The 41,656-nt window shown below is 63.3% G+C and carries 42 protein-coding genes and 1 riboswitch (1 of these 43 only partly in view); of the genes, 20 read left to right on the plus strand and 22 right to left on the minus strand.

What is annotated here, in order from left to right; genetic code table 11:
• From mraY to IGS55_RS26215, 10 genes are all read left to right on the plus strand, one after another.
• Positions 1–148: the 3' portion of a phospho-N-acetylmuramoyl-pentapeptide-transferase gene (gene mraY, locus IGS55_RS26170; protein WP_034748886.1), read on the plus strand. It extends 1,028 nt beyond the left edge of the window; only the last 148 of its 1,176 coding nucleotides appear in the window; its start codon lies off the left edge, out of view; the stop codon is at positions 146–148.
• Positions 148–1,704 (plus strand): UDP-N-acetylmuramoyl-L-alanine--D-glutamate ligase, encoded by a 1,557-nt coding sequence (murD, locus tag IGS55_RS26175; protein ID WP_230519061.1) that lies wholly within the window; start codon positions 148–150, stop codon positions 1,702–1,704. Before mraY ends, murD begins: the two co-directional genes overlap by 1 nt.
• Entirely contained in the window at positions 1,704–2,915 is a 1,212-nt protein-coding gene (gene ftsW, locus IGS55_RS26180) for a putative lipid II flippase FtsW (RefSeq protein ID WP_046683352.1), read from the plus strand. The genes murD and ftsW overlap by 1 nt, the downstream gene beginning before the upstream one ends.
• Positions 2,912–4,006, plus strand: a complete 1,095-nt coding sequence (gene murG / locus IGS55_RS26185; RefSeq protein ID WP_230519060.1) for an undecaprenyldiphospho-muramoylpentapeptide beta-N-acetylglucosaminyltransferase — start codon at positions 2,912–2,914, stop codon at positions 4,004–4,006. Before ftsW ends, murG begins: the two co-directional genes overlap by 4 nt.
• Before the next feature lie 10 nt (positions 4,007–4,016).
• Positions 4,017–5,420 (plus strand): UDP-N-acetylmuramate--L-alanine ligase, encoded by a 1,404-nt coding sequence (gene murC / locus IGS55_RS26190; protein WP_058050719.1) that lies wholly within the window; start codon positions 4,017–4,019, stop codon positions 5,418–5,420.
• Position 5,421: 1 nt separating this feature from the next.
• Positions 5,422–6,390 carry a D-alanine--D-alanine ligase gene (locus IGS55_RS26195; RefSeq protein WP_230519059.1) on the plus strand — a complete coding sequence of 323 codons (969 nt, stop codon included), beginning with the start codon at positions 5,422–5,424 and terminating at the stop codon, positions 6,388–6,390.
• Between the two features lies 1 nt (position 6,391).
• Entirely contained in the window at positions 6,392–7,204 is an 813-nt protein-coding gene (locus IGS55_RS26200) for a cell division protein FtsQ/DivIB (RefSeq protein WP_128141357.1), read from the plus strand.
• Between the two features lie 45 nt (positions 7,205–7,249).
• Positions 7,250–8,482 (plus strand): cell division protein FtsA, encoded by a 1,233-nt coding sequence (gene ftsA / locus IGS55_RS26205; RefSeq protein WP_010394955.1) that lies wholly within the window; start codon positions 7,250–7,252, stop codon positions 8,480–8,482.
• Positions 8,483–8,636: 154 nt separating this feature from the next.
• Positions 8,637–9,845, plus strand: a complete 1,209-nt coding sequence (ftsZ, locus tag IGS55_RS26210) for a cell division protein FtsZ (protein WP_034784974.1) — start codon at positions 8,637–8,639, stop codon at positions 9,843–9,845.
• 258 nt (positions 9,846–10,103) lie between these two features.
• Positions 10,104–10,610 carry a peroxiredoxin gene (locus IGS55_RS26215; protein WP_058050716.1) on the plus strand — a complete coding sequence of 169 codons (507 nt, stop codon included), beginning with the start codon at positions 10,104–10,106 and terminating at the stop codon, positions 10,608–10,610.
• Between the two features lie 140 nt (positions 10,611–10,750).
• On the opposite strand, the gene IGS55_RS26220 is transcribed toward IGS55_RS26215, so the two are convergent.
• A complete protein-coding gene (locus IGS55_RS26220; RefSeq protein ID WP_230519058.1) occupies positions 10,751–11,518 on the minus strand; it encodes a class I SAM-dependent methyltransferase in 768 nt (255 codons plus the stop codon).
• 104 nt (positions 11,519–11,622) lie between these two features.
• On the opposite strand from IGS55_RS26220, the gene IGS55_RS26225 reads away from it, so the two are divergent.
• The 3 genes from IGS55_RS26225 to lpxC all read left to right on the plus strand — a co-directional run bounded on the left by IGS55_RS26225 (position 11,623) and on the right by lpxC (position 14,412).
• Positions 11,623–12,393 carry a helix-turn-helix transcriptional regulator gene (locus IGS55_RS26225; RefSeq protein ID WP_230519057.1) on the plus strand — a complete coding sequence of 257 codons (771 nt, stop codon included), beginning with the start codon at positions 11,623–11,625 and terminating at the stop codon, positions 12,391–12,393.
• A 165-nt stretch (positions 12,394–12,558) separates the two neighbouring features.
• Complete coding sequence (locus tag IGS55_RS26230; protein WP_230519094.1) at positions 12,559–13,401, plus strand: DMT family transporter; 843 nt, start codon at positions 12,559–12,561, stop codon at positions 13,399–13,401.
• 75 nt (positions 13,402–13,476) lie between these two features.
• The gene (gene lpxC / locus IGS55_RS26235; protein WP_034748834.1) at positions 13,477–14,412 is read left to right on the plus strand and encodes a UDP-3-O-acyl-N-acetylglucosamine deacetylase; all 936 of its coding nucleotides are present in this window, start codon (positions 13,477–13,479) and stop codon (positions 14,410–14,412) included.
• A gap of 129 nt (positions 14,413–14,541) precedes the next feature.
• Here the strand turns inward: lpxC and IGS55_RS26240 are convergent, their stop codons facing one another.
• Positions 14,542–15,051 (minus strand): DciA family protein, encoded by a 510-nt coding sequence (locus tag IGS55_RS26240; RefSeq protein ID WP_230519056.1) that lies wholly within the window; start codon positions 15,049–15,051, stop codon positions 14,542–14,544.
• A 279-nt stretch (positions 15,052–15,330) separates the two neighbouring features.
• Here IGS55_RS26240 and secA point away from each other — a divergent pair, with 279 nt between their 5' ends.
• The 6 genes from secA to IGS55_RS26270 all read left to right on the plus strand — a co-directional run bounded on the left by secA (position 15,331) and on the right by IGS55_RS26270 (position 21,542).
• Complete coding sequence (gene secA, locus IGS55_RS26245) at positions 15,331–18,099, plus strand: preprotein translocase subunit SecA (protein WP_072456940.1); 2,769 nt, start codon at positions 15,331–15,333, stop codon at positions 18,097–18,099.
• A gap of 155 nt (positions 18,100–18,254) precedes the next feature.
• The gene (argJ, locus tag IGS55_RS26250; RefSeq protein WP_034784989.1) at positions 18,255–19,493 is read left to right on the plus strand and encodes a bifunctional glutamate N-acetyltransferase/amino-acid acetyltransferase ArgJ; all 1,239 of its coding nucleotides are present in this window, start codon (positions 18,255–18,257) and stop codon (positions 19,491–19,493) included.
• Positions 19,490–20,371, plus strand: coding sequence for an ATP-binding protein (locus tag IGS55_RS26255; RefSeq protein ID WP_230519055.1), 882 nt, complete (start codon positions 19,490–19,492; stop codon positions 20,369–20,371). The genes argJ and IGS55_RS26255 overlap by 4 nt, the downstream gene beginning before the upstream one ends.
• Positions 20,368–20,790 (plus strand): NUDIX domain-containing protein, encoded by a 423-nt coding sequence (locus IGS55_RS26260; RefSeq protein WP_230519054.1) that lies wholly within the window; start codon positions 20,368–20,370, stop codon positions 20,788–20,790. Before IGS55_RS26255 ends, IGS55_RS26260 begins: the two co-directional genes overlap by 4 nt.
• 119 nt (positions 20,791–20,909) lie before the next feature.
• Positions 20,910–21,119 carry a FitA-like ribbon-helix-helix domain-containing protein gene (locus tag IGS55_RS26265; RefSeq protein WP_128141369.1) on the plus strand — a complete coding sequence of 70 codons (210 nt, stop codon included), beginning with the start codon at positions 20,910–20,912 and terminating at the stop codon, positions 21,117–21,119.
• Positions 21,120–21,125: 6 nt separating this feature from the next.
• Positions 21,126–21,542, plus strand: coding sequence for a VapC toxin family PIN domain ribonuclease (locus tag IGS55_RS26270; protein WP_230519053.1), 417 nt, complete (start codon positions 21,126–21,128; stop codon positions 21,540–21,542).
• A gap of 13 nt (positions 21,543–21,555) precedes the next feature.
• Here the strand turns inward: IGS55_RS26270 and yacG are convergent, their stop codons facing one another.
• The 6 genes from yacG to IGS55_RS26300 all read right to left on the minus strand — a co-directional run bounded on the left by yacG (position 21,556) and on the right by IGS55_RS26300 (position 26,983).
• On the minus strand, positions 21,556–21,747 hold the full coding sequence (gene yacG / locus IGS55_RS26275; protein WP_034748814.1) for a DNA gyrase inhibitor YacG: 192 nt from the start codon (positions 21,745–21,747) through the stop codon (positions 21,556–21,558).
• Positions 21,748–21,765: 18 nt separating this feature from the next.
• Entirely contained in the window at positions 21,766–22,521 is a 756-nt protein-coding gene (gene zapD / locus IGS55_RS26280; RefSeq protein WP_035824877.1) for a cell division protein ZapD, read from the minus strand.
• Between the two features lie 62 nt (positions 22,522–22,583).
• Positions 22,584–23,231, minus strand: coding sequence for a dephospho-CoA kinase (gene coaE, locus IGS55_RS26285; RefSeq protein ID WP_230519052.1), 648 nt, complete (start codon positions 23,229–23,231; stop codon positions 22,584–22,586).
• A 33-nt stretch (positions 23,232–23,264) separates the two neighbouring features.
• Entirely contained in the window at positions 23,265–24,134 is an 870-nt protein-coding gene (locus IGS55_RS26290) for a prepilin peptidase (RefSeq protein WP_230519051.1), read from the minus strand.
• A gap of 106 nt (positions 24,135–24,240) precedes the next feature.
• Positions 24,241–25,437 (minus strand): type II secretion system F family protein, encoded by a 1,197-nt coding sequence (locus IGS55_RS26295; protein WP_230519050.1) that lies wholly within the window; start codon positions 25,435–25,437, stop codon positions 24,241–24,243.
• 73 nt (positions 25,438–25,510) lie between these two features.
• Positions 25,511–26,983, minus strand: coding sequence for a DHA2 family efflux MFS transporter permease subunit (locus tag IGS55_RS26300; RefSeq protein ID WP_230519049.1), 1,473 nt, complete (start codon positions 26,981–26,983; stop codon positions 25,511–25,513).
• A gap of 205 nt (positions 26,984–27,188) precedes the next feature.
• On the opposite strand from IGS55_RS26300, the gene IGS55_RS26305 reads away from it, so the two are divergent.
• Complete coding sequence (locus IGS55_RS26305) at positions 27,189–28,334, plus strand: hypothetical protein (protein WP_230519048.1); 1,146 nt, start codon at positions 27,189–27,191, stop codon at positions 28,332–28,334.
• A gap of 66 nt (positions 28,335–28,400) precedes the next feature.
• On the opposite strand, the gene IGS55_RS26310 is transcribed toward IGS55_RS26305, so the two are convergent.
• The 14 genes from IGS55_RS26310 to IGS55_RS26375 form a co-directional block, all read right to left on the minus strand.
• Positions 28,401–29,855, minus strand: a complete 1,455-nt coding sequence (locus tag IGS55_RS26310) for a cobyric acid synthase (protein WP_230519047.1) — start codon at positions 29,853–29,855, stop codon at positions 28,401–28,403.
• Positions 29,852–30,658 (minus strand): ABC transporter substrate-binding protein, encoded by an 807-nt coding sequence (locus IGS55_RS26315; RefSeq protein WP_230519046.1) that lies wholly within the window; start codon positions 30,656–30,658, stop codon positions 29,852–29,854. The genes IGS55_RS26310 and IGS55_RS26315 overlap by 4 nt, the downstream gene beginning before the upstream one ends.
• Entirely contained in the window at positions 30,655–31,557 is a 903-nt protein-coding gene (locus IGS55_RS26320) for a cobalamin-binding protein (protein ID WP_230519045.1), read from the minus strand. The genes IGS55_RS26315 and IGS55_RS26320 overlap by 4 nt, the downstream gene beginning before the upstream one ends.
• Positions 31,554–32,540 carry a threonine-phosphate decarboxylase CobD gene (gene cobD / locus IGS55_RS26325; protein ID WP_230519044.1) on the minus strand — a complete coding sequence of 329 codons (987 nt, stop codon included), beginning with the start codon at positions 32,538–32,540 and terminating at the stop codon, positions 31,554–31,556. Before cobD ends, IGS55_RS26320 begins: the two co-directional genes overlap by 4 nt.
• The gene (gene cbiB, locus IGS55_RS26330) at positions 32,533–33,486 is read right to left on the minus strand and encodes an adenosylcobinamide-phosphate synthase CbiB (RefSeq protein ID WP_230519043.1); all 954 of its coding nucleotides are present in this window, start codon (positions 33,484–33,486) and stop codon (positions 32,533–32,535) included. Before cbiB ends, cobD begins: the two co-directional genes overlap by 8 nt.
• The gene (gene cobU, locus IGS55_RS26335) at positions 33,480–34,055 is read right to left on the minus strand and encodes a bifunctional adenosylcobinamide kinase/adenosylcobinamide-phosphate guanylyltransferase (protein ID WP_230519042.1); all 576 of its coding nucleotides are present in this window, start codon (positions 34,053–34,055) and stop codon (positions 33,480–33,482) included. The genes cbiB and cobU overlap by 7 nt, the downstream gene beginning before the upstream one ends.
• A 7-nt stretch (positions 34,056–34,062) precedes the next feature.
• Positions 34,063–34,695: a cob(I)yrinic acid a,c-diamide adenosyltransferase gene (gene cobO, locus IGS55_RS26340; protein WP_230519041.1), complete on the minus strand. Its 633-nt coding sequence runs from the start codon at positions 34,693–34,695 to the stop codon at positions 34,063–34,065.
• Position 34,696: 1 nt separating this feature from the next.
• Positions 34,697–35,464, minus strand: coding sequence for an ABC transporter ATP-binding protein (locus tag IGS55_RS26345; RefSeq protein WP_230519040.1), 768 nt, complete (start codon positions 35,462–35,464; stop codon positions 34,697–34,699).
• Positions 35,465–35,471: 7 nt separating this feature from the next.
• Positions 35,472–36,497, minus strand: coding sequence for a FecCD family ABC transporter permease (locus tag IGS55_RS26350; protein ID WP_230519039.1), 1,026 nt, complete (start codon positions 36,495–36,497; stop codon positions 35,472–35,474).
• Between the two features lie 132 nt (positions 36,498–36,629).
• Positions 36,630–38,609: a TonB-dependent receptor gene (locus tag IGS55_RS26355; protein WP_230519092.1), complete on the minus strand. Its 1,980-nt coding sequence runs from the start codon at positions 38,607–38,609 to the stop codon at positions 36,630–36,632.
• A gap of 83 nt (positions 38,610–38,692) precedes the next feature.
• Positions 38,693–38,934: riboswitch (cobalamin riboswitch) on the minus strand.
• 44 nt (positions 38,935–38,978) lie between these two features.
• A complete protein-coding gene (locus tag IGS55_RS26360) occupies positions 38,979–39,533 on the minus strand; it encodes a histidine phosphatase family protein (RefSeq protein WP_230519038.1) in 555 nt (184 codons plus the stop codon).
• 6 nt (positions 39,534–39,539) lie between these two features.
• A complete protein-coding gene (locus IGS55_RS26365; protein ID WP_230519037.1) occupies positions 39,540–40,346 on the minus strand; it encodes an adenosylcobinamide-GDP ribazoletransferase in 807 nt (268 codons plus the stop codon).
• 4 nt (positions 40,347–40,350) lie between these two features.
• Positions 40,351–41,391, minus strand: a complete 1,041-nt coding sequence (gene cobT / locus IGS55_RS26370) for a nicotinate-nucleotide--dimethylbenzimidazole phosphoribosyltransferase (protein ID WP_230519036.1) — start codon at positions 41,389–41,391, stop codon at positions 40,351–40,353.
• Between the two features lie 72 nt (positions 41,392–41,463).
• A partial coding sequence (locus IGS55_RS26375; protein WP_230519035.1) for a hypothetical protein occupies positions 41,464–41,656 on the minus strand: 193 nt, incomplete at its 5' end.

Consider the following 41,656-nt stretch of genomic DNA (forward strand, 5'->3'; position numbering starts at 1 on the left):
TGGCGCGGGCCGCCGCGTCTTCCTGATGGCGCCATTGCATCACCATTTTGAACAAAAAGGCTGGAAAGAGACGCAGGTTGTCGTGCGTTTCTGGATCATCACCATGATGCTGGTGCTGCTCGGCCTGACCACCTTGAAGCTGCGCTGATGATGTACGACGCTAAAACCGCACTGGTACTGGGCCTCGGCGAATCGGGGCTGGCCATGGCCCTGTGGCTGGCCCGCAGCGGTGCGCTAGTCCGCGTGGCCGACACGCGCGAGGCGCCCGAGCGCCTGGCCGCGCTGCAGGCCGCCGTGCCGCAGGCGCAATTCATCGCCGGCGCTTTTACGGCCGACCTGCTCGATGGCGTCGATTTCGTTGCCGTCAGCCCCGGCCTGGCGCCGGGCCGCGAACTGGCGCACATTGCGCCGGCCGCTGCTGAAAAAAATATCCCCGTGTGGGGCGAGATCGAACTGTTCGCGCAGGCGCTGGCCGCGCTCAAGGCGGAACGCGGCTATGCGCCGAAAGTCATCGCCATCACGGGCACGAATGGCAAGACGACCGTCACCAGCCTGGTAGGGCTGCTGTGCGAGCGCGCGGGCCTGGCAACGCGCGTGGCAGGCAATATCAGCCCGGCCGCGCTCGACGTGCTGCGTGAAGTGCTCGATGCCGAGCCCGCGCCGCAGCCCGTGGATGCGGAAGCTGAAGCGGCCGAACCCGTCGCCAGCCCATTGCCGCAAGCGTGGATCCTGGAATTGTCCAGCTTCCAGCTGCACACGACGTTCAGCCTGCAGGCCGATGCGGCCACGGTCCTGAATCTGTCGCAGGACCACCTGGACTGGCATGGCGACATGGCCGCCTACGCAGCCGACAAGGCGCGTATCTTCGGCGAGCAGACCGTGCGCATATTGAACCGCGACGATGCGGCCGTCATGCACATGGCCGATCCGCTGACCGAGACGATCACCTTCGGCACGGGCGAACCGGCGGAAGTGGACAGCTTTGGCCTCGTCAATGAACGCGGCATCTTCTGGCTGGCGCAAGCCGTGCCCAGCGAAGAAGTGATCGAGAAAAAGCGCAAGAAGAACGATCCGGCGCCGGAACCGGTGCCGACGATGGCGAAGAAACTGATGCCGGCCGACGCGCTGAAAATCCGCGGCCAGCACAACGCCTCGAATGCGCTGGCGGCGCTGGCCCTGTGCCGCGCCATCGGCCTGCCATTCGCGCCGCTGCTGCACGGTTTGCGCGAATACCAGGGCGAGCCGCACCGCGTGGAGCTGATCACGGCAGTCAATGAAGTCGAATACTACGACGACAGCAAGGGCACGAACGTGGGCGCGACGGTGGCGGCCCTGTTCGGCCTGGGCAAGGCGTTTGGCGGCGCGGAACAGCGGTTGGTGCTGATCGCCGGCGGCGACGGCAAGGGGCAGGATTTCTCGCCGCTGGCCGAACCCGTGTCGCGCTATGTGCGCGCCGTGGTGCTGATCGGCCGCGATGCGCCTGCGCTGCGCGCGGCCCTCGAGCCGGCCGGCGTGGACATCGTCGATTGCAGCACCTTGCCCGAAGCCGTCAAGCGCGCCAGCAGTCTGGCGCTGGCCGGCGATGCCGTGCTGCTGTCGCCCGCGTGCGCCAGCCTGGACATGTTCAAGAACTATGCGCACCGCGCGCAGGTGTTTGTCGACGCCGTGCGCGACATCGCCCTGGAAAACGGACAGGATATCTGATGGCCTTCCAACTGCCCTTCAGCTTTGGTTCCGGCTCGGCTGCCAAGCCGCTGGATAGCCGCGCGCGGCAGTCGAAGATGATGGATTACGACAAGCCGCTGGTGTGGGTGGTCCTGCTGCTCATGTTGCTGGGCATGGTGATGGTGTATTCGGCTTCAATCTCGCTGTCGGATGCGCGCAAGTTCGCCGCCTACACGAACAATTATTTCGTCGTGCGCCAGGCGCTGTTCATCGGCGTGTCGATCATCGTCGGTGCGCTGGTGTTCCGCATCCCCGTCGCCACCTGGCAAAAGATCGCGCCGTGGCTGTTCATCGGCACCCTGGTGCTGCTGGTGATGGTGCTGATACCGGGCCTGGGCGTGTCGGTCAACGGCGGTCGCCGCTGGCTGAACCTGCCGGGTCTGCGGCCGCAGCCGTCCGAGCTGATGAAGGTGGTGATGGTGCTGTACGCGGCCGACTACACGGTGCGCAAGCAGGAATACATGCACAAGCTGACCAAGGGCTTCATGCCGATGGCGCTGGCCGTCAGCTTCGTCGGCTTGCTGCTGCTGATGGAGCCCGACCTGGGCGCCTTCGGCGTGATCGTCTGCATCGCCATGGGCATCCTGTTTCTGGGTGGCGTCAACGCCATCTGGTTCGGCGGCATCGGCGCCATGCTGACGGCGATCTTCGTCACCATCATCGCCTTGTCGAAATTCCGCCGCGAGCGGTTTTTTGCATATCTCGATCCATGGCAGGAAGACAATGCGCTGAACAAGGCTTACCAGCTGACACACTCCTTGATCGCCTTCGGGCGCGGCGAACTGTTTGGCGTGGGCCTGGGCGGCAGCGTGGAAAAACTGCACTACCTGCCCGAAGCGCATACGGACTTCTTGCTGGCCGTGATCGGCGAGGAACTGGGCCTGGTGGGCGTGCTGATCGTGATCGGCATGTTCTACTGGATTATCAAGCGGGCCTTCGACATCGGCCGCCAGGCGATCGCCATCGACCAGACCTTTGCGGGCTTGACGGCGAAGGGTATCGCCATCTGGATCGGCGTGCAGACCTTCATCAACATGGGCGTGAACCTTGGCCTGCTGCCGACCAAGGGCCTGACCTTGCCCTTGATGAGCTATGGCGGCACGGGTGTACTGATTAACTGTATCGGCCTGGCGATTTTGCTGCGCATCGATTACGAAAACCGGATCCTCATGCGCGGAGGCCGGCTATGAACAACGTGACGAACTTGAAAACGACGAAAAGACTGATGATCATGGCGGCCGGTACCGGCGGCCATATCTTCCCGGGCCTGGCGATTGCGCAGACGATGCGCGCGCGCGGCTGGGAAGTGAGCTGGCTGGGCACGACCCACGGCATGGAACAGGATCTGGTGCCGAAGAGCGGCATTCCCATGGACGCCATTGCGTTCTCGGGCATGCGCGGCAAGGGCCTGGCGCACACGATCAAGGGCGGCTTCAAGATGCTGGCCAGCTTCTTCGCCATCCGCCGCTTCATCGCGCGCCGCAAGCCGGACGTGGTGATGGGGATGGGCGGCTACGTGACCGTGCCGGGCGGCCTGATGGCGCGCCTGAAGGGCGTGCCGCTGGTGCTGGTCAATGCCGACGCGGCGCTGCTGTTGTCGAACAAGACCCTGGTACCGCTGGCGCAGCAGGTGTGCTTCGGTTTCCCTGCCGATTTCGGCAGCGCCGCCGGCAAGGCCGTCGTCACGGGCAATCCCGTGCGCGCCGAGATCCTCGCGATGGCGCCGCCGACCACGCGCTTCGCGGGCCGCAGCGGACCGTTGCGCATCCTCGTGGTGGGCGGCAGCCTGGGCGCGAAAGCGCTGAACGACAATCTGCCTGCCGCGCTGGCGTTGATGCCGGAAGCCGAGCGTCCGCTGGTGACGCACCAGTCGGGCAAGAAGAATATCGACGCCCTGCATGCCGCGTATGCGCAGGCGGGCGTGCAAGCCAATGTGGTCGACTTCATCGACGACATGGCCATGGCATATACCGAGGCCGACCTGGTGATTTGCCGCGCAGGCGCCATCACCCTGTCGGAATTGACGGCGGCCGGCGTGGCCAGCGTGCTCGTACCGCTGGTGGCGTCGACCACCAGCCACCAGCGCGACAACGCGCAATGGATGGCAAAACAAGGCGCGGCGATTCATCTGCCGCAAACGGAAATGAGTGCGGCGTCGCTGAGCACATTGCTGGCGTCCTTGACGCGCGATACCTGCCAGCACATGGCGCAAGCGGCGCTGGCAGCAGGCAAGCGCGACGCCAATGAGGCGATCGCACACGTATTGGAAAAACTGGCATGAGGTTAGCTCTGTGAAGCATAAAGTAAACAATATCCACTTTGTCGGCATTGGCGGCAGCGGCATGAGCGGCATCGCCGAAGTGCTGGTCAACCTCGGCTACAAGGTGTCGGGCTCCGACCTGGGCAGCAATGCGGCGACGCAGCGCCTGGCGAGCCTGGGCGCGACCGTCATGCTCGGCCACGCGGCGGAAAATATCGGCGACGCCGATGCGGTGGTGACGTCGGGCGCCGTCCCGCAGGACAATCCGGAAGTGGCGGCCGCACGCGCGCGCAAGATTCCGCTGGTGCCGCGCGCCGTGATGCTGGGCGAGTTGATGCGCCTGAAGCGCGGCATCGCGATTGCCGGCACGCACGGCAAGACGACGACCACCAGCCTCGTCGCTTCCGTGCTGGCGCAAGGCGGTCTCGATCCGACTTTCGTCATCGGCGGCCGTTTGACCAGCGCCGGCGCGAACGCCAAGCTGGGCTCGGGCGACTACCTGGTGGCCGAAGCCGATGAATCGGACGCCTCGTTCCTGAACCTGACGCCGATGATCGAAGTGATCACGAATATCGACGCCGATCACATGGACACCTACGAGCACGATTTCGAAAAACTCAAGCAGGCTTTCGTGCAGTTCACGCACCGCCTGCCATTCTATGGCCGCGCCATGCTGTGCATCGACGATCCGCACGTGCGCGCCATCATCCCGTTCGTCACCAAGCCCGTCACCACTTATGGTTTCGCGGAAGACGCGCAAGTGCGCGCCATCAATGCGCGCGCCGTGGGCCTGGAAATGCACTTCACCGTGCTGCAGGAAGGCTATCCTGACCTCGACGTGGTGCTGAACCAGCCCGGCATGCACAATGTGCAGAATGCCTGCTCGGCGATCGCCATCGCGCGCGAAATCGGCATCGCCGACAGCGCCACGCAGCAGGGCCTGGCCGAGTTCTCCGGCGTGGGCCGCCGCTTCACGCGCTATGGCGACGTGGCGCTGCCGAACGGCGGCAGCTTCGCGCTGGTCGACGATTTCGGCCACCATCCGGTGGAAACGGAAGTGACCCTGGCCGCCGCGCGCGCCGCCTATCCGGGCCGCCGCCTCGTGCTGGCGTTCCAGCCGCACCGCTACAGCCGCACGCGCGACCTGTTCGAGGATTTCGTCAAGGTGCTGGGCGCGCCCGACGTGCTGCTCTTGTCGGAGGTGTATGCGGCGGGCGAAGCGCCCATCGTCGCCGCCGACGGACGTGCCCTGGCGCATGCGCTGCGCGCGCGCGGCAAGATCGAACCGATTTTCGTCGAGTCCATGAAGGACATGGCCGACACCATCATGAGCGTGGCGCGCGACGGCGACGTCGTGCTGACCATGGGCGCGGGCTCGATCAGCGGCATCCCGCAACAACTGACAACGTATCCATCCAACACTGTAAAGGCCTGATGTGAACCAAGCTTCAGCTATCGACGTAAAACAATTGGGCAAGGTCGGCGTCCTGTTCGGCGGCCGTTCGGCCGAGCGCGAAGTGTCGCTGATGTCCGGCGCGGGCGTGCTGGCCGCATTGAAAAGCCATGGCGTGGATGCGCATGGCTTTGATACGGGCGAACGCAGCCTGGCCGAACTGGCCGCTGAGCGATTCGACCGCGTCTTCATCGCGCTGCATGGCCGCTTCGGCGAAGACGGCAGTCTGCAGGGCGCGCTGGAACAGCTGGGCATTCCCTACACGGGCAGCGGCGTGATGGCCTGCTCGGTGGGCATGGACAAGATTTACACCAAGATGATCTGGCTGATGCATCAACTGCCGACGCCGAAGTACGCGGTGCTGGACGACAGCTCCGACCTGGCCAAGGTCGCCGCGGAACTGGGCTTGCCGCTGATCGTCAAGCCGCCGCATGAAGGTTCGAGCATCGGCATCACGACGGTCAACGAAGCGCCGGCCTTCCAGGCCGCCTACGACATCGCCGCCGGCCTCGATGATTCGGTGCTGGCCGAGGAATTCATCAAGGGCCGCGAGTTCACCGTCGCGATCCTGGGCAAGGGCGCCGCGGCGCGCGCGCTGCCGCCGATCGAAATCGTCGCGCCGCAAGGAAATTACGATTACCAGAACAAGTACTTCACGGACGATACGCAGTATTTCTGCCCGCCGCAGCTGGATGGCGCGATCATCGCCGAAATGGAACGCATCGCCCTGGCGGCTTACCGCGCGCTCGGCTGCGAAGGTTGGGGACGGGTCGATGTGCTGATGCGCGCGGCCGACAGCAAGCTGTTTTTGCTGGAGGTCAATACCTCGCCAGGCATGACGGGTCACTCGCTCGTGCCGATGGCGGCGCGCGCGGAAGGCACCAGCTATGAAGACCTGTGCCTGGAAATCGTCGCCGGCGCAAGCCTGAAAATGCACAAGGGACAGCGCTGATATGTGGCATGACGCTAAAAGCCTCAATACGACCGCCAACGGCTTGCTGGCCGCGGTTCTGGTCGTGTGCGTGGCCGCCGGCGTCTGGTGGGTGTCGCAGCGTCCCATGTTCGACCTGCGCACGATCAAGGTGGAAAGCGCGGACGACAAGGGCCTGCGCCACGTGAATTACCTGACCCTGCGCAGCGGCACTTTGGGCCGCATCAAGGGCAATTTTTTCACGACCAACCTGGAAAGCGTGCGCGGCGTGTTCGAATCGGTGCCCTGGGTGCGCCGTGCGAGCGTGCGGCGCGAGTGGCCGAACCAGCTGATCGTGGCGCTGGAAGAACACGAGGCACTGGGCACCTGGGGCGAGGATGGACGCCTGCTGTCGGTCAAGGGCGACGTGTTTACGGCGAATGTGGCCGAAGCCGAAGACGACCATGAATTGCCTGCGTTTGCCGGTCCCGATGGCAGCGAAAAAGAAGTATTGGCCACCTATGTGCAGCTGGCAAAGTGGTTTGCGCCGCTGAAGATGGTGCCGGAAACGCTGTCGCTGTCGAGCCGCTATGCGTGGACCGTGAAACTGAACAACGGCATGAGCGTGGCGCTGGGACGAGAGCAGAATCATACGACCCTGAAGGCGCGGGTCGACCGGCTGGTGGGCATCTATCCGCAGCTGGCGAGCCGGCTGGAAAATATCGACACGATCGATATGCGCTACCAGAATGGCCTGGCGCTCAGTTCCGCCGGTCTGGTGATACCGGCCGAAGGCAAGGATGGCAAGCCAGTGATCAAGAAGAAAAACAGCAGTCCGATTAAAAAACCGGCTTAACCGAATACCCAATTAATTAATAGCCCAAAAAACTAGGCGAAAGAAATGACAAAAGACGCGAAAAACCTGATCGTCGGCCTCGACATCGGCACCTCGAAAGTGGTGGCGGTGGTAGCCGAAGTGATGTCCGACGGGCGCCACGAAGTGATCGGGCTGGGCCAGCACGAATCGAAGGGCCTGAAAAAGGGCGTGGTGGTCAATATCGAGGCCACGGTGGAGTCCATCCAGCGCGCGCTGGAAGAGGCCGAGCTGATGGCCGACTGCAAGATCCGCAATGTGTACGCGGGCATTGCGGGCAGCCATATCCGCAGCTTCAATTCCAGCGGCATGGTGGCCATCAAGGACAAGGAAGTGACGGCGACCGACGTGGCGCGCGTCATCGAGACGGCAAAAGCGGTTAACATTCCGACCGATCAGCAATTGCTGCACACGGTGCCGCAAGAGTTCATCGTCGACAGCCAGGAAGATGTGCGCGAGCCTATCGGCATGAGCGGCATCCGCCTGGAGGTGAAGGTGCATATCGTCACCGGCGCCGTGTCGGCGGTGCAGAACATCGTCAAGTGCGTGCGCCGCTGCGGCCTGGAAGTGTCGGACCTGATCCTGCAGCCGATGGCGTCCGCCGATGCGGTGCTCACGCCCGACGAGAAGGAACTGGGCGTGGTGCTGATCGACATCGGCGGCGGCACGACCGATGTGGCGGTATTCTCCGATGGCGCGATCCGCCATACGGCAGTCATTCCCATCGCCGGCGACCAGATCACCAACGACATCGCCATGGCCTTGCGCACCCCGACCGCGGAAGCGGAAGAAATCAAGATCCGCTATGGCGTGGCCAAGCAGGTCCTGGCCGACCCTGGCGAATCGCTGGAAGTGCCTGGCCTGGGCGACCGCGGTCCGCGCAACCTGTCGCGCCAGGCGCTGGCGGCAGTGATCGAACCGCGCGTCGAAGAGCTGTTCGCCATGGTGCACCAGGTGGTGCGCGAATCCGGTTATGAAGGCGTGCTGTCGTCGGGCATCGTGCTCACGGGCGGCACGTCCATCATGCCCGGCATGGTGGAAATGGCGGAAGATATTTTCCTGAAACCGGCGCGCCTTGGCACGCCCGAGTATCGGGGCCAGCTGGCCGACGTGGTGCGCAGTCCGCGCTATGCCACGGTATTGGGCCTGCTGCTGGAAGCGAAGAAGCAATACCTGCGCGGCCACATCGTGACGCGTCAGGACGGCTCGGTGAAGGCAGTCTGGCAGCGCATGAAGGAATGGTTTTTAGGGAATTTTTAAGGGCATGATTTACGCCCGGCAGTACAGGTTTTTTGGCAGCATCGCAGGTACACACACATAACTTAATTTTATATTTAACCGCAGTTTTCAATCTCCAGTTCTCCTACCAATATGAGGCCTGGCGCTTGGAAACCGCATCTGATAGGAGCACATCATGGAGTTCGATATGGTCGATAACACAGCTTTAGGTACCGTCATCAAGGTCGTCGGCGTCGGCGGTGCGGGTGGCAATGCAGTCCAACACATGATCAACAAAGGCATGTCGGGCGTGGAATTCATTGCCGCCAACACCGACGCACAGGCCCTGTCGACATCGAAGGCCCACAACATCATCCAGATCGGCGATACCGGTCTGGGCGCAGGCATGAAGCCTGCCGTCGGCCGCCAGCTGGCCGAAGAGTCGCGCGCGCGCATCGCCGATTCGCTGCGCGGCGCGCACATGGTCTTCATCGCCGCCGGCATGGGCGGCGGCACCGGTACGGGCGCCGCTCCCATCGTGGCCGAAGTGGCCAAGGAACTGGGCGCGCTGACGGTGGCCGTGGTCTCCAAGCCATTCTCGTACGAAGGCCAGAAGTGCATGGACATCGCCGACGAAGGCCTGGAGCAGCTGTCCCTGCACGTCGATTCGCTGATCATCATCCTCAATGAAAAACTGGAAGAGATCTACGAAGACGAAAGCATGCTGGAATGGATGCAGCATGCCGATGATGTGCTCAACAACGCGGTGGCCGGCATTGCCGAGATCATCAACGTGCCTGGCCATATCAACGTCGACTTCAACGACGTGAAAACCATCATGGGCGAGCAGGGCAAGGCCATGATGGGCACGGCGACGGCGTCCGGCGTCGACCGCGCGCGCATCGCCGCCGAACAGGCTGTCGCTTCGCCGCTGCTGGATGGCATCGATCTGTCCGGCGCGCGCGGCGTGCTGGTCAACGTCACGGCCAGCCGTGGCTTGAAAGGCAAGGAGATCAAGGAAGTCATGGCTGCCGTGCGCGCGTTTGCCGCGCCGGACGCGTCGATCGCGCAAGGTATCGCCTACGACGACGCCATGGGCGACGATATCCGCGTTACCGTGGTGGCGACGGGCCTGGGCCGCGCGAAGAAAAACATCCAGCTGGTACCGCAGCAAGTGCTGCGCACCGGTACCCACAACAGCCCGCTGACCCCGTCGGCTGCCATGGGTAGCGCGCAAGCGGCGACGACGACGGTTGGCGTGGCCACGCCGGCAGCCGGTTTCGACGGCATGAAGGCACCGGCGGTATGGCGCCGCGAATCGGCTTCCGAGCAAGTGCGCGCGATGGAAAAGAATGGCATGGAGACGTACGACATTCCAGCCTTCCTGCGCAAACAAGCCGATTAAGCGCAGTGAAAAAAGCCCATGGCGGCGTTGCATAGCCTTGCCCTGAGCATTTTTCATGCGCTTCAATATGGAAAAGGTGATCTGATGTATGCAACGATGACGGCGGCCTGAGGGCCGCCGTTTTTTTTGCCGGTTTTTGACTTTTGACTTTGCCTTTGCGGCCATTTTCTGCGCAAATGCGGCAAGTCAGGCATACTATCGCGCAGTGTCGGCATCATGCCGGCAGAACCCTCAACCGACAGTACACAAGGAGTCAACATGACCATCAAGATCGGCGACACCCTGCCAGAAGGCACCCTGGCCGAATTCATCGAAAGCGAAACCGAAGGTTGCGCACTGGGCCCGAACACGTTCAACGTGCAAGACCTGGTCAAGGGCAAGAAGATCGCCATCTTCGGCCTGCCAGGCGCCTATACCCCGACCTGCTCCGCACAGCACGTGCCGGGCTACGTGCAGCACGCTGCCGACCTGAAAGCCAAGGGCGTCGATGAAATCTGGTGCATCTCCGTTAACGACGCCTTCGTGATGGGCGCCTGGGGCCGCGATCAGAAAGCCACCGGCGTCGTGCGCATGATGGCTGACGGCAATGCCGCCTACAGCAAGGCACTGGGCCTGGACGCCGATTTCTCCAAGCACGGCATGGGCACGCGCTCGCAGCGCTACTCGATGCTGGTCGACAATGGCGTCGTGACGCAATTGAACGTCGAGCAGGGCGGCAAGTTTGAAGTGTCGAATGCGGAAACCTTGCTGGGCCAGCTGGCCTAAGCAGATCGTAGGTCGGCTTAGCGCAGCGTAAGCCGACGAGCTGCGTTCGCACCGCGTTTGCTTCTGCATTGTTGGATTACGCGCTGCGCGCTAATCCAAGCTACGCAAAAAAAACGGCGCCATCGGCGCCGTTTTGACGTTTACTGTACCGACGGTTTCCTTGCCTCGAACATGGCCGCATCGATGCTGAATGAATAATCGTCCTGCAGCGCGAAATATTTTCTCGCTTCCTCGGGCGCGCCATCGAACAGGTTGCGGATGGCCGCCACTCTTTCGCTTGGTGTGCGCATGCGCGCCACCCACTCGTCGAACTGCATGGTCAGTTTCCACACGCTGCGCAAGCTGTGCGTGAATCCCGCGTTGTTGAACTTGGCGCCCCATTCGCAGGTGCGGTAGTCGCGCACGTGCGAGGCGTCGCGCAGCATTTCCACCGCCTGCAAGGTGCTGTCGTACAGGGCCGTCTTGGGCGCGACGATATCGATCACGAGCAAGGTGCCGTTCGGACGCAGCACGCGCCACGCTTCCGCCAGGGCCGCGGCCACGTCGTTCCAGTGGTGCGCGGAAAAGCGCGTGACGACCATGTCGAAGCTGGCGTCGGCAAACGGCAGGCGGGCCACGTCGCCCTGCTGCGTGCTGATGTTGTGCAAGCCGCGCTGCGCCCTGGCGTGGTCGACGACGTCGAGCATGGGCTGCGCCAGGTCGTAGGCGACGACCGATTGCGCCACGGGGGCGACGGCAAAGCTGGCGTGGCCGGCGCCGCAGCCCAGGTCCAGGACGACGGGCTTGCCGTGGCGGCGCGCGCATTCCTGCATCAGCACCAGGTCGGCGCCTTGCGCGTGGACGGCGCTGCTCAGGTAGGCATTGGCTGTCTTGCCAAACTGTTCGGTAACGACATCGTGCTGCTGCATGGTTTTCTCCTGGTGATGGGTGAGTTCCTGCAGAATAAGGATAAAATTATCCTGTAACAAGGCCATAACTTATACTGGTATATCCACTACCATGCATCCATGCCATGTCGAATAAACTTGCTGAATTCATCCGCGCCCGGCGCGAAGCCGTCACCCCCGCCATGGCTGGCTTGCCCGGTGGCGGGCGGCGGCGCACGCCGGGCTTGCGGCGCGAAGAGCTGGCGCAGCTGTGCGACGTCAGTCCCACGTGGCTGACGTGGCTGGAGCAGGGGCGGCCCGTGTCGGCCTCGGCCAAGATGCTGGCCCGCCTGGCGCAGGTGCTGCAGCTGAGCGCGGCCGAGCGCGCCTATCTGTTCGAGGTGGCTGACAAGCATGACCCCAGCCATGGGGCAGGCGAGGGCGGTGGGCCTGCCAGCGCCGAACTGGCCGCCATCGTGTCCGCCATCGACGCGCCCGCGTACGTCCTCGACCGCGCATGGAACGCCGTGGCGTGGAACGGGGCGGCGTCCACCTTGTTTGCGGGCTGGCTGCATGACGACGGGGATGCACCGAACCAATTGCGCTTCATGTTCCTGGACGCGGGCGCGCGCGATCTCGTCGTCGGCTGGCCCGAGCGGGCGCAGCGGCTGGTGGCGGAATTCCGCGCCGATATCGGCCGGCAGGCGGACCAGGCGCCGCTGGCCGGCCTGATCGCGGAACTGGCCGGCGCCAGTGCGCAATTTCGCCAGTGGTGGGGCGCGCAGCAGGTGCAGGGCCGCGATGGCGGCTTGCGCCAGTTTCAGCATGCGCAACAGGGGCTGCTGGCATTCAACCAGGTGACCTTGCACCTGGCGCGCCGGCATGAATTGAAACTGGTGATGCTGTTGCCTGTGTAGTTGCTCCTTTGAAAATGTAAAATGGCCGCGCTTGCTATAATCGGCTTGATGGTGTGGCCTTGCCATGCTGTCCTGGCTCCGGCCGTCGCCATGATGACGGTCCCGTTCTTTCGCCAGGAGTCTGTCCTGCTACCCCGCAATCCCAACCTGCGCAGCATCTATGTGATGCTGGTCGCCGTCGCCATGTTTTCCCTGATGGACACGGCCATGAAGCTGTTGTCCGCCCATTATCCCGCCATGCAGGTGACGGCCTTGCGCGCGCTGTCGTCCCTGCCGCTCGTGTGCCTGTACCTGCTGTACCGCGGCGCTTTCAAGAACGTACTGAAGGTGCGCTGGCCGCTGCACGTGCTGCGCGGCGCCCTGGGCGTGATGATGATTACCCTGTTCGCCTATGGCTTGAAGCGCATGTCGCTGGCCGAGGCGTATTCGCTGTTCTTCGTCGCTCCCTTGCTGATCACGGTGCTGTCGGTCTTTATCCTGAAGGAAAAAGTCGACGTCGCGCGCTGGTGCGCCATCGCCGTGGGGCTGCTGGGCGTGCTGGTGGCGCTGCGCCCAGACGGCTCGGGATTCTTTTCGCTGGCCGGCCTGGCCGTGCTGGGCTCGGCCGCCTGCTATGCCATTTCCGCCGTCACGGGCCGTATCCTCAGCCGCACGGACGCCAGCGAAAGCATGGTTTTCTGGCTGATGGTGATGATGGCCGCTGGCGGCGTGGCCCTGTCGGCGCACGAATGGGTGAGCATCCGCCGCGAAGACTGGTGGCTGCTGGCGGGCTTGTCATTGAGCGGCTTCCTGGGGCAGCTGGCGATTACGGAAGCGTTTCGCCATGGCAAGGCGTCCAGCGTGGCGCCGTTCGAATACTCGGCCCTGGCCTGGGGCATGGCCCTGGACTGGATGCTGTGGCGCGCCTTGCCCGACGAATACACGCTGATCGGCGCGGCCATCATCATCGGCAGCGGGATTTACCTGGTGCGCCGCGAAGCCGTGCATGCGGAAAGCGAACATCCGTAAGAAACGGTTGTGGTATTTCTGGCGTGATCCATGCCGCGCCGCAACGAAAATCCGGCAAATAGATATAATCGACAGATGTTAAAACAACGCACTATCAAACAACAGGTCCGCACCATCGGTGTTGGTTTGCATTCCGGCACCAAGGTCGAGCTGATCCTGCGTCCTGCCGCGATCGACACGGGCATCGTGTTTCGCCGCATCGACCTCGATCCCATCGTCGAGTTTCCCGCCAGCGCCATGGCTGTGGGCGACACGCGCATGGCTTCCGTGCTGATCAAGGATGGCGCCAGGGTGTCCACCGTGGAGCATCTGATGTCGGCGGCGGCGGGCCTGGGGATCGACAATATGTATATCGACGTGAATGCGGAAGAAATTCCCATCATGGACGGTTCCGCCTCGTCCTTCGTCTACCTGCTGCAGCAGGCTGGCGTGGAAGAGCAGCAGGCGGCGAAGAAATTCATCAAGGTCGTCAAGCCCGTGGAAGTGCGTCACGGTAAGGGCGACGCGGAGAAATGGGCGCGCTTGTCGCCATACGACGGTTTCAAGCTCGATTTCTTCATTGAATTCAACCATCCGGCCGTCGATGGCACGATGCAGCGCGCCTCGGTCGACTTTGGCGACGTGTCGTATGTGCACGACGTGGCGCGCGCGCGCACCTTCGGTTTCATGCAGGACGTGGAAAGCTTGCGCGGCATGGGCCTGGCACGTGGCGGTTCGCTGGAAAACGCCATCGTCATGGACGAGTACCGCATCCTCAACGCGGACGGCTTGCGCTATGAAGACGAGTTTGTGCGCCACAAGATCCTCGACGCCATCGGCGACCTGTACCTGGTGGGCCATCCCTTGCTCGCCTACTATACGGCGCACAAGTCCGGCCACGCGCTGAACAACCAGCTGCTGCTGGCGCTGCTGGAACAGCCCGATGCGTATGAAATCGTCTCGTTCGATACCAACGAGGCGGCGCCGCAATCCTACCTGCGCCAGATGGAGCGCGAGTGGTCGCTGACGTAGGTCGGATTAGCGGGGCGACGCCCCGCGTAATCCGACAACCATGTTGGCACTGATCGTGGTGTTGTCGGATTACGGCCCGAAGGGCCTAATCCGACCTACGCGATATGCGTTAATTTAGCGCCGTTATTCTCAGTCCCGCGGTTCGCGGTGGTGGCGCACTAAACTGCGCAGCGCCGCGATCAATTGCTCGTTCTGCTTCGATGGCGGCAGTGCCGTGCTCAGCTCTTCCAGGGCCGACATGGCTTTTTCCGGCAAGACCAGCGCCCGCGTATGCACGATGGGCGCGATGCTCTTGATGACTTGCACTTTCAGCTTGATGCCTGAAATCTGCCAGCCCTTTCTTTCCAGTTCCCCTTGCAACTTAGGTAATTGCTGCTTGAGTTTCGCCGCCAGCGCCGCGTTCGGCGTGGCCAGCACCAGTTGGCCGCCCTCGAATTGCAGGATGTCGCAATGCTCGAACATCGCCGGCAAGGCCTTGGCGCAATCTTTCTGCAGGGCGGCCAGGCGCGTGACGGTGGGCATCAGGGAAGCCATCGTCGCGTTGCCGCGCAGAAAATCGGTTGCGCCCGTGACGGCCGGGCCTGAACGGGCAAAGCCGTAGCCGCGGCGCGGCGCCGGAGAATAAGTGGGAGTTCGCATGGGCGAAACATAGCACACTCGCCCGCGCATGACGAGTGCTGCCGCGGGTGCGGCGCAGGCGTGCGGGCCGTATTGCCTTACAGTATGGAAAATGTCCGCAATTTCTGCCATTTGTTTGTCATTAAGCTATTGTTATATGGCGCATTACCCCAACCATGTCGGGAACGCATGATAAAATCATCGTCTTTTGCCATAGTCGAACTCCGTGCGGTGACGCGATACCTACCTCGTTGTTCCCTACCGAGCTTTTTTTAACGGCGTTTTTTCAAGAATTCAAGCATGTCATTACTGACCCAGATTTTCGGTAGCCGCAACCAGCGGCTGCTCAAGCAATACCAAAAAACGGTACGCGAGATCAATGCGCTCGAGCCGGCCATCGAAAAGCTGTCGGATGCCGAGCTGCAAGCGAAAACGCCTGCCTTCAAGGAACGCATCGCCGCTGGCGAATCGCTCGATGCCTTGTTGCCGGAAGCCTTTGCCGTTTGCCGCGAGGCCAGCAAGCGCGTCCTGCGCATGCGCCATTTCGATGTGCAGATGATCGGCGGCATGGTCTTGCATTTCGGTAAGATCGCGGAAATGGGCACGGGCGAGGGCAAGACCCTGATGGCAACCTTGCCAGCCTACCTGAATGCCCTGTCGGGCAAGGGCGTGCATATCGTCACCGTCAATGATTACCTGGCGCAGCGCGATGCCGAAACCATGGGCCGCCTGTATGCATGGCTGGGGCTGTCGACTGGCGTGAACATGTCGCAGATGGAGCACAGCGCCAAGCAGCAGGCGTACAACTCCGACATCACCTATGGCACGAACAATGAATTCGGTTTCGACTTCTTGCGCGACAATATGGTCTACGAAGCGCGCGAACGCGTGCAGCGCAGCCTGAACTTCGGCATCGTCGATGAAGTCGACTCGATTCTGATCGATGAAGCGCGTACTCCGCTGATCATTTCGGGCCAGGCCGAGAACCATACGGACCTGTATCACAAGATCAATGAAGTGCCTGCGCGTCTGACTTTGCAGATCGGCGAAGAAACGCCGGATGGCAAGGGCAAGGTTGAAGTACCGGGCGACTACACGAAGGATGAAAAAGCGCACCAGGTGCTGCTGACGGAAGCCGGCCACGAAAAGGCCGAAGGCATCCTGATGGAAATGGGCCTGCTGCCGGAAGGCGCGTCGCTGTACGATTCGGCCAACATCACCCTCGTGCACCACCTGTATGCGGCCCTGCGCGCGCATGCGCTGTACTTCAAGGATCAGCACTATGTGGTGCAGAACAATGAAGTGGTGATCGTCGATGAATTCACGGGTCGTCTGATGACGGGCCGCCGCTGGTCCGATGGCTTGCACCAGGCCGTCGAAGCGAAAGAAGGCGTCAAGATCCAGAACGAGAACCAGACGCTGGCCTCGATCACCTTCCAGAACTACTTCCGCATGTACGCCAAGCTGGCTGGCATGACCGGTACGGCCGATACCGAAGCGTACGAATTCCAGGAAATCTACGGCCTGGAAACGGTCGTGATCCCGCAAAACCGTCCGCTGCAGCGCAAGGACCGCCAGGATCAGGTCTACAAATCGTCGGCGGAAAAATACAACGCGATGTTGAACGACATCCGCGACTGCTACGAGCGCGGCCAGCCCGTGCTGGTCGGTACGACTTCGATCGAAAACTCGGAACTGCTGTCGGGCATCCTGACCAAGGCCGGTTTGCCGCACAACGTGCTGAACGCGAAGCAGCATGCCCGCGAAGCGGAAATCATCGCCCAGGCAGGCCGTCCGAAAGCCATCACCATCGCCACCAACATGGCCGGCCGCGGTACGGACATCGTGTTGGGCGGTAACGTCGAGAACCAGATCAAATTCATCGAAGCCAATGCTGAACTGAGCGACGCCGACAAGGCAGCCCAGTCGCAGACCTTGCGCGATGAATGGCAATCCCTGCACGACCACGTGGTCAATGCGGGCGGCTTGCACATCATCGGCACCGAACGCCACGAATCGCGCCGCGTCGACAACCAGCTGCGTGGCCGTGCCGGCCGCCAGGGCGATCCGGGTTCGTCGCGTTTCTATTTGTCGCTCGACGACGCGCTGCTGCGCATCTTCGCCGGCGACCGCGTGCGCGCCGTGATGGACCGTTTGAAAATGCCGGAAGGCGAACCGATCGAGGCAGGCATCGTCTCGCGTTCGATCGAATCGGCCCAGCGCAAGGTGGAAGCGCGCAACTTCGACATCCGCAAGCAATTGCTGGAATACGATGACGTCGCCAATGACCAGCGTAAAGTCATCTACCAGCAGCGTAACGAGCTGCTGGAAACGACGGACATCTCGGACATGATCGCCTCCCTGCGTCACGGCGTGTTCACCGACCTGGTGCACGAATACGTGCCGCACGAATCGGTGGAAGAGCAGTGGGATATCAAGGGCCTGGAAAATACCCTGGCCAGCGAATGGCAGCTCGACTTGCCGCTGCAGCAATTGCTGGAAGCCGATTCGACCCTGACGGACGAAGAGATCCTGGAAAAAGTGCTGGCCGCGGCCGATGCCGTGTACCAGTCGAAGATCGACATCGTCGGCAAGGAATCGTTTGGCGGCTTCGAACGCAATGTCATGCTGCAAAGCGTGGACAGCCACTGGCGCGAACACCTGGCGGCGCTCGATCACCTGCGCCAGGGTATTCACCTGCGCGGTTATGCGCAGAAGAACCCGAAACAGGAATACAAGCGCGAAGCGTTTGAACTGTTTGGCCAGATGCTCGACATGATCAAGAACGACGTCACGAAACACGTGATGACGGTGCGTATCCAGTCGCGCGAAGAAGTCGATGCGGCCGAACAGGCGATGCAGCAGTCGCACGTGGAAAACGTGCACTACCAGCACGCCGAATTCGACCCGAACGCGGCGCCGGAAGAATTGCTGGCGCCTGCGGCCGGCGGCAATATGGACAACGTCGACGACATGAGCGTGAGTATGGGCGTCAAAGTGGGCCGCAACGACCCATGCCCTTGCGGCAGCGGCAAGAAGTACAAAGCCTGTCATGGAAAATTGGCGTAAAGCCGGTTTGACAGCTTGAGCAAAAACGGAGACCGCGGTCTCCGTTTTTTTATGCCTTTTCAATTGACTGGCGCGCATGTGTGGGCACGCATGTTCACCGGCGCCGCGAAGGCGCTACAATAGCGCTTCCATTTTCCCTCGCAGAAGAACTCACCATGGCCGTCAATTCTCCCAAGCCCGTCGCCGCCGACTTGAAAGCCGTCGCCGGCATTGAAATCGGTGTTGCCGAAGCCGGCATCAAGAAACCCAACCGCAAGGATTTGCTGGTATTGAAACTGGCGCCGACGGCCACCGTGGCCGGCGTGTTCACCTTGAACCGCTTCTGCGCCGCGCCCGTGCAAATCTCGAAAGCCAACCTGGCGGCCGTGACGGCCGGCGCCGCGCCGATCCGCGCGCTGCTGGTCAACACGGGCAACGCGAATGCGGGCACGGGCGAATCGGGCCTGGCCGACGCGCAGGCCAGCTGCGCGGCGCTGGCCGAACTGCTGGGCTGCACGCCGCAGCAGATTTTGCCGTTTTCCACGGGCGTGATTCTCGAACCCCTGCCCGTGCAGCGCCTCGTCGCCGGCTTGCCGCAAGCCGTGGCCGCGCTGACCTCGGACAACTGGTTCTCGGCCGCCGAAGCCATCATGACCACCGACACGCAGCCGAAAGCCGGTTCGCGCACGGTCACCATCGGTGGCCACGCGGTGACCCTGACGGGCATCAGCAAGGGCGCCGGCATGATCAAGCCGAACATGGCCACCATGCTCGGTTTCCTCGCGTTTGACGCCACCGTGGCGCAACCGGTGCTGGACCAGCTGGTGAAGCAGGCGGCCGACAAATCGTTCAACTGCATCACCATCGATGGCGACACGTCCACCAATGACTCGTTCATGCTGGTCGCCACGGGCGCCGGCAGCCTGGTCATCGATTCCATCGATTCGCCGCACTATGCGGAACTGGCCGCCGCCGTCACCGAACTGTCGACCTTCCTGGCACAAGCCATCGTGCGCGATGGCGAAGGCGCGACCAAGTTCATGACCGTGACCGTGGAGGACGGCCGCAACGTGGAAGAGTGCCGCAAGATCGCCTATTCCATCGCCCATTCGCCGCTGGTGAAAACCGCCTTCTTCGCGTCCGATCCGAACCTGGGCCGCATCCTGGCCGCCATTGGCTACGCGGGCGTGGACGACCTGGACGTGGGCCAGCTGAACCTGTACCTGGACGACGTGTGGGTGGCCAAGAACGGCGGCCGCAACCCCGACTATCAGGAACAGGATGGCCAGCGCGTGATGCAGCAAAGCGAAATCACCATCCGCGTCAAGCTGGCGCGCGGCGATGCCACGGCCACCCTGTGGACGTGCGACCTGTCGCATGACTACGTGTCGATCAACGCCGACTACCGCTCATGACCGGCCTCGATCAATTCCTGATCCGCGCCGAGCGAGTACTGGCGCGTCTCGAGTCGATCTTGCCGCCGGCCTTGCCGGCAACCGACTGGAACAGCTTTGCCTTCCGCTGGCGCCGGCGCCAGGGCGCGCTTCCTTATTTGCAGGCCGTGGCCCATGTGTCGTCCATCGCCTTGGATGATTTGCACAACATCGGCACGCAAAAAGCGCAGATCGAGCAGAATACGCGCCAGTTCGTCAGCAACCGTCCGGCCAACAACGTGCTGCTGACGGGCGCGCGCGGCACGGGCAAGTCGTCGCTGATCAAGGCTTGTTTGAACCAGTTCGCCGATCAAGGTCTGCGTCTGATCGAAGTGGACAAGGCGGACCTGGCCGACCTGCCCGACATCGTCGACCTGGTGGCGGCACGCCCCGAGCGCTTCATCATCTTTTGCGACGACCTGTCGTTCGAAGAGGGTGAAAGCGGCTACAAGGCGCTGAAAGTGGCGCTCGACGGCAGCATCGCCGCGCAATCGGACAATGTGCTGATCTACGCCACCTCGAATCGCCGTCACTTGATGCCCGAGCGCATGTCGGACAACAGCAGCTACAAGACGGACGACGATGGCGATCTGCATCCGGGCGAGACGGTGGAAGAGAAAATCTCGCTGTCCGAGCGGTTCGGCCTGTGGCTGTCGTTCTACCCGTTCAAGCAGGACGATTACCTCGATATCGCGGCGCACTGGCTCGCTTCGTTCGGCTGCACGCCGGAACAGATCGCGGCAGCGCGCGGCGACGCCCTGCGCTGGGCCTTGCAGCGCGGTTCCCGTTCGGGCCGTGTCGCCTGGCAATTCGCGCGCGATTATGCGGGGAAACTTCCTGCGGGAAAGCTGCCGCAATGAGCGAAGTGAAAATCAAACCGGTCGATGTCGCCGTCGGCATCCTGATGAAGCCGAATGGCGACGTGCTGCTGGGCCAGCGCCCGGCCGGCAAGCCGTATGACGGCTATTGGGAATTTCCTGGCGGTAAAGTCGAGCCTGGCGAGGCCATTTTTGACGCCTTGAAACGCGAGTTTGTCGAAGAACTGGGCTTGCATATCGACAGTGCCGAAGCCTGGTGCGGCGTCGAATATGTGTATCCGCACGCCCATGTGCGCCTGCATTTCTATATCAGCCGCGAATGGCGGGGCGAGCCGCAAAGCCTGGAAGGGCAGGCGTTCGCCTGGCAGGGTACGGTCGGCGTGGAACCCTTGCTGCCGGCCACCATTCCCTTGCTGGAATGGCTGGACGAGGTGCGCCGGGAATCGTTGACACCTGCCTGATCTCCACTTGTGCCAGCGGGCAGCAGCATGCTGCGTGCTGGCGCAAGCTTTCCTGTGACTCTCCTTGTATAGTCGGCGCTTTGCGCTACAGTGCTTTCATCACGCACCGGGAGCCTCGCATGCCGCTGACACTGACCTTTACCGATACCGATGAATTGCTGATTGCTGCCTTGCACAAGCGTGCCCGCGCGCATGGGCGCAGCATCGAGGATGAGCACCGCGACATCTTGCGTAGCGCCTTGCGGCCCCTGCCGAAGCGTCCGCTCGACGATATTTTGCGCAGCATGCCCGACGTGGGGCTGGACGTGGATTTCGAGCGCCGCCCCTGATGCGCCATGCCTATGCCCGCCTACCTGGTCGACACGGATGTGATCGTTGCGGCGCGCAAGGGCAATGCTGCGCCACCAGGTGTCGCGGATTTTTTCGAGCGGGTGACGCCGGAGATGCGCTATGTGCCGGTGCAGGTGATCGCGCAATTGCGCGCAGGCATACAGCGCAGCTGGCGGCGCGAAGCGGCGCTGGAAGCACTGGCGCTGGAGGGCTGGCTGGAAGCCGTGCTGGCGGAGTATGCGCCGCGGCTGCTGGAATTCGACCTCGATTGCGCCCTCGTGTGCGCGCGCCTGCATGGTCACGCGCATGGCGTCGATGGGCAGATCGCGGCGATGGGCATCGCGTATGGCTTGACGGTGGTTAGTGGCAGGCTCGACAGTTTCGCGGCGCAGGGGCTGCGCCTGGAAAATCCGTTTAGTTGACGCTCATTGCGGCTTACTGCGGCTTGTTGTCTTCGTCCGCCAATGGGTCTTCGAACGGGTCGGCGGCGGGGATCGTGTATTTTTCTTCGGCCCAGGCACCCAGGTCGATCTGCTTGCAGCGTTCCGAGCAGAAGGGGCGGAATTTATTGGCTTCAGTCCATTCGACTTTGGCGGCACAGGTAGGGCAGTTAACGACGGTCATGATGGGGCAAATAAGTAACAGTTAAAAATTACAGAGCGTGAGCTCGAACGGGACATCTTCTTCCAGCGGCTTGGGTTTCAAGTCGCCGCCCTGGGTAGTGAAGCGTACCCACAGCATGTATTTGTTGGCGGAAATTTCCGGGATGGCGCCGCTGTTTTCATCGAGGCTCAGGCGCAGCATCTGGTACACCTTGCCTTGCAGCATTTGCTGGTAGCTGCCGCCATTGGCGATCAGTTTAACGGGGCCGCCGGAATCGCGCAGCAGGCGCAAGACGAGGGCCAGCGCATCGAACAGGGGTGCCAGCGGGGCGAACCACGCGTGGATATCGGTCAGGCGCTGTTCCGAGCTGCGTTTTTGCCAGGCAAAGTAGGACGGCAAGTCAAACTCGCAGGCGCCGCCGGGGATGATGGTGCGGCCGCGGATGCTCATCAGCCATTCATTGTCGCGGATATTCTGCCCCGTCTTGCCTTGCGCCGCCACCAGGGCGCCGCTGACACTGTCGAGTTCAGCGAGGATGGCGTCGAGGGTTTCCGGTTCCACGTTTGGGTTGCTGCGGTAACCGAGCAGGCTCTGGCGCTGGCGCTCGAGTTCTTGCAGCAAGTCGGACTTCAGGTCGGCGCGGCCGGCCACTTCGAGCATATCGAAAATAGTTGCCAAGGCAACATGGTGCTGCATTGCATGTTCTTGCTGGATGAAGAACTTGAATTTGTCGTACAGGTCTTCCAGCCGCAACAAGGTACGTATGCGTTCGTTGAAAGGGTATTCGTAGACAATCAAAATAATTCCCTTAAGTAAGGACCTGCAAACAATCCCGTGATTTTGAACCAAGCGTCGACAAATTACAAACGTTGCGGGGCCATTCCAGCCATTCTTTTTGAAAATGCCAGATATAAATCGTGCAACTGGGCAATCTGCGGTGCCAGGGCGGCCAAATCGCCATTGTTGTCGATCACATCGTCCGCCGCCGCCAGGCGCATGGCGCGCGTGGCCTGCGTGGCCATGATGGCTTTGACTTGTTCTTCCGATAAGCCATTGCGCGCCATCACGCGCGACACTTGCAGGCTTTCAAGGCAATCGATGACCAGTACCCGGTTGACCCGCTCCACCCAGCCGCCGGACTCGACCAACAGGGGCACGGCAAAGATCACGTAGCTGCCCGTCGCCGCTTCGGCCGCCGCCAGGGTGGCCTGGCGGATGCGCGGGTGCAGGATGGCTTCCAGTTTCGCCTTGGCGGCAGCGTCGGAAAACACGAGCTTGCGCATTTTGGTGCGGTCGAGGGCGCCGCGCGCATCGGCGTAGCCGGCGCCAAATTCCGCCACCAGGGCCGGCATGGCGGCGCCATTGGGCGCCGTCAGGCTGTGGGCGATCTGGTCGGTGTCGACGATGGAGGCGCCGCGCGCGGCGAACATGTCGGCCACCGTGCTCTTGCCGCAACCGATGCCGCCGGTGAGACCGACGCTGAAATAAGGGGCGTTTTGTCGTTGCATGTATTTATCCATAGGGGCGCAGTGCAGCGCCGGTCAGCCGGTCAGGCCCAGTGTAAGCCGCGACAGGGGCGCGCCGTACAGCAGCGCGATCAGGCCCGCCGCCGCCAGGTAGGGGCCGAACGGAATCGGTTTGTCGCGCCCGCGCTTGGCAAACACGATCAGGCCGATGCCGACCACGGCGCCCACCAGCGACGACAACAAGATGATCGTCGGCAGCATGGTCCAGCCCAGCCACGCGCCGAGCGCCGCCAGCAATTTGAAGTCACCATAGCCCATTCCCTCCTTGCCTGTCGCCAGCTTGAAGGCCCAGTACACGGCCCACAGGGCCAGGTAGCCGGCGGCCGCGCCGATGACGGCCTCTTGCAGGGGCACGAAAGTGCCGTTGATATTGACCAGCAAGCCGGCCCACAGCAGGGGAAAGGTGAGGTCGTCGGGCAGCATTTGCGTATCGGCATCGATGAAGGTCATGGCGATCAGCAAATACGCAAACAGGAGCGTGGCCAGGCCCGTCCAGCCGCTGCCGAAGTGCCAGATCAAGAGGGCCGACAGCGCGCCCGTCAGCAGCTCGACGAGCGGATAGCGCACGGAGATCGGCGCCTTGCAGGCGCTGCACTTGCCACGCAGCAGCAGGTAGCTGATGACGGGGATGTTTTCCATGGCCGTGATGCGGTGGCCGCAGGCGGTGCAGTTCGAGTGCGGCAGCATCAGGTTGTAGCGGTCCGTGTGCGGCAAGGGCAAGCCGCTTTCTTCCGCCACGTAATTATCGGAGTCGCGCTGCATCATTTTCGGCACGCGGTGGATCACCACGTTGAGGAAACTGCCGACGATCAGGCCGAACAGGGCGGCGACGAGGGCGACGGGCAGGTTGCCGGGCGCGGCGAACAGCAGGGTATCTTGCAGCATGGTGGAGTTGTCTGAGGTGATGATGTTGCCGCGCAAACATTGCCTGGCACTGCCGCAGTGTAAAACATCTGCCGGTGCATGGGGACGTTTTGCGCAGGACGAACGGTCAAATCACGGCCCCGAGCTTGAAAATCGGCAAATACAAGGCGATCACGAGGGAGCCGACGAGCACGCCCAGCACCACCATCAGCGCCGGTTCCAGCAGGGCCGAGAGCGTGGCCACGGTGGCGTCGATCTCGGCCTCGATGATGTCCGCCGCGCGCGACAGCATGGCGTCGAGCGCGCCCGATTCCTCGCCGATCAGGGCCAGTTGCGTGAGCAACGGGGGAAACACGGCGCTGTGTTCCATGGCCAGGGCCAGGCTGCCGCCGGCGCGGATTTCATGCTCGATGCGCGTTGTCGCTTCCTGATACAGCGCGTGGCCGGAGGCGGCGCCCACCAGGCCGAGCGAGTCGAGCAGCGGCACGCCGGCGGCGAACATGGCGGCCAGGGTGCGCGTCCAGCGGGCGATCGCCGCCTTGCGCAGAAGCGGGCCGAACACGGGCAGGCGCAATGCCCGTAGTTGCGTGTTGCGCCGCAAGGCGGGCCAGCGGCGCCAGGCCAGGTGCGGCAGCACGCAAGCGAACACGAGCGTCGCAAGCAAGGCCAGCCAGTAATGCACGAGGAAGGCGGACACACCCATGACGACGAGGGTGGGCAGCGGCAACGGGGCGCCGAAGCTGTCGAAGACCTGGCGGAACGCGGGCACGACGACGCTCATGATGATGGCCGTGACGACGATGGCGACGAGTACGATGACCAGTGGATACATCAGCGCACCGCGCACCTGCCGCCGCAGGGCGATGGCCTTTTCCTGGTGCGTGGCCAGGCGCGCCAGCAATTCCTGCACGATGCCGGCCTGTTCGCCCGCCGCCAGCAGGTTGCAATACAGCTCGTCAAACAGCAGGGGGAACTGGCGGAATGCCTGCTGCAGGCTGCTGCCCGCTTCGATGTCGCGGCGCAAGTCGCGCATCAGCTGCGTGACGGCGGGTTTGGCGTGCCCCTTGCCGGCGATGTCGAAGGCGTGCAGCAGCGGCACGCCGGCCGCCATCATGGTCGACAACTGGCGCGTGAACAGGGCGATATCCTTGCGCGTGATGGCCTTGCCGGGCGCGGCGCGCGGGGCTTTTACCTTGCTGGCAAGGATGCCCTGGCGTCTGAGCGCGGCCTTGGCCGTGGTGGCGTCGGCCGCCCGCAAGATGCCATCGACCGCCTTGCCATGGCGGTCCGTGCCCTTCCACGCAAAGCGCCGCTCGGCCGCCATGTGCACCTCCTGCCGTCACGGTAGCAGCGCCGGGCCAAAGCGCCAGCGGCGCTGGCGGCAAGCTTGATGTGGCTCAGCCTTTCTTGGTTTGCACTTCCGTCTGCACAACGGCCTGGGCCTTCACGTCGGCCGCATCGTCCTCGTCGCTATCCGTGCCCTTGCTGATGCTTTCGCCATCGTCGCGGCGCAAGGTCCAGAAGGTCAGCGAGGACAGCACCGTCAGGGCGGCCAGGGTCAGGAAGGCGTGGTGCAGCGCCTTGCTGAGCATGGCGCGGTCCGACTGCGGCATGTCGCCCAGGTACCAGCCCGTGATCAGCGAACCGAAGGCGAGGCCAAAGCTCATCGACAATTGCTGCATCGAGCTGGCGATGGTGCTGGCCATGCTGGAATCGGCCTTGTCGACGTCGGCATACGCGATGGTATTCATGCTGGAAAACTGCAGCGAATTGAAAAATCCCATGCACAGGCTGATGGCAACGATCACGTACAGGGGCGTGCCCACACTTACCTGCGAAAACATGGCGATGGTGACGCCGATCAGCACCGTGTTGACGATCAGCACCTGGCGGTAGCCGAAACGGGCCAGCACGCGCGCGGAAATGAATTTCATGCCCATGGCGGCCGCGGCCGACGGCATCATCAGCAAGCCCGATTGCCACGCGGGCAAGCCCAGGCCCAGCTGGTACAGCAGCGGCAACAGGAAGGGCAGGCCGCCCACGCCCAGGCGCGTGACGAAGCCGCCCACCACGGAGACGCGGAAGGTGCGGATCTTGAACAGGGTCAGGCGCAGCAGCGGGTGCAGCACTTCGCTTGAATGCCAGGCATACGCGGCCAGCAGGCTGATGGAAATGAACAGCAGCACGGCAAACGAGGTGCCGTCGATGCGGTGTTCGCCGAAGATTTCCAGCAGCCATGACAGCAGCGCGATGCCCGTGCCGAACAGGACCAGGCCGATCAGGTCCAGCGGACGGGGCTTGTCGCCGTAGTAATCGGGCATGTAGCGGTGCGCCAGGTACAGCGCCACCAGGCCGACAGGCACGTTGACGAAGAAAATCTCGCGCCACGACAGCCAGTGCACGATCAGCCCGCCCACCGTGGGGCCCAGCAGGGGGCCGATCAGGGCGGGGATGATGACGAAATTCATGGCCGCCAGTAATTGCGACTTGGGAAAGGTGCGGATGATGGTGAGCCTTCCCACCGGCATCATCATGGCCGCGCCCACCCCTTGCAGCAGGCGCGCGGCCACCAGCATGGGGGCATTCACGGACAGGCCGCACAGGATGGAAGCGATGGTGAAGATGGCGACGGCGGCGGAAAACACGCGCCGCGTGCCGAAGCGGTCGGCCATCCAGCCGCTGATGGGAATGCACACGGCCAGGCTCAGGATGTAGCTGGTGACGACGGCCTTCAGGCTCAGCGGCGTCACGTTCAGGCTGGCGGCCATGGCGGGGATGGCGGTGTTGACGATGGTGGAGTCGAGTTGCTCCATGAACAGGGCGGTGGCGACCACCCAGGGAAGGTAGCTTTTAATCGGGGAACTGGTCATGGATGCGAGCCTGAGGAGGAAAAACGGAGCCGACAGTACGACGAATTGTCACATAAATGGCGCAGGCGTGCCGCCCGCGCCGTTCATTTTGGCAGCTTGCCGGGGGCAGAGTCCATGGAACATTTGTTCCATGGCAATAGATTGCGGGCAAGGCTAGCATGTGTTTTTCGGCAGCCCCGGCCCCTTTCCTCGAAAGCCATACCACATGAAAAATGCACTTACCTTCCTTGTCCTGGGCGCGGCCCTGTCCGCCTGCGGTGGCGGCAGCGATGGCGGCACGCCGGAAGCACCGGTCACGCCGCCCGTCGTGGTCACGCCCGTCGCCGACCCCGTGACGGTCGCCTCGCAAGCGGTCGCGGCCCAGGCCGGCCTGGCCGTGATCGCCGGCGCCAATGGGGATGAGACGGTGTATGACGTGGCCGCCGACATCGGCGACACGTGGCGCATCACGTTCGACAGCGCGAAGAAAACCTACGCCATCCGCGTCCTGTCGACGCAGTTCGGCCTGGTCGACCGCAGCGGCACGTTCAGCGCTGTCACCGCCGGCCATCTCACCACCTACACGGGAACGGATTTCAGCGTCACCGTCGACGCGCGCACGCGCCTGCTGACGGGGACCGTGAAACTGGGCAGCATGCATTCCAACGTCAGCGGCAGCGGCTATGCCGTCACCGACGTGGCCAGGCTGGCCGGCAGCTATATCTTCCTGGGCACCATGCGCAATGCATCGAACGGCGGCGACCGTTTCAATCCGAAAGGCAGCCTCAAGGTGGCGGCCGATGGCAGCGCGCAACTGTGCAATGGCGGCGTGTTCAATGCGCAAGGCGTGTGCTCCGCGGTATCGCCGCAGCTGGAAGCGGAAAATGCCAGCCTGACCCTGGTTCGTGACGCGGCGCGTGGTCTGATCATCGCCCGCCAGGGTGACCAGGACTTCGGCATCGTGCACGCGCACGCAGGGGACCGGGGGCTGGCGCTGTTCATCGACCGCTACAGCCGCAACCAGCAGAACGTGCTGCGCGTGGGCACCATCGTCGCCGCCAAGCAGCAAAAGATCAGCACCGAAATCGCCGGCAGCTACGCCTGCGCGGCGCCGGGCATCAGCGCGAAGATCGTCGTGGCCGGCAGCACCGCCACCATCACCAACAATACCGCCGGCAAGACGCATGCGGAAACCATCACCATCAACAAGCTGGGCCTGGGCGCGCAAGCCGTCGATTTCGATGGCATCGCCGTGTTCAAGGACCCGGCCGACGTGCCGGCGGATTACTCGATGTTCATGCCGGTGTCGTCGAGCATGGCGGTCGAATTCTCGACCGACCGCTCGTATATGGGCACGTGCCTGAAAAATTAACAGGTGCCGCCACGTGCCTGTGTGAGTAGGTCGGGTTAGCCGGTACGGCGTAACCCGACATCACCATCAGCGTGGCATTCGTTCCAGCGCATCCATCAACGGCATCGCCGCATCGGCAATCCGCTCCAGGCTGGCCTCGCGCAGGGCGGCGGTATCCACCATGTGGCCGGAGTCCAGCCCGGCCCAGCGCAGCAGCGCCGAACACGCGGCGGGCGTGTCGAACATGCCGTGCAAATAGCTGCCGAGGATTTGCCCGTCGCCCGACACGGCGCCTTCCGGGCGGCCGTCGATGACAAAGGCCGGCTGCGCCAGCGCCGCGCCATGCGAGACGCCCATGTGGATTTCATAGCCTGCCACGCGCGCATCGGCCGCGCCGGCAAACGCGCAGTGGCCGCTCACCTGTTCCAGGCGTTTTGCGCTTGTCAGCTCCGTCACCATGTCGAGCAAGCCCAGTGCCGTTGACTCTCCCGCCGCGCCTTCCACGCCCAGCGGATCGCACACGCTTTGTCCCAGCATCTGGAAGCCGCCGCAAATACCCAGCACCTTGCCGCCATAGCGCAGGTGTTTTGCCAGGTAGGCGGGCCAGCCTTGCTGCCGCAGCCAGGCCAGGTCGCCGCGCGTGTTTTTACTGCCGGGCAGGATCACCAGGTCGGCCGCTGGAATCGGCTGCCCCTGCTGGATGAATTGCAGGTCGATACCGGGGTGGGCGCGCAGCGCGTCGAAGTCCGTGTGGTTGCTGATGCGCGGCAGTTGCGGCACCACCACCTTGAAGGCGCCCCGCTCGGCCTGCATCGCTTCGACGGCGTCCTCCGCGTCGAGGAACAGGCCTTGCAGATAGGGCAGCACTGCCAGCACGGGTTTGCCCGTCTGCTGCTCCAGCCACTCGATGCCCGGTTGCAGCAGCGAGATGTCGCCGCGGAAGCGGTTGATGACGAAGCCGACGATGCGCGCCCGTTCGCTGTCGGACAAGCACGCCAGGGTGCCGATGATGTGCGCGAAGACGCCGCCCCGGTCGATGTCGGCCACCAGAATCACGGGGCAGTCGACGGCTTCGGCAAAGCCCATGTTGGCGATGTCGCGCGCGCGCAGGTTGACTTCGGCCGGGCTGCCCGCGCCTTCGACGACGACGGCATCGTATTGCTGGCGCAAGCGCGCGTACGATTCCAGCACGGCGCCCATGGCGATGGTCTTGTATTGCTGGTAGTCGCGCGCATCCATCTCGGCGCGCACCTTGCCGTGGATGATCACCTGTGCGCCCGTGTTCGACGACGGTTTCAAGAGCACCGGGTTCATGTCCGTGTGCGGCGCGATGCCGCAAGCCAGCGCCTGCAGGGCCTGGGCGCGGCCGATCTCGCCGCCGTCGCTCGTCACGGCGCTGTTCAAGGCCATGTTTTGCGGCTTGAACGGCGCTACCGTCACGCCACGGCGTTTCAACAAGCGGCACAGGGCCGCGACGACGGTGCTCTTGCCCGCGTCCGACGTCGTGCCCTGCACCATCAGGACGGGGAAGGGAAGCTTCATGCTTGCTGCTCCTGCAGATGTTGCCAGCGCGCGATGATGTCGCTGATCTGGCGCAGCCCTTCGGTAATCGCCGCCGGACCGGGTGACAGGATGTCGGGCGACTTGATCTCGAACAGCATGTCATTGCGTACGGCGGGAATCGCCTCCCAGCCCGGGCGCGCCGCCAGCTGTGCCGGCTGGAATTTCTTGCCGCACCAGCTGGCGAGAATGATGTCGGGCGCGCGCGCCACCACGCTCAACGGATCGGCGATGATGCGTTTCTTTGCGCCAGGCTGCGTGGACAATTCCGGGAAAGCGTCCGTGCCGCCGGCGATCCCGATCAATTCCGCCGCCCAGCCGATGCCGCTCATCAGGGGATCGTTCCACTCTTCAAAGTAAATCACGGGCTTGCGCGTCCAGGCGGCGGCGCGGGTGCGGGCGGCGGCGATGTCCGCGCGCAGGCTGGCGATCAATGCGTTGCCCGCTTCCTCGCGCTGCACCAGCGCGGCCAGCACGGCGATCATGCGCAGGATGCCGTCGACCGTGCGCTGGTTGAACTGGTGTACTTCGATGCCGGCCTTGACCAGGTCGCGGCAGATATCGGCCTGCATGTCGCAAAAACCGATCACGAGATCCGGTCTCACTGCCAGGATGCGTTCCAGGTTCGTGGACGAAAAGCCGCTGATCTTGGTCTTTTCCTCGCGTGCGCGGGGAGGGCGCACGGTAAAGCCGGAAATGCCTGCGATCGTGTCTTCGGCGCCCAGCGCGTACAGCGTCTCCACGGCTTCCGTCGACAAACAGGCGATGCGCTGATAGTGACTCATTGAGCCGCCTTGCTGGTACGGCGCTGGCGGGCCATCTCCAGCTGTTCGCACATGGCGGCCGTGCCTTCGATCATGCGCGGGCCGGCGCGGTTGAGCAGGTCGCCATTCAGGCGGAACAGGTTATTTTTGCGCACGGCCGTCATCGACGGGAAGGCGCGCCACATGGCCAGGCCGCCTTCGCTGCGCGGATCGCTTTTTTCGCTGGTGCCGAAGATGACTTCCGGGTCTTCCTGCAGCACGCCTTCCGGCGTGACGACGGGCGCCACCACTTTCATCGCGGCGAACACATTCTGGGCGCCGCATACGCGCATCGAATCGCTGATGATGCTCGCGCCGCTCAGGGTATACAAAGGTTTGTCCCACACCTGGTAAAACACGCGCACGGGCGGGCGCTGCGCATACTGGGTCGTCAAGCCGGCCAGTTTGGCGCGCAGTTGGGCGGCGGCCGGTTTGGCGGTCTTCTCCGTGCCCATCAGCTGCCCCAGGCGCTCCATGCTGTCGGGGATATCGGCCAGCTTGCGCGGTTCGCTGTGATAGATCGGCACCTTCAACTGGCGCAGCATGGCGATCTGGCGCTCGGCGCTGCCATGCATCCAGACGACGATCAGGTCCGGCTTCATGGCGATGATGCGCTCCATGTCGTACTGGCGGTTGTCGCCCACCTGCGGCAGTTTCTTGGCCGCTTCCGGATAGTCGCTGTAGCTGACGACACCGGCGATCTTCTCGCCGCCACCAGCAGCGAACAGCAGTTCCGTCACGTGCGGCGCCAGCGCCAGGATGCGCTGCGCCGGTTTTTCCACGGTGACGGTATTGCCGTCATCGTCGCGCACGGTGATGGCGGCGTGTGTTTGCAACGAGACCAGTCCGGCCAGCAGCAGCGATATTTTCAGGATTTTCATGTGTGCTTCCATGTGGTAAGGGCCTGCTGCAGGCGCAGCCAGGCATGTTCGTCGGGGGGCAGGCCCAGGCGGATGCCGTGGGCGGCGTGGCGGAACAGGCGCACCCAGATGCCCGATTCCGCCATGTGGCGCCAGAACGCTTCGGCGCGTTCTTCCGGCCACCACTGAAACAGCGCCGTGCCGCTGCTGGCGATGCCGTGCGCGGCCAATAACTGGTGCAAGCGGTCGCCTTCGCCGCGCAGGCGCTCGCGCATCGTTCCCTGCCAGTGCGTATCGGTGAGCGCGGCCAGTGCCACATGCTGCGCCGGGCCGCTGACGGTCCACGGGCCCAGCATGTCGGCCAGCTGTGCCAGCAGCGCGGGATGGGCAGCGGCAAAGCCCAGGCGCAGTCCCGCCAGGCCAAAGAATTTGCCGATGGAGCGCAGCACGATCAGACCCGGCTGGCCCGAGTGCGGACCGAGACTGGCGCGGGCTTCCGTGTCGCCGAATGCTTCATCGACCACCAGCCAGCCGCCGCGCGCGGCCAGCTTGCAGGCCCACTCCAGCAGCAGTTCGGATGCGATGCGTTCGCCCGTGGGATTGTTCGGATTGCAGACGACCAGCACGTCGCAGTGGTCGACGGCAGCGGCCAGCTGCGCATACGGCACTTGGCGCAATTGGTGGCCGTGCTCGCCCCAGTGGTGCGCGTGTTCCGCATACGAGGGCGCGGCCACGACCACGCGCGACGGTGCGCGCAGCCGGGGCAGGGCCTGGATGGCCGCCTGCGTGCCCGCCACGGGCAGCATGGCCGGCGCGTCGTAATATGCGCAGGCGGCGGCCGCCAGCGCGGGGTCGGCTTCCGGCAGCCGGTGCCAGGCGTTGGCCTCGGGTGCTGGCGCTGGATACCAGTGCGGATTGATGCCCGTCGACAGGTCGATCCAGTCGGCGATTGGCCGTCCATACGCGCGCGCCGCGTCGCGCAGATTGCCGCCATGTTCAAGCAAGGTATTTCCCCTTCAGGTAAAACAGGCCCGCCAGCAGCGCCATCCAGATCAGCCACAAGACGGCCGTTTCCGCCACGAGGCGCCAGGCGCGGTCGATGTCGCGCGCTTCGGCCGGGCGGCCGGCCCCCAGCGGCGGGCGGCGTTCCAGCTCGCCGTCGTAGATGGCGTCACCGCCCAAGGCCAGGCCCAGGGCGCCGGCGCCGCTGGCCATCACGGGGCCCGCGTTCGGGCTGCCCCAGTTTGGGGCCTGGCTGCGCCAGCATTGCCATGCGCGCTGTTTGTCGGCCATGGTTTTGCCCAGCAAGACATACGACAGGGCCGTCAGGCGCGCCGGCAGGTAATTCAAGATGTCGTCGATGCGCGCGGCGCAGCAGCCGAACCAGTCGTAGCGCTCGTTCCGATACCCCCACATGGCGTCGAGGGTATTGGCCAGCCTGAAGAGCACGGCGCCGGGGCCGCCCGCCACGGCAAACCAGAACAAGGTGCCGAAGACGGCGTCGTTGCCGTTTTCCAGCAGGGATTCCGTGCTGGCCTTGGCCAGGCTGGCCGCGTCGGCGTTGGCCGTGTCGCGGCTGACGATACGCGCCGTCAGCAGGCGCGCGTTGTCCAGGTCATCGATGGCCAGGGCATTGGCGATCGGTTGATTGTGGTCGCGCAGGCTGCGCAAACCGAGGCAGAGATAGAGCAGGAAGACGTGCAAGGCCGCGCCGGCCAGACCGCACAGCCACCAGGCGACATAGCTGATGGGCAGCACGGCCAGCGACCACGCCAGCGCGCCGCGCAGCAAACTCCCGCGGCCCCGGTTCAGCAGGCGTTCCAGTGCGCTGGCGAGGCGGCCAAAGCCGACCAGCGGATGCCAGCGGCGCGTTTCTCCCAGCAGCATGTCGAGCAGCACGCCGGCCGTCATCAAGGCGGCCAGCATGGGCAGCGACAGGCCGCTCAGCATGGGCTGCCTTTCAGGTACAGCGGCAGGCCGGCGGCGACAAAGACGGCCTTGTCGCACACGGCCGCCACGGCCTGGTTCAAGCGGCCTGCTTCATCGGTGAAGCAGCGCGAGATGGCGCCATAGGGCACGATGCCCATGCCCACTTCGTTCGAGACCAGTACGAGGTCACAACTCGCGCTATCGGTATCGCCAATTTCCGCCAGCGCGTACAGCAGGTGCGCGCGCTCGCTGTGGAACAGTTCGGGTAAGGCGATGTCGCCCACGTCCGGGTAGGTCTCGCCAGTGGAAAACATCAGGTTCGTCAGCCACAGCGTCAGGCAGTCGACCAGCAGCAGGCGGCCGGGCCGTGCTTCCCGCAGGATGGCGTCGCCCAGGCGCAGCGGTTCTTCCATGGTTGCCCAATCGGCCGGGCGCTGCGCACGGTGATGCGCGATGCGCGTGGCCATTTCGCCATCGCCCGCCTGCGCGGTGGCGATGTAGATCACTTCCCTGCCGGACTCGCGGGCCAGCTTTTCCGCATGGGCGCTCTTGCCGGAGCGGGCGCCGCCGAAGACCAGGGTGCGCGTCATGGCGCTGTTACCACTCGGTGCCGATTTGTGCGCCGATGCCGGCCGCGTACGCATGCTTGACGACGGCCATTTCGGTGACGGTGTCGGCGATGGCGATCAATTCGTCCGGCGCGCCGCGGCCCGTGATGACCACGTGCTGCATGGCCGGGCGTTCCAGCAGGTCGGCGATGACTTTATGTACGTCGAGGTAGTTGTACTTGAGGGCGATATTGAGTTCGTCGAACAGCACCAGGCCGTAACTGGGGTCGGCCAGGAAGGTCTTTGCCTGTTCCCACGCCAGTTCGGCTTTTTCGATGTCGCGTTCGCGGTTCTGCGTTTCCCAGGTATAGCCTTCGCCCATCGCATGAAAACTGATTTCGTCGGGGAAGCGGCGCAGGAATTTCTCTTCGCCGGTCGACATGGCGCCCTTGATGAACTGCACCACGCCCACCTTCATGCCGTGGCCCATGGCGCGGATGGCCATGCCGAAGCCGCTCGAGCTCTTGCCCTTGCCATTGCCCGTGTTGACGATGATGATGCCGATTTCCTTGTCGGCCTTGGCGATGGCCGCGTCGATGATCGCCTTCTTGCGTTCCATGCGCACGCGGTGGCGTTCGTTGATGGCTGCGGTCTCCGCGTCGATTGTTTTGTTGTCGCTCATGTCAGTCCTCTTTCGGTATGAATATCTTGCGTTTGCCGTGCTCGATGATCTCGATCGGGTGGCCCAGGTAGTCGCCCAGGATGGATGCCTGCATCACGTCGGCCACGGGGCCTGCCAGCCAGCCGCCATCGCCCATCAGCAGCAGCGCATGGGTCGAGACGCTGTGCGCCAGGTTCAGGTCATGGCCCACCATCACCACGGTTTTATTCTGTTCGCGGCACAGCTTGGCCAGCAGGCCCATGACGCTGACCTGGTGCGCCAGGTCGAGTGCGTTGGCCGGTTCATCGAGCAGCAGCAAGGGCGTGTCCTGTGCCAGCATGGCGGCGATCGCCACGCGCTGGCGTTCGCCGCCGGACAGGCTGCGCACGTCGCGTTCGGCCAGGTGCTCGACTTCCATCGACGCCAGCGCCGCCAGGGCGATGCGCTGGTCGTCGCTGCCTTCCCAGTAATGGTTGTCGTGATACGGGTGGCGCGCCGACAGCACCGTTTCGATGACGCGGTACGAGAACGCGTCGTGGCGCGCCTGCGCCAGGAAAGCCCGTTCGCGCGCCAGTGCTTCCAGCGGCCAGTCTATCAGGGCGCGGCCTTGTATCGTCACGTGGCCGGCATCCGGTTCGCGCAAGCCGGCCAGGGTGCGCAGCAAGGTGCTTTTGCCGGCGCCGTTGCGGCCGATCACGCTCCAGCATTCGCCATCCTTGATTTGCCAGATGAGGTTTTCCACGAGGGAGCGCGTGCCCGCTTTCAGGCCGAGTTGGTAGGTGCGTATCATGCTTGTTTCATCCCCTGCGCAAGCGGTGCAATTGGTACAGGAAGACGGGCGCGCCTATCATGGCCGTCACCACGCCGACGGGCAGCTGCAATGGTGCCAGCACGGTGCGCGCCAGGGTATCGGCCAGCACGAGGAAGGTGCCGCCGGCCAGCGCGGCGGCCGGTATCAGCAGGCGGTGATCGGGGCCGCAGGCGAAGCGCAGCGCATGCGGCACGATCAGGCCGACGAAGCCCACGCTGCCGGCGCTGGTGACGGCGCTGGCCGTGAGCAGGCCGGAACAGAAGAACAGTCCCTTGCGCAGCGCGCCCACGCGCACGCCCAAGGTGCTGGCCGCTTCCGCATGCAGCGCCATGACGTTCAGCGATCGCGCGCAGCGCAAGGCGAAGACGAGGGCGCCGGCCAGGACCAGCCACGGCATCAGCCGCGCCGGCGCGCCGGACAGGTCGCCGATCATCCAGAACACCATGCTGCGCAAGCGGCTTTCCGGGGCGATGGACAGCATCAGGGTGACGATGGCCATGCAGGCCGAGGCCAGGATCACGCCCGTCAGCAGCAACAGCGAGGCGCCGCCTTCGGCCGCCGTGCCGCCGCGCAGGTCGCGCCGGGCAAAAAAGTACAGCAGCATGGACACGCCGACGGCGCCGGCGAAGGCGGCCGCGTCGACCACCCACAGCGCGCACATGAACAGCAGCGCGGCCAGCGCACCGACGGAAGCGCCGGCGGAAATGCCCAGCACATACGGGTCCGCCAGCGGATTGCGCAGCAACGCCTGCATCATCAGACCGGCCAGCGACAGCGCCGCGCCGGTGACAAAGGCGGTCAGCGCGCGGCCCAGGCGCAGGTCGAGCAGGGTGGCGGCGAGTGTGTCGGTTTGGCCCTGTACGACATGGAACAGGGCGGAAGGCAGGTCGGCGAGCGGAATCGCGATCGAGCCGATCATGCCGGAGAAAATCAGGCTGGCAATCGCGCACACGATCAGCACCGCGAGGATCACGGTGGCGCGGTGGCGCATATTGCGGAAAAATGGGTGCATGTACTGCCTTAGGTAGAACGGGAGCGGTGCAAGATGCTACGGACTGCTTCAAATGCGTTGTTGGGACGTATACAAAAAAATGGCCCGCATGCGATTGCGCGTACGGGCCATTGTAATCATCTCTTGGCCGATTTAGAAATCGTAGCGTGCCGAGAGTTTCATCTGACGGCCATTGCTAGGATAGATGCCGCCTTTGCAGCTGAAGGCATTGGTAAAGTACTGTTTGTCGGTCAGGTTCAAAGCATTGACCGCCACTTCCCAGGCGCCGAACTTGCGTGCATAGCGGGCATCGAAGGTGGTAAACGACGGGATTTTGGCAGAGCAGGTATTTGCAAAATCGCTGCCATAGCGCTGGCTGTCCACCCATTGCGCGCCGATGTCCGCGCTCTGGCCATCTTTCGGCACCCACGACAGGCGGGCCGAAAGGGTGTTTTTCGGGATCAGCGTCAGTTCCTTGCCCGAGTTGACGCCTTCGGTGAAGGTCGCCTTTACGTGCTGGTAGTGGCCGCTGACTTTCCAGTCAGCCGCGATATTCGCACTGGCATCGAGCTCAAAACCCTGGTGCTTGGTCGGATCCAGGTTGGTGTTGGCGCCACCGCCAAATTGACCTGCCGTTGGATCGTAATAGATTTCGTTGGTCAATTTGTGGCGGAAGACGCGAGCATCGAGCTTGACGATGCTGTTGTTGTAGGACGCGCCCAGTTCCAGGTCGTGCGAGGTCTGGCCCAGCAATGGCTTGTTGGCGATAGGGGTGAAGCCATTTTCATCGGCATTCGCCACGCGATAGCTCTGGCCTGCCTTGGCATACAGATTTACCTGCGGCACGACATCGAAGCTGCCTTGAACGTCCCATGCATTGAAGTTTTGCTTGATACTGTAAGTGGCAGTGCTAAATGGGGTTGGGTCGGCCGAGTCCTTGTCGAAGGTCTCATGGCGCACGCCGGCGGCGATGCGGAAGTTTTGCGGGCTGGCAAACTTCAATTCATCACGCACATAGAATGCCTGCGATTTTTGCTTTGCCTTGGCTTGCGAGTAAGAGCTGTTGGTATTGGAATCCCATTTGATGAAGTCGGCGCCAGCAACGATCTCATTGAGCATGCCGTCAAACTGGCCCAGGTGACGCAAGCGTGGTGAAAACTGGTTTTGCTTGGTTTTGGTTTCGGAAGGACTGCCGTAGTTCGACCTGGACGTTTTTTCGCGGTGCGACAGTTCGGCTGCCAGATCCACTGTGCCCAAGCGGCCTTCGGCGAACGCGGTGTAGCGGTCGCTGTCGAGCGAAGCAAAATTCTTTGGTGTCTTCGTCTGACGTGGGTTGTTCTCGAACTGCGCCAGTGTCAATCCGCCTGCGAGGCGATAATCCTGACGTGTGCTGTCGATACGCACACCTGCGCGGACATCCTTGTCCTGCCATTGCGCGCCGCCGCCGAAGTTGGTCTGTTTGTATTCGTTATTATCGCGATAGTTGTCGGTTTCCTGCTTGCCAACAGCGGCATCGAGAGTGACGTTATTCCAGGTTTGGGCTACGGAGCCGCGCACTTCGCGCTGGCCCAGTTGGCCCACTTCCGCAAAGACGGTACCACGGCCAGTCTGCTTGCCTGGGCGCTTGGTCACGATATTGATCACACCGCCCGTGGCGCCGTCGCCGTACAGGACGCTGCTGCCGCCGCGCGTGATCTCGATGCGTTCCACGCTATCGATGGGAATGCTGGCCAATACTGGATCGGTCAATTCATTTTCCGATAGGCGCACGCCATCGAGGACCACTACCGTGTTCTGGCTGGCGGTGGCGCCGAAGCCACGCAGGTCGAGGGTAAAGTCAGGGCTGCCGGTGAGGCTTTGACGGCCATAGACGCCGCCGATCTTGCGAATCGCCTGGTTCACATCGCTGATGCCCGCGCGGCGGATTTCATCGGCCGTAATGACGGTGGCACCGATCGGCTGCAGTGCCGGATCGCTGTTGAAGCGCGAACCCGTCACGACGATCTGGTCCAGCGTCTTGTTCGCGGTTTGCGCGAAGGCGGGAGCGGCAACGATGAAGCACAGGGAGATGGCGGAAACCAGGGCGCGCGGCGCCATTGCCGGCGCGCGGCGGTGTAATACGGGAGCAGTCATGATATCGTTTTCTTCGGAAAAAGCATCCGGCTCGCGTCCCCGCAAGCCAGATTCAACGGAAGGAGCGGCACCCGGCAAGGCCCGCACTTCCACCTGTCCTGGCCGGTATCCGGGCTGGCAAGTACGGCTATCCCACCTTCCCATGCTCGATGATTGCAAGCACAGTGGTTGTCAGAGATAGCTTGTCGTCCGCCTCCTGTTGGGAGGGGCGACACTTGCTTACCGTTGCGGGGGCAGCACACGTTCGCCGCAGGCGCGGCATCGTGTTTCCCGTTTAACTGCGCTCATGGACATGAACGCGGGCACCAAAACCCCGCCATTATACGTGCAGTGGGCGTGGACTGAAATGGCTGGCTGGACGCTTCGATATCAGAAATCGACAACGACCGTCGCACCGTAGGCGATTTTATGGGCGGAACGGGCGGCCAGCAGGGCCGTTTCCTCCAATGGCAGCCGGGCTTGCAATGCCGACAGCAGGCGGATGGTGCCCGCATGGCAGATGATGATGGCCGTTTCGTGTTGTTCGCGCAACAGATCGCCTAAAAACGCATCGACACGGGCAGCCATCGCCAGCACATTTTCGCCGCCGCCGGGGCGGTACCAGGCCAGGTCGGCGGCCCAGGCATCGATGTCCGCGCGTGCAATCGCGTGCCAGGGCTGCATTTCCCAGCTGCCGAAATCCATTTCCTCCAGACGGGCGTCAAGATGCAGGGCGCTGGAAGGCAAGTCTTGCGCCAATGCTGTCGCCAGGGCGGCGCAGCGGCGCAGCGGGCTGGCATACAGCGGCACGCCGGCCGGCAAAGTCGCCAGTAGGCTGGTGCGCGCGGCGGCCATTTCATGCGGCGCCACCGCCACGTTGCTGCGGCCATAGCAGGTGCCGCTGGTCACCTGCGGCGTGGGGTGGCGAACGAGGATCAGGCGCATGCTTGTTCAGTAGAAGCGCAATGGAGGCTGGAAGCTGGAAAGGATGGCCAGATAAATCGCCACTTCTGCCACCTGCTGCACGGCGCCCAGGCAGTCGCCCGTGTAGCCTTGCAGGCGGCGCTGGCATTTGCGGCCCAGCCAGAATGCGGCAGCTGCCGCCGCCACGATGGCAAAGACCAGCGTGGCCCAATGAAATATCCCCAGCAGGCCGCAGGCGATCGCAGGCAACAGGGCGCAGATGGCGGCGATGAGGAATTCCCCCGTCGTCATTTCCTGCGCCATCGGCTTGGACTTGCCTTCATCGCGCGCATAGTCCATGAACCAGATCAGCGAGACGGCGGCCAGGCGCGAGAGGGGATGGGCGATGAATAATGTCGCCACCACCGAGGCAGGCGGCAGCGAAGCGAGTGCGGTGCATTTGATGGCCAGCAGGCTGAGGATGCCGATGGCGCCATACGCGCCGATGCGAGAATCCTTCATGATTTCCAGCACCCGCTCGCGCGTCAGTCCACCGCCGAAGCCGTCGCACATGTCGGCAAAGCCGTCTTCATGGAAGGCGCCCGTCAGGTAGATGCCGGCGGCGGCGGCCAGCAGCACGGCCACGGCAGAAGGCAGGAGCCAGCTGGCCAGCAGATACACGGCGCCAGTGACGGCCGCCACCACCACGCCGACCAGCGGAAAGTAGCGCGAGGCGTGTTGCAGCCAGGCAGGCTCGAAACCCACCCAGCGGGGGATGGGCAGGCGCGTGAAGAACTGCAGCGCAATGAAGAAGAGTCGGCACTGATGGACTGCGGTGGAAACGGGGTTGCTCATGATCTTAGTCTGGCGTGGACTTTTCGCTGACCTGGGCCGAGGCAAATGTCGCCATCTCGCGCATGAAGTTGACGGCCGCGTGCAGCAGCGGCAAGGCCAGCGCCGAACCCGTGCCTTCACCGAGGCGCAAATCGAGGTGCAGCAGCGGACGCGCACCGAGGCTGGCCAGCAGCTGGCGGTGGCCGTTTTCATCGGAGCAGTGCGAAAACACGCAGTAATCGAGGATGGCTGGCTGCAAACGGGCCGCCACCAGCAGGGCGCTGCTGACGATGAAGCCGTCGATCAGCAGAATCATGCGCCGTTCGGCTGCCTTGAGCATGGCGCCGGCCATCATGGCGATCTCGAAACCGCCAAAGGTGGCCAGCACGTCGAGCGGCTCATGGACTGCCGCATGATGGGCGACAGCCGCCTCGATCACATGCTGCTTGTGTAATACCCCTTCCTTGGACAGGCCGGTGCCTGCGCCCACGCAGTCGGCGATGAGTGTGCCGGTCAGCTTGTGCATCAGTGCGGCGGCGGCCGTGGTGTTGCCGATACCCATTTCGCCAAAGCCCAATACATTGCCGTCCAGTGTGGCGGCCAGGTCCATCCCCGCCTGCATGGCGGCCAGGCATTGCTCTTGGCTCATCGCGGGTTCTTTGGCAAAGTTGCGGGTGCCGGGCCCTTGCTTGCGGTCGAGCAAGCCGTCGCGCGGGCCGAAATCGTGGTTCACGCCAGCGTCTACTATATAGAGGGCGCAATCGGCTTGGCGGGCAAAGACATTGATGGCGGCGCCGTTGCCGAGGAAGTTCTCCACCATTTGCCACGTCACGCTTTGCGGATAGGCGGAAATGCCTTCCGCGACGACGCCATGGTCGGCCGCGAAAACGATGATGGCCGGCTCCTGCAATGCCAGTTGCGTGCTTTGCTGGATCAGGCCGATCTGGCTGGCCAGGGTTTCCAGCATGCCGAGACTGCCAAGCGGCTTGGTCTTGCTATTGATGGCGTGTTCGAGGGCGCTGGCCAAGGCGGAATTGGCGGTGGGGGCGATGTGTGGGATAGGCATGGGAGTCAAGGTGATGAGGCAGGGGATTGTTGGCGCTACGATATCACACAGCAATATTTGCCCAACTGTAAATTAGCGCTTGCGAGGTCTGCGCGCCTTGGCTATAATTCGCCCCCTCGCTGAACGACGCATGCAAATGCTGAGTACGGTGAGAAAAAGAAGGAGTTGACGGATGTAGCGAAATGCTTCATACTCTTCCTTCTTCGCAGCTGACAAACACAACGCTTTGTCGATAGCGCGAGAGTGGCAAATAAGCAGTACCGAA

This window comes from Janthinobacterium sp. EB271-G4-3-2 (assembly GCF_020858035.1).
GTDB classification, from domain to species: domain Bacteria; phylum Pseudomonadota; class Gammaproteobacteria; order Burkholderiales; family Burkholderiaceae_D; genus Janthinobacterium; species Janthinobacterium aestuarii.

Excerpts from the sequence above, each read along its gene's own strand:
- murD (WP_230519061.1), top strand. The coding sequence starts at position 148 with ATGATGTACGACGCTAAAACCGCACTGGTACTGGGCCTCGGCGAATCG.
- ftsW (WP_046683352.1), top strand. The coding sequence starts at position 1,704 with ATGGCCTTCCAACTGCCCTTCAGCTTTGGTTCCGGCTCGGCTGCCAAG.
- murG (WP_230519060.1), top strand. The coding sequence starts at position 2,912 with ATGAACAACGTGACGAACTTGAAAACGACGAAAAGACTGATGATCATG.
- IGS55_RS26200 (WP_128141357.1), top strand. The coding sequence starts at position 6,392 with ATGTGGCATGACGCTAAAAGCCTCAATACGACCGCCAACGGCTTGCTG.
- ftsA (WP_010394955.1), top strand. The coding sequence starts at position 7,250 with ATGACAAAAGACGCGAAAAACCTGATCGTCGGCCTCGACATCGGCACC.
- ftsZ (WP_034784974.1), top strand. The coding sequence starts at position 8,637 with ATGGAGTTCGATATGGTCGATAACACAGCTTTAGGTACCGTCATCAAG.
- IGS55_RS26215 (WP_058050716.1), top strand. The coding sequence starts at position 10,104 with ATGACCATCAAGATCGGCGACACCCTGCCAGAAGGCACCCTGGCCGAA.
- IGS55_RS26220 (WP_230519058.1), bottom strand. The coding sequence starts at position 11,518 with ATGCAGCAGCACGATGTCGTTACCGAACAGTTTGGCAAGACAGCCAAT.
- IGS55_RS26225 (WP_230519057.1), top strand. The coding sequence starts at position 11,623 with ATGTCGAATAAACTTGCTGAATTCATCCGCGCCCGGCGCGAAGCCGTC.
- IGS55_RS26230 (WP_230519094.1), top strand. The coding sequence starts at position 12,559 with ATGCTGGTCGCCGTCGCCATGTTTTCCCTGATGGACACGGCCATGAAG.
- lpxC (WP_034748834.1), top strand. The coding sequence starts at position 13,477 with ATGTTAAAACAACGCACTATCAAACAACAGGTCCGCACCATCGGTGTT.
- IGS55_RS26240 (WP_230519056.1), bottom strand. The coding sequence starts at position 15,051 with ATGCGAACTCCCACTTATTCTCCGGCGCCGCGCCGCGGCTACGGCTTT.
- secA (WP_072456940.1), top strand. The coding sequence starts at position 15,331 with ATGTCATTACTGACCCAGATTTTCGGTAGCCGCAACCAGCGGCTGCTC.
- argJ (WP_034784989.1), top strand. The coding sequence starts at position 18,255 with ATGGCCGTCAATTCTCCCAAGCCCGTCGCCGCCGACTTGAAAGCCGTC.
- IGS55_RS26255 (WP_230519055.1), top strand. The coding sequence starts at position 19,490 with ATGACCGGCCTCGATCAATTCCTGATCCGCGCCGAGCGAGTACTGGCG.
- IGS55_RS26260 (WP_230519054.1), top strand. The coding sequence starts at position 20,368 with ATGAGCGAAGTGAAAATCAAACCGGTCGATGTCGCCGTCGGCATCCTG.
- IGS55_RS26265 (WP_128141369.1), top strand. The coding sequence starts at position 20,910 with ATGCCGCTGACACTGACCTTTACCGATACCGATGAATTGCTGATTGCT.
- IGS55_RS26270 (WP_230519053.1), top strand. The coding sequence starts at position 21,126 with ATGCCTATGCCCGCCTACCTGGTCGACACGGATGTGATCGTTGCGGCG.
- coaE (WP_230519052.1), bottom strand. The coding sequence starts at position 23,231 with ATGCAACGACAAAACGCCCCTTATTTCAGCGTCGGTCTCACCGGCGGC.
- IGS55_RS26290 (WP_230519051.1), bottom strand. The coding sequence starts at position 24,134 with ATGCTGCAAGATACCCTGCTGTTCGCCGCGCCCGGCAACCTGCCCGTC.
- IGS55_RS26295 (WP_230519050.1), bottom strand. The coding sequence starts at position 25,437 with ATGGCGGCCGAGCGGCGCTTTGCGTGGAAGGGCACGGACCGCCATGGC.
- IGS55_RS26300 (WP_230519049.1), bottom strand. The coding sequence starts at position 26,983 with ATGACCAGTTCCCCGATTAAAAGCTACCTTCCCTGGGTGGTCGCCACC.
- IGS55_RS26305 (WP_230519048.1), top strand. The coding sequence starts at position 27,189 with ATGAAAAATGCACTTACCTTCCTTGTCCTGGGCGCGGCCCTGTCCGCC.
- IGS55_RS26310 (WP_230519047.1), bottom strand. The coding sequence starts at position 29,855 with ATGAAGCTTCCCTTCCCCGTCCTGATGGTGCAGGGCACGACGTCGGAC.
- IGS55_RS26315 (WP_230519046.1), bottom strand. The coding sequence starts at position 30,658 with ATGAGTCACTATCAGCGCATCGCCTGTTTGTCGACGGAAGCCGTGGAG.
- IGS55_RS26320 (WP_230519045.1), bottom strand. The coding sequence starts at position 31,557 with ATGAAAATCCTGAAAATATCGCTGCTGCTGGCCGGACTGGTCTCGTTG.
- cbiB (WP_230519043.1), bottom strand. The coding sequence starts at position 33,486 with ATGCTGAGCGGCCTGTCGCTGCCCATGCTGGCCGCCTTGATGACGGCC.
- cobU (WP_230519042.1), bottom strand. The coding sequence starts at position 34,055 with ATGACGCGCACCCTGGTCTTCGGCGGCGCCCGCTCCGGCAAGAGCGCC.
- cobO (WP_230519041.1), bottom strand. The coding sequence starts at position 34,695 with ATGAGCGACAACAAAACAATCGACGCGGAGACCGCAGCCATCAACGAA.
- IGS55_RS26345 (WP_230519040.1), bottom strand. The coding sequence starts at position 35,464 with ATGATACGCACCTACCAACTCGGCCTGAAAGCGGGCACGCGCTCCCTC.
- IGS55_RS26350 (WP_230519039.1), bottom strand. The coding sequence starts at position 36,497 with ATGCACCCATTTTTCCGCAATATGCGCCACCGCGCCACCGTGATCCTC.
- IGS55_RS26355 (WP_230519092.1), bottom strand. The coding sequence starts at position 38,609 with ATGACTGCTCCCGTATTACACCGCCGCGCGCCGGCAATGGCGCCGCGC.
- IGS55_RS26360 (WP_230519038.1), bottom strand. The coding sequence starts at position 39,533 with ATGCGCCTGATCCTCGTTCGCCACCCCACGCCGCAGGTGACCAGCGGC.
- IGS55_RS26365 (WP_230519037.1), bottom strand. The coding sequence starts at position 40,346 with ATGAGCAACCCCGTTTCCACCGCAGTCCATCAGTGCCGACTCTTCTTC.
- cobT (WP_230519036.1), bottom strand. The coding sequence starts at position 41,391 with ATGCCTATCCCACACATCGCCCCCACCGCCAATTCCGCCTTGGCCAGC.